Origin of the sequence: Nocardia seriolae NBRC 15557 (assembly GCF_007990715.1) — a bacterium.
Classification (GTDB): Bacteria; Actinomycetota; Actinomycetes; order Mycobacteriales; family Mycobacteriaceae; genus Nocardia; species Nocardia seriolae.
In genome coordinates, this window is record NZ_BJWY01000003.1 from 1 (window position 1) to 57,671 (window position 57,671).

The 57,671-nt window shown below is 68.4% G+C and carries 49 protein-coding genes, 1 tRNA gene and 1 pseudogene (1 of these 51 running past the window's edge); 31 read left to right on the top strand and 20 right to left on the bottom strand.

The window, feature by feature from the left end:
• Positions 1–101: 101 nt before the first annotated feature.
• Positions 102–650, top strand: a complete 549-nt coding sequence (locus tag NS2_RS01125; RefSeq protein WP_033085240.1) for a ferritin — start codon at positions 102–104, stop codon at positions 648–650.
• A 138-nt stretch (positions 651–788) separates the two neighbouring features.
• On the opposite strand, the gene NS2_RS01130 is transcribed toward NS2_RS01125, so the two are convergent.
• From NS2_RS01130 to NS2_RS01145, 4 genes and pseudogenes are all read right to left on the bottom strand, one after another.
• The gene (locus tag NS2_RS01130) at positions 789–1,706 is read right to left on the bottom strand and encodes a DUF5926 family protein (RefSeq protein ID WP_033085239.1); all 918 of its coding nucleotides are present in this window, start codon (positions 1,704–1,706) and stop codon (positions 789–791) included.
• A gap of 53 nt (positions 1,707–1,759) precedes the next feature.
• A pseudogene (locus NS2_RS01135) lies at positions 1,760–2,526 on the bottom strand (glycerophosphodiester phosphodiesterase).
• The gene (locus NS2_RS01140; RefSeq protein ID WP_033085238.1) at positions 2,523–3,617 is read right to left on the bottom strand and encodes a DUF4328 domain-containing protein; all 1,095 of its coding nucleotides are present in this window, start codon (positions 3,615–3,617) and stop codon (positions 2,523–2,525) included. The pseudogene NS2_RS01135 and the gene NS2_RS01140 overlap by 4 nt, the downstream one beginning before the upstream one ends.
• Before the next feature lie 18 nt (positions 3,618–3,635).
• Positions 3,636–4,007, bottom strand: a complete 372-nt coding sequence (locus NS2_RS01145) for a rhodanese-like domain-containing protein (protein ID WP_033085237.1) — start codon at positions 4,005–4,007, stop codon at positions 3,636–3,638.
• A 343-nt stretch (positions 4,008–4,350) separates the two neighbouring features.
• Between NS2_RS01145 and NS2_RS01150 the strand changes: the two genes are divergently transcribed.
• The gene (locus tag NS2_RS01150) at positions 4,351–4,962 is read left to right on the top strand and encodes a hypothetical protein (protein ID WP_033085236.1); all 612 of its coding nucleotides are present in this window, start codon (positions 4,351–4,353) and stop codon (positions 4,960–4,962) included.
• A gap of 122 nt (positions 4,963–5,084) precedes the next feature.
• Here the strand turns inward: NS2_RS01150 and msrA are convergent, their stop codons facing one another.
• The gene (gene msrA, locus NS2_RS01155) at positions 5,085–5,768 is read right to left on the bottom strand and encodes a peptide-methionine (S)-S-oxide reductase MsrA (protein ID WP_033085235.1); all 684 of its coding nucleotides are present in this window, start codon (positions 5,766–5,768) and stop codon (positions 5,085–5,087) included.
• Positions 5,769–5,963: 195 nt separating this feature from the next.
• Here msrA and NS2_RS01160 point away from each other — a divergent pair, with 195 nt between their 5' ends.
• The 3 genes from NS2_RS01160 to NS2_RS01170 all read left to right on the top strand — a co-directional run bounded on the left by NS2_RS01160 (position 5,964) and on the right by NS2_RS01170 (position 8,358).
• Entirely contained in the window at positions 5,964–6,587 is a 624-nt protein-coding gene (locus NS2_RS01160) for a superoxide dismutase (RefSeq protein WP_033085234.1), read from the top strand.
• Between the two features lie 203 nt (positions 6,588–6,790).
• Positions 6,791–7,312, top strand: a complete 522-nt coding sequence (locus tag NS2_RS01165) for a hypothetical protein (protein WP_033085233.1) — start codon at positions 6,791–6,793, stop codon at positions 7,310–7,312.
• 293 nt (positions 7,313–7,605) lie between these two features.
• Positions 7,606–8,358 carry a TMEM165/GDT1 family protein gene (locus NS2_RS01170; RefSeq protein ID WP_033085232.1) on the top strand — a complete coding sequence of 251 codons (753 nt, stop codon included), beginning with the start codon at positions 7,606–7,608 and terminating at the stop codon, positions 8,356–8,358.
• Here the strand turns inward: NS2_RS01170 and NS2_RS01175 are convergent.
• Together NS2_RS01175 and NS2_RS01180 are read right to left on the bottom strand one after the other, a co-directional pair.
• A complete protein-coding gene (locus NS2_RS01175; protein ID WP_033085231.1) occupies positions 8,299–8,943 on the bottom strand; it encodes a TetR/AcrR family transcriptional regulator in 645 nt (214 codons plus the stop codon). The genes NS2_RS01170 and NS2_RS01175 overlap by 60 nt on opposite strands.
• 26 nt (positions 8,944–8,969) lie before the next feature.
• Positions 8,970–9,878, bottom strand: coding sequence for an SDR family NAD(P)-dependent oxidoreductase (locus tag NS2_RS01180; RefSeq protein WP_033085230.1), 909 nt, complete (start codon positions 9,876–9,878; stop codon positions 8,970–8,972).
• A gap of 234 nt (positions 9,879–10,112) precedes the next feature.
• Between NS2_RS01180 and NS2_RS01185 the strand changes: the two genes are divergently transcribed.
• Positions 10,113–10,880, top strand: coding sequence for an SDR family NAD(P)-dependent oxidoreductase (locus NS2_RS01185; protein ID WP_033085229.1), 768 nt, complete (start codon positions 10,113–10,115; stop codon positions 10,878–10,880).
• A 193-nt stretch (positions 10,881–11,073) separates the two neighbouring features.
• Here the strand turns inward: NS2_RS01185 and NS2_RS01190 are convergent, their stop codons facing one another.
• The 3 genes from NS2_RS01190 to NS2_RS01200 all read right to left on the bottom strand — a co-directional run bounded on the left by NS2_RS01190 (position 11,074) and on the right by NS2_RS01200 (position 15,191).
• The gene (locus tag NS2_RS01190; RefSeq protein ID WP_033085228.1) at positions 11,074–11,274 is read right to left on the bottom strand and encodes a cold-shock protein; all 201 of its coding nucleotides are present in this window, start codon (positions 11,272–11,274) and stop codon (positions 11,074–11,076) included.
• Between the two features lie 315 nt (positions 11,275–11,589).
• On the bottom strand, positions 11,590–13,545 hold the full coding sequence (htpG, locus tag NS2_RS01195) for a molecular chaperone HtpG (RefSeq protein WP_033085227.1): 1,956 nt from the start codon (positions 13,543–13,545) through the stop codon (positions 11,590–11,592).
• Positions 13,542–15,191: a TM0106 family RecB-like putative nuclease gene (locus NS2_RS01200; RefSeq protein WP_370737266.1), complete on the bottom strand. Its 1,650-nt coding sequence runs from the start codon at positions 15,189–15,191 to the stop codon at positions 13,542–13,544. The genes htpG and NS2_RS01200 overlap by 4 nt, the downstream gene beginning before the upstream one ends.
• A gap of 177 nt (positions 15,192–15,368) precedes the next feature.
• Here NS2_RS01200 and NS2_RS01205 point away from each other — a divergent pair, with 177 nt between their 5' ends.
• The 7 genes from NS2_RS01205 (at position 15,369) to NS2_RS01235 (ending at position 19,716) form a co-directional block, all read left to right on the top strand.
• On the top strand, positions 15,369–16,007 hold the full coding sequence (locus NS2_RS01205) for a DUF6474 family protein (RefSeq protein WP_033085226.1): 639 nt from the start codon (positions 15,369–15,371) through the stop codon (positions 16,005–16,007).
• Positions 16,008–16,014: 7 nt separating this feature from the next.
• Positions 16,015–16,515 carry a hypothetical protein gene (locus tag NS2_RS01210; protein ID WP_052085931.1) on the top strand — a complete coding sequence of 167 codons (501 nt, stop codon included), beginning with the start codon at positions 16,015–16,017 and terminating at the stop codon, positions 16,513–16,515.
• A 50-nt stretch (positions 16,516–16,565) separates the two neighbouring features.
• Positions 16,566–17,216, top strand: coding sequence for a YcnI family copper-binding membrane protein (locus NS2_RS01215; RefSeq protein ID WP_033085225.1), 651 nt, complete (start codon positions 16,566–16,568; stop codon positions 17,214–17,216).
• Entirely contained in the window at positions 17,213–17,749 is a 537-nt protein-coding gene (locus NS2_RS01220) for a copper resistance CopC family protein (RefSeq protein ID WP_033085224.1), read from the top strand. The genes NS2_RS01215 and NS2_RS01220 overlap by 4 nt, the downstream gene beginning before the upstream one ends.
• A complete protein-coding gene (locus tag NS2_RS01225) occupies positions 17,746–18,714 on the top strand; it encodes a CopD family protein (protein ID WP_045435901.1) in 969 nt (322 codons plus the stop codon). Before NS2_RS01220 ends, NS2_RS01225 begins: the two co-directional genes overlap by 4 nt.
• 96 nt (positions 18,715–18,810) lie before the next feature.
• Positions 18,811–19,266, top strand: coding sequence for an SRPBCC family protein (locus NS2_RS01230; RefSeq protein WP_033085223.1), 456 nt, complete (start codon positions 18,811–18,813; stop codon positions 19,264–19,266).
• Positions 19,267–19,335: 69 nt separating this feature from the next.
• Positions 19,336–19,716 carry a DUF5313 family protein gene (locus NS2_RS01235; protein WP_071343414.1) on the top strand — a complete coding sequence of 127 codons (381 nt, stop codon included), beginning with the start codon at positions 19,336–19,338 and terminating at the stop codon, positions 19,714–19,716.
• A gap of 24 nt (positions 19,717–19,740) precedes the next feature.
• Here NS2_RS01235 and NS2_RS01240 read toward each other — a convergent pair whose 3' ends face one another.
• Positions 19,741–21,948 carry a serine/threonine-protein kinase gene (locus NS2_RS01240; protein WP_081985547.1) on the bottom strand — a complete coding sequence of 736 codons (2,208 nt, stop codon included), beginning with the start codon at positions 21,946–21,948 and terminating at the stop codon, positions 19,741–19,743.
• 131 nt (positions 21,949–22,079) lie between these two features.
• Between NS2_RS01240 and NS2_RS01245 the strand changes: the two genes are divergently transcribed.
• Both NS2_RS01245 and rraA read left to right on the top strand, forming a co-directional pair.
• The gene (locus NS2_RS01245; protein ID WP_033085221.1) at positions 22,080–22,586 is read left to right on the top strand and encodes a nitroreductase/quinone reductase family protein; all 507 of its coding nucleotides are present in this window, start codon (positions 22,080–22,082) and stop codon (positions 22,584–22,586) included.
• Positions 22,587–22,591: 5 nt separating this feature from the next.
• Positions 22,592–23,083, top strand: a complete 492-nt coding sequence (gene rraA, locus NS2_RS01250) for a ribonuclease E activity regulator RraA (RefSeq protein ID WP_033085220.1) — start codon at positions 22,592–22,594, stop codon at positions 23,081–23,083.
• Between the two features lie 50 nt (positions 23,084–23,133).
• Here rraA and NS2_RS01255 read toward each other — a convergent pair whose 3' ends face one another.
• On the bottom strand, positions 23,134–23,355 hold the full coding sequence (locus tag NS2_RS01255) for an RNA-binding S4 domain-containing protein (RefSeq protein ID WP_033085219.1): 222 nt from the start codon (positions 23,353–23,355) through the stop codon (positions 23,134–23,136).
• 126 nt (positions 23,356–23,481) lie between these two features.
• On the opposite strand from NS2_RS01255, the gene lysX reads away from it, so the two are divergent.
• The 3 genes from lysX (at position 23,482) to NS2_RS01270 (ending at position 27,845) form a co-directional block, all read left to right on the top strand.
• The gene (gene lysX, locus NS2_RS01260; protein WP_081985543.1) at positions 23,482–26,856 is read left to right on the top strand and encodes a bifunctional lysylphosphatidylglycerol synthetase/lysine--tRNA ligase LysX; all 3,375 of its coding nucleotides are present in this window, start codon (positions 23,482–23,484) and stop codon (positions 26,854–26,856) included.
• Between the two features lie 110 nt (positions 26,857–26,966).
• Positions 26,967–27,170, top strand: a complete 204-nt coding sequence (locus tag NS2_RS01265) for a hypothetical protein (protein ID WP_033085218.1) — start codon at positions 26,967–26,969, stop codon at positions 27,168–27,170.
• Positions 27,171–27,230: 60 nt separating this feature from the next.
• Positions 27,231–27,845: a histidine phosphatase family protein gene (locus tag NS2_RS01270; RefSeq protein WP_033085217.1), complete on the top strand. Its 615-nt coding sequence runs from the start codon at positions 27,231–27,233 to the stop codon at positions 27,843–27,845.
• Positions 27,846–27,917: 72 nt separating this feature from the next.
• Here the strand turns inward: NS2_RS01270 and NS2_RS01275 are convergent, their stop codons facing one another.
• The 3 genes from NS2_RS01275 to NS2_RS01285 form a co-directional block, all read right to left on the bottom strand.
• Complete coding sequence (locus NS2_RS01275; protein ID WP_228102570.1) at positions 27,918–28,769, bottom strand: cutinase family protein; 852 nt, start codon at positions 28,767–28,769, stop codon at positions 27,918–27,920.
• Between the two features lie 310 nt (positions 28,770–29,079).
• Positions 29,080–30,093: an alpha/beta hydrolase gene (locus NS2_RS01280; RefSeq protein WP_033085216.1), complete on the bottom strand. Its 1,014-nt coding sequence runs from the start codon at positions 30,091–30,093 to the stop codon at positions 29,080–29,082.
• A gap of 42 nt (positions 30,094–30,135) precedes the next feature.
• The gene (locus NS2_RS01285; protein WP_033085215.1) at positions 30,136–30,840 is read right to left on the bottom strand and encodes a hypothetical protein; all 705 of its coding nucleotides are present in this window, start codon (positions 30,838–30,840) and stop codon (positions 30,136–30,138) included.
• 206 nt (positions 30,841–31,046) lie between these two features.
• Between NS2_RS01285 and NS2_RS01290 the strand changes: the two genes are divergently transcribed.
• Positions 31,047–32,663: a cellulase family glycosylhydrolase gene (locus tag NS2_RS01290; RefSeq protein ID WP_045435904.1), complete on the top strand. Its 1,617-nt coding sequence runs from the start codon at positions 31,047–31,049 to the stop codon at positions 32,661–32,663.
• 83 nt (positions 32,664–32,746) lie between these two features.
• On the opposite strand, the gene NS2_RS01295 is transcribed toward NS2_RS01290, so the two are convergent.
• The gene (locus NS2_RS01295) at positions 32,747–34,216 is read right to left on the bottom strand and encodes a glutamate synthase subunit beta (protein ID WP_033085214.1); all 1,470 of its coding nucleotides are present in this window, start codon (positions 34,214–34,216) and stop codon (positions 32,747–32,749) included.
• Between the two features lie 71 nt (positions 34,217–34,287).
• Positions 34,288–38,961, bottom strand: a complete 4,674-nt coding sequence (gene gltB / locus NS2_RS01300) for a glutamate synthase large subunit (RefSeq protein WP_052085930.1) — start codon at positions 38,959–38,961, stop codon at positions 34,288–34,290.
• Between the two features lie 918 nt (positions 38,962–39,879).
• Here gltB and NS2_RS01305 point away from each other — a divergent pair.
• Positions 39,880–41,694 carry a DUF4407 domain-containing protein gene (locus NS2_RS01305; RefSeq protein WP_033085213.1) on the top strand — a complete coding sequence of 605 codons (1,815 nt, stop codon included), beginning with the start codon at positions 39,880–39,882 and terminating at the stop codon, positions 41,692–41,694.
• A 73-nt stretch (positions 41,695–41,767) separates the two neighbouring features.
• Here NS2_RS01305 and NS2_RS01310 read toward each other — a convergent pair whose 3' ends face one another.
• Positions 41,768–43,312 carry an MFS transporter gene (locus tag NS2_RS01310; protein WP_033085212.1) on the bottom strand — a complete coding sequence of 515 codons (1,545 nt, stop codon included), beginning with the start codon at positions 43,310–43,312 and terminating at the stop codon, positions 41,768–41,770.
• Between the two features lie 78 nt (positions 43,313–43,390).
• On the opposite strand from NS2_RS01310, the gene NS2_RS01315 reads away from it, so the two are divergent.
• The 5 genes from NS2_RS01315 (at position 43,391) to NS2_RS01335 (ending at position 48,334) form a co-directional block, all read left to right on the top strand.
• Positions 43,391–43,963 (top strand): TetR/AcrR family transcriptional regulator, encoded by a 573-nt coding sequence (locus tag NS2_RS01315; RefSeq protein ID WP_033085211.1) that lies wholly within the window; start codon positions 43,391–43,393, stop codon positions 43,961–43,963.
• A gap of 83 nt (positions 43,964–44,046) precedes the next feature.
• Positions 44,047–44,922, top strand: coding sequence for a hypothetical protein (locus tag NS2_RS01320; protein ID WP_052085929.1), 876 nt, complete (start codon positions 44,047–44,049; stop codon positions 44,920–44,922).
• The gene (locus NS2_RS01325; protein WP_033085210.1) at positions 44,919–45,998 is read left to right on the top strand and encodes a DUF4129 domain-containing protein; all 1,080 of its coding nucleotides are present in this window, start codon (positions 44,919–44,921) and stop codon (positions 45,996–45,998) included. The genes NS2_RS01320 and NS2_RS01325 overlap by 4 nt, the downstream gene beginning before the upstream one ends.
• 62 nt (positions 45,999–46,060) lie before the next feature.
• On the top strand, positions 46,061–47,035 hold the full coding sequence (locus tag NS2_RS01330) for an AAA family ATPase (RefSeq protein ID WP_231993079.1): 975 nt from the start codon (positions 46,061–46,063) through the stop codon (positions 47,033–47,035).
• A 3-nt stretch (positions 47,036–47,038) separates the two neighbouring features.
• Positions 47,039–48,334, top strand: coding sequence for a DUF58 domain-containing protein (locus NS2_RS01335; protein ID WP_033085209.1), 1,296 nt, complete (start codon positions 47,039–47,041; stop codon positions 48,332–48,334).
• On the opposite strand, the gene NS2_RS01340 is transcribed toward NS2_RS01335, so the two are convergent.
• Complete coding sequence (locus tag NS2_RS01340) at positions 48,312–49,127, bottom strand: RDD family protein (RefSeq protein WP_036546214.1); 816 nt, start codon at positions 49,125–49,127, stop codon at positions 48,312–48,314. The two genes, NS2_RS01335 and NS2_RS01340, sit on opposite strands and share 23 nt — an antisense overlap.
• A 73-nt stretch (positions 49,128–49,200) precedes the next feature.
• Here NS2_RS01340 and NS2_RS01345 point away from each other — a divergent pair, with 73 nt between their 5' ends.
• The gene (locus tag NS2_RS01345; RefSeq protein ID WP_081985541.1) at positions 49,201–50,253 is read left to right on the top strand and encodes a stage II sporulation protein M; all 1,053 of its coding nucleotides are present in this window, start codon (positions 49,201–49,203) and stop codon (positions 50,251–50,253) included.
• Between the two features lie 755 nt (positions 50,254–51,008).
• On the opposite strand, the gene NS2_RS01350 is transcribed toward NS2_RS01345, so the two are convergent.
• Positions 51,009–51,091 (bottom strand) — tRNA-Leu (locus NS2_RS01350).
• Positions 51,092–51,382: 291 nt separating this feature from the next.
• Between NS2_RS01350 and NS2_RS01355 the strand changes: the two genes are divergently transcribed.
• From NS2_RS01355 to NS2_RS01375, 5 genes are all read left to right on the top strand, one after another.
• Positions 51,383–52,786 carry an FHA domain-containing protein gene (locus NS2_RS01355; RefSeq protein ID WP_033085207.1) on the top strand — a complete coding sequence of 468 codons (1,404 nt, stop codon included), beginning with the start codon at positions 51,383–51,385 and terminating at the stop codon, positions 52,784–52,786.
• Between the two features lie 229 nt (positions 52,787–53,015).
• Positions 53,016–53,483 (top strand): FHA domain-containing protein FhaB/FipA, encoded by a 468-nt coding sequence (locus NS2_RS01360; protein WP_033085206.1) that lies wholly within the window; start codon positions 53,016–53,018, stop codon positions 53,481–53,483.
• Positions 53,480–54,994 carry a protein phosphatase 2C domain-containing protein gene (locus tag NS2_RS01365; protein WP_033085205.1) on the top strand — a complete coding sequence of 505 codons (1,515 nt, stop codon included), beginning with the start codon at positions 53,480–53,482 and terminating at the stop codon, positions 54,992–54,994. Before NS2_RS01360 ends, NS2_RS01365 begins: the two co-directional genes overlap by 4 nt.
• Positions 54,994–56,502, top strand: coding sequence for an FtsW/RodA/SpoVE family cell cycle protein (locus NS2_RS01370; RefSeq protein WP_147207050.1), 1,509 nt, complete (start codon positions 54,994–54,996; stop codon positions 56,500–56,502). Before NS2_RS01365 ends, NS2_RS01370 begins: the two co-directional genes overlap by 1 nt.
• On the top strand, positions 56,499–57,671 hold the 5' portion of the coding sequence (locus NS2_RS01375; protein ID WP_033085204.1) for a peptidoglycan D,D-transpeptidase FtsI family protein. 303 nt of this gene lie beyond the right edge of the window; only the first 1,173 of its 1,476 coding nucleotides appear in the window; its start codon is at positions 56,499–56,501; its stop codon lies off the right edge, out of view. Before NS2_RS01370 ends, NS2_RS01375 begins: the two co-directional genes overlap by 4 nt.

The window sequence follows — 57,671 nt, forward strand, 5'->3', positions numbered from 1 at the left end:
CGACACTAGCCGGAATTAGGCAATACTTGCCTCAATTAGGCTGTGCTCAATAAGGTTGCACTTGGATGACACGCGATTTGGCCGGGATTAATGTCGTCCGCATGTCCACCCGAACCCAGACCAAACGCAGCAAGTTCCAGGCCCTGCTCCAGGACCAGATCCGCAATGAATTCAATGCCGAACACCAGTACATCGCCGTGGCGATGTGGTTCGACAATGCCGATCTTCCGGTCCTGGCCAAGTATTTCTACAAGCAGGCCGTCGAAGAGCGTAATCACGCGATGATGATCGCGCAGTACCTCATCGACCAGGACAGTACGGTCGAGATGCCCGGGGTCGACGCCGCCACTTCGCAATTCGCGAACGCCAAGGAGCCCATCGCCCTGGCCCTCGCGCAGGAGCAGGCCGTTACCGAGCAGGTCGTCCAGCTCGCCAAGACCGCCCGGGAAGAGGGCGATTACCAGGGCGAACAATTCATGCAGTGGTTCCTCAAGGAACAGGTCGAAGAGGTCGCGACCATGCGCACCCTGCTCACCGTGGCCGAGCGCGCCAGCAACAATATGTTCGACCTCGAGCGTTTCGTGGAACGCGAAATGAGCGGCCCGAAGGACGCGTCGGGCGCACCGCACGCCGCCGGCGGCGCGCTCTGAATTAAAAGCCGTTGGGGCCGAATATATTTCGGTGCTATTCATCCGGTGGATTGACATGAAACAGGCCCGGTCCGTTGCATTGGACTGGACCCGTTTCATGCGTTCTTCAGGGAATTCCCGATGAACGACAGCCGCGAATCAGCGCAGGGTGACCTGGCGCGACCGCAGACCGTCGCGTGAACGGCGCTCCTCGGAAGTCAGCGGCGCGTCCACCTTCAATGCGGCGGCCAGCTTGGCACCGAATTCGCGTGCGGGGGCTTCCCATTCGCTCGCGTGCCGCTCGCGGTCCAGGTCGAAGACCGGCACCAGCAGGCCGTGGGTGCGGAACGAGCCCGCGAACCGCGAGCCCTCGCCCAGGTTCAGGTCACCGGCCGCGTGCAGGCGGGCCAGGGCCAGCATGAGCTGATCCTCGTCCTCGGGCCGCACCCAGCGCACGTGCGCCTTCTCGCCCGCGTCGACCCACCAGGCCGCGCCGATGGCGTCCGCACCCAGTTCCAGCCGGGCCGACGGCATGATCGCGCGATTGGCCTGCTCGATGGTGGCGGCCACCTGCGGGTCCGGGGTGACGTCGGCGGGCACCCACCAGTTGAAGTCCTGGTGCACGGTCAGGTCCAGGGCCGCGCCCGGGTCCAGCACCTCCGAAAGCCGCGGCGCGCCATCCACATCCGCGGTGGTCAGCGACTCGCCCGGGGCGGCGGCCTGGGTCCACAGAATGGCGGCGGCCAGATCCGCGGCGGGATCGGCGGACTGGAACTGCACCTGCGTGCCGACAAAACCGACCGGCTCGTCACCGGCCCGCACCAGCGCGGCGACCGCTCCCGGCAGCACGGTGGCGAGGGTGACGGCCCGCTCGGCGGACACGTTCGGCGACAACTTCAGCGTGGCGGTCGCCGACGGCACGAACTCCCGCAGCGCGACCAGATCGCATTCGGCGGCCAGACCCTCGAACGGCCGCGTCACCGTCTGCGCGGCCGACTCCTGCGCGGCACGCCGCGCGGCCAGCTTCTGCGCCCGATTGCTGTCCGGCTTGGGACTGTTGCGCTTGCTCTTACCCATGGGGTGCAAACCTACAGGGTGCCCCGGCGGCGGCCCGCGACGGCGCGGGGGATTTACACCGTGGGGAGACCGGCTTTGGTGCGGGCCGGGTAGTTGGTGGCGACCCAGTCCACGCCGAGGTCGGCGCACAGCCCGACGTCCTCGAGTTCGTCGCAGGTCCAGACGTAGGTGGCACGGCCGGCGGCCGCGGCCTTGTCGACGAGTTCGGGGTGTTCGCGCAGGGTGCGGACCGAGGGGCCGATGGCGGTGGCGCCGACCGTGTGGGCCGCGCCGCCGGAAAGGTACAGGGAGGATTCGCCGAGCAGCACCGTGGGTAGCAGCGGGGCCGCGCGGCGGATGCGCCAGACCGCGGTGGCGGCGAAGGACATCACGACCGCACGGGCGTGATCGGCGGAGGCCGGGGCGCCGATGCCGTAGCGGTTGAGCTCGCTCAGCAGGGTGGTCTCGACCAGCGCGCCGTAGCGGACCGGATGCTTGGTCTCGATGAAAAGCTTGGTGGGACGGCTCTTCCAGTCCAGCACCAGCTCGATGAGCTCGGCGAGGGTGAGCACGCCCTCGGGTTCGGCGGCGGTGCCGAAGTTCAGGGCCTTCAGCTCCTCCAGGGTCATCTCGCTGACCGCGCCCGTGCCGTTGGAGGTGCGCTCCACGGTGCGGTCGTGCACGCAGACCAGATGCCCGTCACGGGTCAGGCGGATATCGCACTCGACGCCGTCCGCACCCTCCTGCAGGGCGAGATCGTAGGCGGCGAGGGTGTGTTCGGGTCGCGCCGCCGACGCCCCCGGTGCGCGACCACGAACGGCGCACGACTGGCCCGGCTCACTTCGCCAATACCTCCTGTTGCTCTGCGGTGACCTCATCATTGCCGACGGCAGGGGCATTTTCGACCGCAGCGTCCGGCCCCCGCCCCGAATCGCCGGTACCCGGCTGCACCGGTTCGATCACCGGCCGCGCGGGCGCGGTGGCGATCACCCAGCGCCGCAACGGCTTCGGACGGCCCCGCAGATCCAGTCCCGCGAAGGCCCGCACCAGGCCCAGCGAGGCCAGCGCGACGGCCGCCGCGACCAGATCCGTCCACAGGCTCACCAGTACCCCGTCGGCCTGCACCTGCAACGACTTCGCGAACCGGTAGAGCAGGGAGATCAACACCATGACCGCGTCGACGAGCCAAGCGGCCCACCAGATCCGGACCGCGCGCAGCAGCCGGGAATCCGCGCCCGCGGCGATCCGCAGCCGGGCCGCCTCGGCCAGGAACACCGCCGGCCACACCAGATTCACGACCGGCACAACGCAACCCAGCACCAGGGCGCGCAGCGAGCGCGGATCGGTCTGCCCCGCCTGCGCGTACGCGGCGCGGCGCGTCTCGGCGAGCCAGCCGACCAGTCCCACCGTCGACACCAGCGCCAGCACCAGGGCGGCGAACGCGGAAACGGTCACGGCCGCATCGGAAACCCACAGCAGCCAGGACTGGATCAACCGGGTGCGGCTGTGCAGCAGAATCCCGTACCGGCCCAGCTCGGCGAGCGCGGCCAGCACGAAGACACCGGCGGTGACCGGCAGCAGCACGGTGACCCGGTCACTCAGGTCGGCCAGCGGGTGCGGCGCCACCGCGGCGGCCTCGGGCGCCGGCCGATCATGCAAGCCCCATTGCGGAATCTGGTGGTAGCGCGGGGTCTCCGCCGCGGCGGGCCGCCGGACGGGCTGCGCGGCAGCCGCTTTGCGGCCCGGCGGACGGGCCACCCAGCGGTAGTTGCGGCGTTCGGCGGGCGCGTCCACGGGCGCGGGCGAGAGCAGCACGCCGTGACACCGCGGGCACCAGTGCAGCGGTTTGCCCTGCACTGCCCAGCGCGCACCGCAGCGGGCGCACGGCTGCACGACGGCGGATCGCGATCGGCCCACCTGTCCCCCGTTCATCGCTCCACCTCTCCGCGCCTAGTAGATCTTCGCCTCGGGACCGTCACCGGTGAGCGGGCGGCCGGTCTGCTGCCAGGCCACCATGCCGCCCTTGACATTGACGGCCTCGTAGCCGATCTGGTTCAGGTACTCCACCACCGCGATGGACCGGCCGCCCTGCCGACAGATCACGTAGATCTCGGCGTCGATATCCAGATCGTCGAGCCGGGCGGGGACCTCGGTCATGGGGATGTGGAGGGCGCCGGGCGCGCGGCCGAGCTGCCATTCGTCGTGCTCGCGGACGTCGAGGAGCTGGGCGGGCGCGGGCGCGGCGGAACCCCAGCCGTCGGCGGCATCGAATTCCTTCGGCACCTCGTCGATCGACACCGAAGGCAGGTGGGGGTTCGTCACGGTTTCGATCCTGCCACGCGGGCGCGCGGGCGGTGGAGTTCCGTACCTGCGCAGAGTCGGTTTCGGGAGTTATCCACATAATCCACAACCTGATCCACAGGTGGACAGCCGACCGTTTCGTCCGGGATTCGGCGATTTCGTCGAGGATTTCGTCGGGTCGGCCGATCCGGAAGTCCCCTCCCCGTTCCGGAGCGGCCGACCCGAGGGCCCGTGTCTCAGAAGGCCCCATCCAGTCTGACGCCGCAGGTCGGCTCGTGGTTCCGTTCGGACCGGAAAAAAACGACAACACTACCGAAAAACGGAAATCCTGGGCCGGGCCAGGCAAGATCGGTAGCCTGGCGCTATGACTGTGAGCAGGGGGCTACTCGACGGCCTGGACATCAAGGGACTCAACCTCGCACTGTCGGAGGCGACCTGCCTCGGCATCGACGTGGACACCGCGGCATGCACGCTACGGCTGGAACTCGACGTGCTGACGCTGCCGCAGCAGGGCCCACCGCCCGAAGACTGCGATATCTACCTGACCCTCACCGGGGTCAGCCGGGTCGCCTGTTCGCTGCGCCGCCAGCGCTGGGACGACCTCGAACCCGTTGTGCTGCCGCTCACCATCGACGGCCTGCACGACGCCGTCAACAGCTTCGGCGGCGGCGCGCTGCACGGCTGGGACTTCCTCGACCTGAGCGACAGCTCCTGGAGCCAGTGGCGCAAGCTGCTCAGCTTCGACACCCAGCTGCGCGACACCGCCGGTGCGCACATGATGGAGTTCTCACAGGAAGAGGGCATCGACCCGCGCGAACTCGACGTGCGCGTGTGGTTCGACGGGGTCACCGTCACCGACAAGCAGGGCAACCCGATTCCGTTGCAGGAGTTCATCGACGGCGGCGTGCGCTGGTGGCAGGCCCACGACGCGGGCGACCCGCGCACCCAGCGCCCGGACGTGGTGCCGCCGCTCTGACCGGGCGGATGAAACGTGGCAACTGATTCGTGAGATCCGGGTACCACCGGGGACGTCCAAGATCGGTTCGGCACCCACCGGCGGCACGGGTGCAGGATGGCCAACGGCGCCCGAGCCGCCCGCTAACGGCCCGGAGAGGCGGTATTGCAACTGACGCCCGTGCCGTGGTCGGGGCAGTAGCCGCCGGGGTTCTTGGCCAGGTACTGCTGGTGATAGCTCTCGGCGTAGAAGAACGCGGATAGGTCTGGCAGCGGGGCGATCTCGGTGGTGATCGTCCCGAATCCGGCCGCCGTCAATCGCTCCTGATAGCCGGTCCTGCTCGCCTCGGCCGCCTTCGCCTGCTCGTCGTCGAAAGTGAAGATGGCCGAACGGTATTGGGTACCGCGGTCGTTACCCTGCCGCATGCCCTGGGTTGGATCGTGGTTCTCCCAGAATTGTCTGAGAATTCCGTCGAACTCGATCACCCGCGGATCGAAGACCACCAGGACCGATTCGGTGTGCCCGGTGCGGCCCGAGCAGGTCTCCTCGTAGGTCGGGTTCGGGGTGTAGCCGCCCGCGTAACCGACCGCGGTGCTGTACACGCCCTCGAGCTGCCAATACCCCTGCTCCGCACCCCAGAAGCAGCCCATGGCCACCACCGCGAGCCGCATCTCCGCCGGAAAGGGCGGTTTCAGCGGATGGCCGCTGACGTAGTGCTTGTCCGGGACGATCAGGGCCTCGGAGCGGCCGGGCAGGGCTTGCTCGGGCGTCACCATGGTCGCCGCCGGTAGCCGCAAGCGACCGACGAACTCGTCGTACCACGACATGCCTCGATGCTACGGGACCCGACCCGACCGGCACCGACGTTGCGTTCAGAGGAATTCCAAAGGTTGGGAAAGATATACAGAGGCCGGAATGTGGGGGCACGCAGCCCGGTTGCAGACGAGCGGGTGTACGAATGATGGTTGGGTGCGCCTCGGACCATGCCGAGGGCACACGGCCCCGACACGGAAAGGGACATCGTGGCTGTCTACACGCTGCCTGAACTCGATTACGACTACTCGGCCCTGGAGCCCTTCATCTCCGGCCAGATCAACGAGATCCACCACACCAAGCACCACGCCGCCTACGTCGCGGGTGTCAACGCCGCCCTCGAGAAGCTCGAGGAGGCGCGCGCCAAGGACGACCACGCCGCCATCTTCCTGAACGAGAAGAACCTCGCGTTCCACCTCGGCGGCCACGTCAACCACTCCATCTGGTGGAAGAGCCTGTCCAAGGACGGCGGCGACAAGCCGGTCGGCGACCTGGCCGCCGCCGTCGACGAGGAGTTCGGCTCCTTCGACAAGTTCGTCGCGCAGTTCTCCGCTGCGGCCAACGGCCTGCAGGGCTCCGGCTGGGCCTGGCTGGGCTACGACACCCTGGGCAACAAGCTGCTCACCTTCCAGCTCACCGACCAGCAGGGCAACGTGCCGCTGGGCATCATCCCGCTGCTCGGCCTGGACATGTGGGAGCACGCCTTCTACCTGCAGTACAAGAACGTCAAGGCGGACTACGTCAAGGCGTTCTGGAACGTGGTGAACTGGGCCGAAATCCAGGAGCGCTACACCAAGGCCGTCAACCAGGGCAAAGGCCTGATCTTCGGCTGATGCCCCGCGTCGGGTCTCGTACACCCGATCTCCGGTTCTTCGAAAGACCCGTGGACCACTCGGTTCGCGGGTCTTTCGCATTTCACCCGGCCGGGTGCTAGCACTCTTTGGTACTTGTGTGCCAGTTCCATTCGGGTACAACCTGGTGTTCCCAACAGCAACACGGGCACCGCCGCCCCCGGTCCGGATTCGGGAGGCACACCATGAGTGGTCAGATCGGCGTCATGCCGTTCCATGCGCGCGGTTCGCTACAGGGATTCGTGATCTCCGGGCGCTGGCCGGACTCCACCAAGGAATGGGCGCAGGTCCTCGTGCTCGCCGTGCGGGTGGCCAGCCTGCCGGGCCTGCTGCCCACCTCGACGGTGTTCGGGGCGCGCGAAGAGCTGCCCGACGATCCCGATCCCGCGATGGTAGGTCTGGTCATCGCGGAGGGCACGGTGCTGGGGGCGGAAGGCTTGCAGCCCGGCATGTTTGCCGGACATGTGCCACCGGCGCTGCTCATGCTGCACCCGCCGCGCGAGACCCGGCCGTCGCTGCCCGAGTGCGCGGGCGCGGCCTCCGGCTGCCTGCTGCTGCCGGGACTCCCGCATCTGGGACTCGAACACCGGGCGGCCTGGGTCGAGACAGACAGCGACGGCACGGTGACCTCGATGGTTTCGCGGGTCGGGGTGGATCCGATCAGTGATCCCGACACCGCGGTTCTGGCCATGCTGCTGGCCGCGTAAGGGTAACCGAAACCTTCCGGCAGTATTCCCAAACTTATTGCGCGCATTGCGATTTGGGCGACGGGCGTTTGCCTGCGCCCGGTTTGCCGGAGTAGTATGGCGGCGAGCGAAGGGGAGTAGCCCCCAATCACGCCGTCGACATACTGATCCTTTCCCGGGTCCGGCGCGTGAACCGGAAATTTCCGGTGGGCGAGACCTTCGGCCGAAAAGAACCAAACCGATTTACCGGTGCGGTGTCGGCTGAAGCGTCCCCGCATTCAGCCGACAGGCCGGAGACCTGGGAGCTGACCTTCATGATCGCCACGATATTGCTGAGCTTCGGCGTGCTCTTCCTCGCCGAACTGGGCGACAAATCGCAACTCATGGCACTGACGTTCGCGCTGCGCTACCACTGGTGGGTGGTGCTGAGCGCGATCACCGCCGCCAGCATCCTGGTCAATCTGATCGCCGTCGGCGTCGGTCACTTCATCGGCGCGGCCCTGCCGACCGGACTCATCTCCCTGTGCGCCGCGGCCACTCTCATCGGCGTCGGCCTGTGGACACTGCGCGACACACTGCCGTCGAACGCGCCGGAGGACGCGGAAGAGGTCGCGCCGCAATCCAAGTCGCGCAGCGCCTTCCTGGTGGTGCTCTCGGCGTTCCTGCTGGCCGAGCTCGGCGACCGGACCATGTTCGCCACCATGGCCCTGGCCACCAACAACGGCTGGGTCGCGGTGTGGATCGGCTCGGTGGCGGGCATGGTCGCCGCGGGCGGGCTGGCCATCCTGGTCGGCGTGACCATCGGCAAGCACATTCCGGAGCGGCTCATCGCCGCCTGCTCGGGGCTGCTGTTCCTGTACTTCGGCGAACTGACCCTGCTCGAGGCGTTCGCACCCGGCCTGGGCACCCCGCTGGCCGCGGTGCTGTCGCTGGCGCTGCCCGCGCTGGCCGGGGCGGTATTGCTGGTGCTGCGCCGCGGCGCGCCGATGTCGGTGCTCGCGCCGGTGTCAGTCCTCGACGACGGTGCTGCCGAAGAGTTCTCCGCTGCGCCGCACCAGGTCAAGTAGCGGTTCCCGCAGTTCCCGCAGCCCGTCCAGATCGCCGACCGCGATGCGCGCGGTGACCATGGCGCTCAAGGCCGCGACCCGGGTCTGGCAGGCGAAGCGCTGCTCCGCGGTGTCCGCGCCGAGCACATCGGCGACCATGGCCACGAAGGTCTCCTGCATCTGGGTGCGGCGGTCGATGGCCTCCGAGCCGACCGCGTAGACCTCCACCAGAAACAAACGGGCGTAGGCGGGTTGGCCCGCGAGCGCGTCCAGGTAGGAGCCGAGCAGGCGTTCGATGCGCTCCGCCCCGGTCTCGCCGTCGAATTCCGCGCCCGTCGCGGTCAGGATGCCGGTCAGCATGAGTTCCGCGGCGCGCTCGTAGGCGGCCTCGAAACAGTCCTCCTTGGAACGGAATTGCTCGTAGAAGGTCTCCCGGGAGACACCCGCCCGCTTGATGACCGCCGCCACCGGCGTTCCGACATAACCGTTCTCGGTCATCGCCTCGGCCATGGCGAGCAGGATGCGGTCGCGCTGAGCGGCCACCACGGCCTCCCGGGGCAGACCGTGACGACCGCGGGGCAGTTGGCGGGTTGCCGATTCGGGCATGCGTTGGACTCCATTGGCCTCGAGCGTTATGCGAGCTTCTTCATTCTGCGGGGCCGGGCCGGTTGTTCGGTGGTGAAGCCCGTCGGTTCGGTGCGAGCAATCTCCAAACCGCCGGCCACGCCGTCGCGCAGCGTGAATTCGACCAGGAACTGGGCCAGCGGACGGCACCACAGCACCATGCTCACCCAGTACGGCGAGACGATGCGGCGGGAGCGGCGGGCCAGGGCGCGTTCGCAGGCGTCGATGGCCGGGCCCAGCGGGGCGATGCCGGAAATGGTGGAACGGCCCAGAATGCTGTGCGCGGCCTCGGTGCCGAAGCCACGGCTGGTCATCTCGGTGTCGAGCTCGGCGAAGTAGGCCATGCCGACTTTGGCTCCGGTGTGCCGCAATTCGATGCGCAGGGTGTCGCCCAGCGCATCGACGGCGGCCTTGGAGGCGCTGTAGGCACCGGCCAGCGGCAGGTGGATGGCGGCGGCCAGCGAGGAGATGAGCAGGACGTAGCCGTCGCGGTGCGCGAGGTGGGGTCCGGCGGCGCGCAGCGTGTAGTACACGCCGAGGACATTGACGGTGAGCGTTTCCTCGAGCACGGTCGGGTCGCCGCCGAGCAGGGCGAGCGGCCGGGCGATGCCGGCATTGCACACCACGGCGTCCAGACCGCCCAGTTCCGCGGTGAGGGAGTTGACGACTCGCTGCACCTGAGCCGGATCACCGATGTCGCAGTAGCGCCAAGGGGCGTCCCCGCAGTCGGCGGCGACCTGCGCGAGCAGTGACTCCTCGATACCGAGCAGTGCCACCCGAGCGCCGTGGTGGTGCAGCTGCCGGGCCAAGGCCGCGCCGATCCCTCGCGCCGCGCCGGTGATCAGGATGCGTTTTCCGGCCACGCGGGGGGCCGAACGACGGAAACCACGGCGGCGACCGGCCGTGCTGGCATTCATGTATGCGAAACTACCACCTAGACGAACACTCGTGTTCGCAAATCTTGCGAGCAATGCTCGCTTCGAACCTCCGATTTGCGAATTGCACAACCACCGGGCCGCCCGACCGGCACAGTGCCGGGGACCGAAACGCCCAAACCCGACCCCGCGCGGGGCGCTCACCCGACCCCGCTATCGTGCCTATTGACGGAGGGCCAGTGAGAGGGCCGTCCACAGTCGAGAGGACCATTCACCGTGGAGATTTCGGGCTCCGCCGCCATTGTCACCGGAGGTGCGTCCGGTCTGGGTGCGGCCACCGCCAAGCGCTTCGCCGATGCGGGTGCGACCGTGTTCGGCCTGGATCTGGCTCAGTCCATCGAGCGCGCGGGCGACAATGTCCCCGTCGGCGTCACCCTCATCCCGACCGACGTCACCAGCGCCGACGAGGTGGCCGCCGCGGTCGCCAAGGTCGTGGAATCCGGTGTGCCGCTGCGCATCGTCGTCAACTGCGCCGGTGTCGGCTGGGCGGGACGCATCCTGTCCAAGAACGGCCCGCACGACCTGGAGCTGTTCCGCACGGTCATCACCGTGAACCTGCTCGGCTCCTTCAATGTGATGCGCCTGGCCGCCGACGCCATCGCCAAGACCGATCCGGTCGACGAGTACGGCTCGCGCGGCGTCATCATCAACACCGCCTCGGTCGCGGCGTTCGAGGGCCAGATCGGGCAGATCGCCTACTCCGCCTCCAAGGGCGGTGTCGCCGGTATGACCATCCCGGCCGCGCGTGACCTGGCGCAGTTCGGCATTCGCGTGAACACCATCGCCCCCGGCATCATCGACACCCCGATGCTGGCCGGTGTCACCGAGGAGTACCGCAAGGGCCTCGAGTCCGGCGTGCCGTTCCCGTCCCGCCTGGGTCGCCCGGACGAGTACGTGCAGCTGGCGCAGTACATCACCGAGCACGACTACCTGAACGGCGAGACCATCCGTATGGACGGTGCACTCCGTATGGCTCCGCGCTGATCGTGTGAAACAACAAGGCCCGTACCGGATTCGGTACGGGCCTTGTTTTCGATTATCGGTAGCGTGACGACTGATCTCGCGAGGATCCGGGTAACTCCCCGGGTACCCCCAAAATCGGTTCGGCACCCAACCGCCGACACGGGTGCATGAAGCTAACGGCTCTCAGCCGCCCGCTGAAGTCCCGGGGAGGCGGTTAATGCGGGCGAACCGCAGCAGCCTGCGGGCCCTTCTTGCCCTCGGTGATCTCGAAGGACACGGCCTGGCCCTCTTCGAGCTGACGGTAGCCGTTGCCCTCGATCTCCGAGTAGTGGACGAAAACGTCGGGGCCGTCCTCGCGGGCGATGAAGCCGTAGCCCTTCTCCGCGTTGAACCACTTGACAGTGCCCTGAACCATTACCTTCTCCTGACGAGGTGTTTCTTTTTGTTGCGTGGGTGCCGCGGTCGCGGTACCCGGGGTCGATCAGAAGGCGGCTTGCAACTTGCCTGGCAAGGTGAAGCAACGCCCGCACAATGTTCCGCGCGAGCATGTTGAACACGAACACGAAAACTTACGACCAAGACGTACAACGTACGCGTTCGCGCTGAGTTCCCGAAATCGCCAGAGCATGCCCATCGTCACATTTGAGACATTCCGGGCATGACCAATTCCCGCTTGCTATAGGTCGGGCTCCTGCGGAAATACCGCAGGAGCCCGAACAGAGCCGCAGAGTCAGAGGGTGCGGGTGAGGCGGTCGGCGAGGATGCGGGCGAAGTGCGCCGGATCCTTCAGCTCGCCACCCTCGGCGAGAACCGCCGTGCCGTAGAGCAATTCGGCGGTCTCGGTGAGCGCCTCGGGCTTGTCGGCCTCGTCCTTCACCGTCTCGAACGCGTCACGCAGACCGGTGACCAGCGCGTGCGACGGGTTCAATTCGAGGATGCGCTTGCTGTGCGGCAGCTCCTGACCGGAGGCGCGGTACATGCGCTCGAGCATCGGGGTGAAATCGAACACATCACCCACGATGCAGGCCGGAGAGGTGGTGAGCCGGTTGGTCAGGCGTACCTCCTTCACCTCGGCGTCCAGGGTCGACTGCAACCAGCCGAGCACCTCGGCGAAGTCCTTCTCCTGCTGCTCGCGCAGCTGCTCGGAGGCCTTCTTCTCGTCCTCAGACTCCAGGTCCACCTCGCCCTTGGCGATGGACACGATCGGCTTGCCCTCGAACTCGGTGACCGAGCCGACCCACATCTCGTCGACCGGATCGGTCAGCACCAGCACCTCGAGGCCCTTGGCCTTGAACGCCTCCATGTGCGGGGAGTTCTCGATCTGCTGGCGGGTCTCGCCGGTCATGTAGTAGATCGACGACTGAGACTCCGCCATCCGCCCGACGTAGTCGGCCAGCGAGGTCTGCTCGGTCTCCGAATGCGTGGACGCGAAGGACGAGACGCCCAGAATGGTCTCGCGGTTGTCGTGGTCCGACAGCAGGCCCTCCTTGAGGACCCGGCCGAACTCCTTCCAGAACTCCCAGTACTTGGCCTTGTCCTCGGCATTGCGCAGATCCTTGACCGTGGACAGCACCTTGCGGACCAGGCGCTTGCGGATCATCTGGATCTGGCGGTCCTGCTGCAGGATCTCGCGAGACACATTGAGCGACAGGTCCTGCGCGTCCACCACGCCCTTGACGAAGCGCAGATACTCCGGCATCAGCTCTTCGCAGTTGTCCATGATGAACACCCGGCGCACGTAGAGCTGCACGCCGCGCTTGTGCTCGCGGGTGAACAGGTCGAACGGCGCGTGCGACGGAAGAAACAGCAGCGCCTGGTATTCGAAGGTGCCCTCGGCCTTCATGGGGATGATCTCGAGCGGATCGTCCCAGGCGTGCGAGACGTGCTTGTAGAACTCGATGTACTCCTCGTCGGAGACCTCGCTGCGCGGGCGCGTCCACAGCGCCTTCTGCGAGTTCAGGGTCTGGGTCTCGACCAGGGTCTTCTCGGTCTTGTCCTCGCCCTCGCCGTCCATGACGGTGCGCTCGACATCCATACGGATGGGCCAGGCGATGAAATCCGAGTACTTCTTGATGATTTCGCGGAGCTTCCACTCCTGCGTGTAGTCGAAGAGGTGATCGTCCTCGTCGGCGGCCTTGAGCTGCAACGCCACCGTGGTGCCCTGCGGCGCGTCGTCGAGTTCCTCGATCGAGTAGGTCGGCGAGCCCGCCTCGGATTCCCAACGGGTGCCGGTGGTCTCGCCCGCCTTGCGGGTGGTCAGGGTGACCTTGTCGGCCACCATGAAGGTCGAGTAGAAGCCGATGCCGAACTGGCCGATCAGCTCCTCGGCCTGCTGATCGTCGGGCTTGGCCTCGAGCAGCTGCTTGCGCAGCGCCGCGGTGCCCGACTTGGCCAGGGTGCCGATCAGATCCACCACCTCGGCCCGGGACATGCCGATGCCGTTGTCGCGGATGGTCAGCACGCGCTCGTCGCGGTCGACCTCCAGCTCGATGTGCAGGTCGGAGGTATCCGCGTGCAGGTCCTTGTCGCGGAAGGTCTCCAGGCGCAACTTGTCCAGCGCATCGGAGGCATTGGAGACCAGCTCCCGCAGGAAGGTGTCCTTGTTCGAATACACCGAGTGGATCATCAACTCCAGCAGCTGATGGGTCTCGGCCTGAAACTCCAGGTGTTCGACGTGTTCGGTCACGACGCGATATTACGTCGGGCGAAGTCGGCGATGGCCGGAACCTCCGCGTCGGCACGATCGGTCATCCAGTCCCGCAGCACCTTCGTGGCCTGCACGTCGTCCTCGTTGTACTCCAGGATGCGGGTGCGCTGGGCCATATCCGGCTCGCCGCCCTCGTAGGCGACGGCCAGCCGGTACCAGGCCATGGACGCCTCGCCACCGGCTTCCGGGTCGCGCCAATGGAATCCGGCGACCGGCGCGATCTTCTTGAGGCCCTTGCCGTTCGGGCAGATGAACTGCTCCGACACCGCCTGGAACATGTCCACCCACTGCGGGCCGTCCACGAACTGCTGGATCTCGCGCTCGGTCGGGATGCCGGGGCGACCGGCGAAGCGCCGCGCCGACTCGTAGAGCCACTTGTCCTCGGCGGTCCGCGAATAGCAGTAGGCGGCAAAGGTTTTACCGTCCACGGCGGCCTGGGCGCGCACCGACATGAGCCAGCCCCAGAACTCGGCGAAGGAGCGGCCCTCGTCCTCGGTGGGCAGCGGATCCCAGGTGACGAAGGGGCGATAGACGCCGTCGAGCAGGGTGCCCCACAGATACGCGCCGTGCTCCTGATAACTCTCCAGGTCCACGTCCACCTCGACGTCGGCGCGGGTCACCCGGACCCGTTCCACCCGGCGGACCAGGGGCGCGCCGGTGGCCCAGGCGCGGGCGGTGACCACGGCCTCGGTGAACGGCTCGTACTGCCAGTCGTCGGGATCGTCACCGCTCCAGGCGGCCAGATCGTCGATGGTCTCGACGCCGTGGCGGCGCAGCACCTCCGCGCGCGAACCCGGAGCCACCAGGCTCACATCGCGATGCTCGGACAGCCACTTCTCGCAACCGCGGCCGTCCGCCTCCGCCGAGCGGCTCCACCACGGGCACTGGCGGCATTCGGGGACTTTCGAAGGGACGGTGGGCAGTTCGCCGCGGACCACGGCGATGCGGTCGGCGTAGCGGACGTCGTAGTCGTCGAGGATCGCGCCGAGATCGTGCACCAGCACCCGGTCGAAGTGGTAGCCGATGGCACCGCCCACCAGGGCGGGACTGGCCAGGCCGTGACGCTGGAGCATGCGGTAGAGGTGCGCGAGGCGCTGCTGGTCGCGCGGTTGCGGGCGGGTGCGGACGTGCCTGTCCGGCTTGGGATTCCACTCGTAGGGATCGCTGGTGGTGGGGTGGTAGTCGGCCGGATCCGGTTGCCGCGGATCGGTCACCTTGTGGTTCACCACGATGATCGGGATGTACCCGCCGCGATCGCCGTCACGCCAGAGGATTTCGCAGCCGCCACGGCGGCCGGTATCGGCCTCCTGCGGCAGCAGCCCGCCCCAAATGCGTTCGGCCCCGGCCTCCATGGCGGCCATGGTGGCGGCGGTCCGCTGGGTCGCGGGCTGTTTCGGATCGATGACCGTCCAGGTCTCGGGAGCCGCCCCGACCAGCGTGTCGCGCACATGCAATCGATGCGCCGCGGCCGCCTCCCGTCGCTGCTGCACGCCGGCGTCCTCGGCGACTCCGGTCAACACGCCCGGATGGGTGGCGTCCAGATGAAGCCGGTGCCGACACCCGATCAGCGAACGCGCGTCAAGAAACGCGGCCCGCTCGCCATGGTCACCGATGCCCGAATACACGCCAGTCAGTATGGCCTCCACCCCCGACATTCCTACGAACTGGCACCGAAACCACCGGGTGCTCGCTGCGTGGCGCGGCCAACCACTAGGGTGATTCGCAAACTGTGTTTCATGGGCGGACAGGCAATTCCCCCGGCCCTGTGCTGCCATGGCGAACCAGCATGACGGAGGCCATCTATGGGGTTGTTCGGCAAGCGCAAGAAGCGGGTCAGCCGCCGGGCCGAGGCGAAAGCCCTCAAGCACAAGGCCGCGATGGAGGCCAAGCTCGGGGCGCGCAACGAGCGCAAGAAGAATCGGGCGCAGAACCGCACCCAGAAGCAGGTCGCCAAGGCGGAGATCGCCAAGTTGCAGGCCGAGGAGAAGGCGGCGAACAAGCTCGCCGCCCGGGCCGAGCGGGATCCGTTCAGCGCGGCCTCGGTCCGCAAGTACCTGGGCGTGGCCCGGGTGCTGGTGCCGGTGCTGGCGCCGCTGGCCTACCGCGGCGCGACCATGGTGCGCGGGCAGCTCGACACCCGCCGCGCCCAGCAGCTCGGCATCGGGATCGATCAGCTCGGCGAGTTCGCCGGGCCGGGCGCGAAGTTGCAGGCCCGCATCGCGAGCACGGAGTCCACGCTCTCGGAGATCGAGGCCAAGAGCCCCGACACCGAGACCAAGAAGTTCGTGACCGCGAGTCGCGACCGGCTCGACAGCCTGTCCGCCGCCACCCGCACCGCGGCCCAGATGCCGGTGCAGCGCCGCCGCGCCGTGCACGCCTCCATCTCGAACGAGCTCTCCGGCCTCGAGGCCGATGTGCTCGCGCGCCTCGGCGTGAACTGAGCACCCCGTGAGCTCGGTGCGCGGCGGACTGGCAGGTGTCGCCATGGCGACCCTGGCGGTCGGCGCGCACGGGTTCGCGGGCGGCGGCTACCCCGGCTCCTCGGGGCTGATGCTGCTGGTACTGGCGACGGCCGCGTTCGGCGCGCTCACCGCCGCCGTGCGGCCGCGCGCCGCGCTGCCGGTGCTGATGCTGCTCGGCCAGCCGATCGGCCATATCGCGCTGAGCGGGCTGGTCGCGCACGGACATGCCGCGCACGCAATGGAATTCGCGACCCACGGCCCGATGGTGGCCGCGCACACGGTCGCGGCCCTGGGCTGCGCCTTCCTCATCCTCATCGCGGAGCGGCTCTACGGGCTGATCTCCCGCGCGGTCCGGGTGGTGCTCACCCGGCCGGGCGGGCGGCCGGGGCGACCCGGGCCCGCACGCTGGCCGCACGCGATCTCGACCCCGAAAACCCTTCTCGCACCGGGCGCGATCGGACCGCGCGCGCCACCGGTTACGGCGTAACCCCGTTTCGTAACTCCCCGTAACCATTGTCAGAGAAGGCAATCCAAGTCATGCACACCTCTGTTTCGCGTGCCCTCATCACCACCGCGGCGGGCACGGGCCTGCTGCTTTCCGGCGCGGGCGTCGCCTCCGCGCACGTGGCCGTGGACGCCCCCGGAGCCAGCCAGGGCGGCTACGCCCTCGTCACCTTCCGGGTGCCCGACGAGTCCGACACCGCCTCCACCACCAAAGTCTCGGTGGCGCTTCCGAATCCGAAGAGCGCCCGCACCGAGCCCATGCCGGGCTGGACCGCCAAGGTCGAGAAGAACGCCCAGGGCGACGCCGTCTCGGTGACCTGGACCGCCGATCCGGGCAACCCGGGCGTGGGTCCCGGTCAGTTCCAGCGCTTCGCGGTCTCCCTGGGCAAGCTGCCCAGCCAGGAGAAGGTCAGCTTCAATGCCACCCAGACCTACAGCGACGGCAAGGTCGTCGAGTGGAATCAGCCGATGAACGCCGACGGCAGCGAGCCCGAGCACCCCGCGCCCACCCTCACCCTGGCCAAGGGCGGCGGCGATGACGACGCGCCCGCGGCCGCCGATTCCGACAAGAGCGACAAGGGCACCGACGACACCGCCCGCTGGCTCGGCGGCATCGGCCTGGCGCTGGGCGCACTCGGTGCGGCCCTCGGCCTCGGCAGCGTCCTGCGAGGACGGCGGTCATGACGCGCAAACTGCTGGCCGGGCTGGTCACCGGCCTGCTCGTCACCGGATTCGCGCTGCTGGGCGGCGGTGTCGCCAATGCGCACTCCGCGCCCCTCTCCTCGAGCCCGGACAACGGCGCGTCGATCGACACCTCCCCCGCCACGGTGAGCATCACCTTCAACGAGGACCTGCAACCCGCCTACCCGTCCATGACGGTGACCGGACCGGACCACAACCTCTGGTCCAAGGGGCAGACCAAGGTGAACGGCCCGACCGTCAGCATCGAGGTCGGTGAGCTGGGACCGGTCGGCGAGTACACCATCGCCTACCGCGTCACCTCCGCCGACGGGCATCCGGTCAGCGGCAAGCGGACCTTCACATTGACCAAGCCCGGCAATGGAACTCCCGGACCCCGCTCCGACGCCACCGCCAAGTCCGGCGGCTCCGACGGCGGCGGCGTACCGCTGTGGGTGTTCATCGTGGGCGCGGTCGTGCTGTTCGGCGGCGGCCTGGCCTTCGCCCTGTTCGGCGGACGGGGCAAGCAGCGCAAGTGAATCGGTCCGACCGCACCGATCGTCGCCGGGAGCGCGGGACGACCGGCGGCAGCAGCTCACTGAGATGGCTCCTGCTGCTGGTCGTTCCCGTGGCACTCGACGGTGCGGCGCTGGCCTGGATCCTCGCCGCCGACGATCCGGTCCAGGCCGAGGCCCCGGTCCGGGTGCTGGCCGACTGTGCGGGCGCGACCGTGCTCGGGCTGGCCGCCCTGCCGCGGCTCTCGGATCGGCTGTCCCTGCACTGGCGGCTGCTGACCGTGCTGGCCGCGCTCTGGGCCGCAATGGAATTCGGCATGCTGGTGCTGGAAGCCGCCGAGGTGCAGGGTGTTCCGGCACGGCGGCTGAGCGGCGCGCAGTTCGGCGACTACCTGACCCACGTGAGCGGCGGGCAGATCGGCATCGCACTGCTCATCGGCAGCGGCGCGGTAACGGTCTACAGCGCCTTCGGTTTTCGCAATCCGGATCGCGCCACCGCGGATCTGGTGCTGGTGTTCACGGCCGTCACGGTGACGCTGCGGCCGATCACCGGGCACATGTCGCAGCAGACACTGGGTTCGGTGCTGGCGGCGCTGCACGCGCTGGCCGCCGCGGCCTGGTTCGGCCTGCTGCTGGCGCTCGCGCTGACCGTGCGCACCCGCGGCGAGTGGGCGACGCTGCTGCCGCGGTACTCGAATTGGGCGCTGCCGCTGGTGGTTACGGTGCTGTTGACGGGGGCCATCAACGGGCTGGTCCGGATCGGCGGGGTGACGCCGCTGGTGACCGAGGGGTACGGGCGCATTCTGCTGGCGAAGACGGTGCTGGTGTGCGCGCTGATCGGGCTGGGCTGGTGGTGGCGGCGCAGCTGGGTGCCCAGGGCGGCGGACCATCGCATGACCGCGGACGCCTCGCTGCGGCGCGCGATTGTGGAAGTGCTGGTGATGGCGCTAGTGTTCGGACTGGCGGGTACGTTGGCTGTCACCGCGTGATCGCCTCGGCTCGGCCGGGATTCGCGTGCGCTGTCTCATAGATGGCATGCATCACAAGATCTGCACGCAAAACTAGAACCCGTTACTGTTGCGCGCATGACCGAAGTCAAGATCGTCGCGGACTGCGCCGCCTCGGCCGAATCGGCCTTCGCCTATGTGAACGATTACCACCACCTGCCGAGATTCATCAATGAGATCAGCGCCTTCACCCCGCTGACCGAACAGGTCGAGGGCGTGGGCGCCACCTTCGACGGCACCATTCAGCTGGGCCCGATCGCCCTGCACTCCACCATCGAGATCGTCCGGCACGAACCCGGATACGCCATCGGCGTGAAGTCCATCAAGGGCTTCGAAATCGAATCCACCTTCCTCTTCCACGACCGCGGCGAGGAATCCTGCACCATCGACGCCATCGTGGACTACCGGGTGCCCGGCGGCCTCGCGGGCAAGATCCTCGGCAAAACCATCGAGCCCTTCGTCAAGCTCGCCGTGAAGAGCTCGACCCACCACCTGGTCACCCAGGTCGCCGAGTTCCACACCGCCAACGCCTGATCCCCGGGGTCGCCAGAGCCGCCGACCCCCGCGGTTGTTCCGCACTTACCCACCAGGGATCCTTGGCACATGCCCGAAAGCACCGCCCCGAATCCGCTGCAGCGGCTCGGCTACATCTGTGGCCGGACCCTTCCGCCGTCCATGCGGGAGTGGGTGCTCGAGGATCTGACCGGACCCGGCGCCACCCGGCGCTACCTGCTCCGGATTCTCATTCCGATCATTCCGGTGTTGTGCCTGTTCCTGCTGATTCCCGGCCCGCTCTGGATGGGCCTGGCCATGATGGCGCTGCTGTATCTGCCGCTCATCTACTTCACCGCGGCACTCACCTACGTGTTCCGGCGCAACCGGCTGATCAAGCACGGCCTGGATCCGGCGCTCGCCGACGCCGACCGGCGCGCCCGCGACGCCGCCGATCGCGAAGCCTACGAAAAGCGGCACGGCCGCGGCTGATTCGCGCCCACCCCTGATCGGCGGCTATTCCGATACCGCTCGTTCGAAGGCGCGCAGATCGGCCTCGGTCTGCCGGAACAGCCAGTAGTCGCCCAGGAATCCGAGCACACCGGCCACGCACAGTCCATAGACGGGGATGAGCACCAGCGAAACCTCCTCGGCGTTCAGGAAGATCAGGCTGGAGATCACGCCCACCAGCGGAATGGCCACGGCCACCGCGAGATAGCGGGTGCAGCGGCGGCCGAGCGCCCGCAGCGCGTCGCGATCCCGGGCCGTCTCACCGTGCATGAGCAGCCGCGGGTAGAAGCAGCGCACCACGAAGAAGGTGACCACGAAGAACGGATACGCCACCGCTATCGCCCCCGAAACCACCATCGTCGCTATGAGATTCACCAGATGGCCGGGCGGCAGGCCGGTGAACACGACCAGCGCGATGGCCGATACCGCGGCCGCGAGCACCCACCACGCGAAGGCCAGCAGCGCCACCCGGTCGCCGTCGATCAGCGTGTCCCGGCGCGCCCGGGCCAGCGCCGCCGGATCGTAGGTCCCGCCACGCCGCAACCCGCGCCACACGATGAAGGCGCGGCGGCACAGGTAATTGGCGACCGCGATGGCCGCCGGGGTGGCGGTCAGGGCCAGCAGATTGCCGACCACCTGCAACCGGAGCCGCTCCTGCGGCGAGAACCACAGCGCCCACAGTCCATGGTTGTGCAGATTGACGTAGGCCATGCCGAGCAGGTCTCCGACCATGCTGGCCACCGTGATCAAGACCAGCAGCGACCACGGCCCGACCCGGGCCCGCCAGCTGTGCTCGGGCGGATCGACCAGATCGCGGGCCCGCTGATCCAGGCACAGTTCCAGCTGCTGGGCCAGCGCCGCGCCGGTGGGCCAGCGGTCCTCGCGCTTGGGGGCCAGGCACTTCAGCAGCACGCGCCGCAGGGTGGGCGGGCAGTCGGGCGGCAGTTCGTCGAAGAAGCGCGGCTCGATCTCGTGGCTGCGCAGGCGCAGCATGCGTTCCAGCGAGGACTCCGAATCGCCCGCGCGGTTCTCGTCGTCGAAGGGGCGATGGCCGGTGAGCAGTTCCCACAGCACCACGCCGAGCGCGTAGATATCGCTGCGGCCGTCGAGATCCTCGGCGGTTTCCGGCATTTGGGGATGGCAGGCCGCCAGCTGCTCGGGCGACATGTAGGCCAGCGAGCCGCCGAAATAGGCGAGCGGGCTGGTGCCCGCCACGTGCAGGCTGAAACTGATATTGAAATCCGCCAGTTTCGGGCTGCCGTCGGCGGTGAGCAGCACATTGGCAGGCTTGATGTCCCGGTGCAGCACGCCGGAATCGGCCGCGTGGTCGAGGGCCCGGGCCAAGCGGCTGCCCAGCCACGCAACGGTTTCCGGCCAGGTGCGCTCCGGCATGGCGGCGCGGGTGGGCGATTCGCCCGCCACCAGGCCGCCCTTGTCGCGCATGGCCGCGTCGACCGCTTCCAGCAGCAGCCCGCCGTCGCGCTCCCCCGGCTCGCGGGAACGCACCAGCGCCAGCACCTTCGACAGGGTGCCGCCCGGAAGGTATTGCATGTACAGCAGTTTCAGTTCCCGGTCGGCGAGCAGCCGCTGATCGAAGACGCGCACGATGTGGTCGTGGTCGAGCTGGGCCAGGGTCTCGGATTCGGTGCCGTGGTTCTGCGAGATCTTCACCGCCACCAGCCGCTGCATGGACCGCTGCCGGGCCAGGAACACCCGGGCGAACGCGCCGCTGCCCAGCTCCACCAGCAGATCGAAATCGTCCACCCGGTCGCCGACCTCGATGCCCTCGAGCGCGTGCTGGGCCTGCGGCCGGGCGATGAGGGTGCTGCGGTAGTCGTGCTCGGCCCACTCGGTGCCCGCGGCCTCGGTCGGGAAACAGCTCACATCCAGTGCGAAGCCGGAGCGGCGCAGCGCGTGGAACTCCTCGTAGGCCAGGTCCGGAGGCAGTGGGCCGGAACGCAACTCGTCGAATTCGGCGCGGTAGTCGGCGAGCCGCTTGGGGAAGTCGTAGCGGATCCAGCGGTATTCCAGATCCACCTTGATCAGCTCGATGAGCGCCAGTCGCCGCACCCGCGTTGCGCGCGGCAGGAATTCGGCCAGATTCGGCGGTGTGCCCGCCGCCGTCCAGGCGGCGGTGAATCTGGCGATCAGAGATGCCAGCAGGGAGCGGGTCTCGTCGACGGCGCCCGAATCGATCGCCGGTTCTACCTTCATATCCCCTCCCGATCCGAACTCACCGGGTGCCGCCAGTATGCGCCCGGGAATCCGACTGCACGGTTGATTCCTCCATGTGGGTAGATCGCTGAGCAAGCGCGGAGCGCATCGCGGACCACTACAGTCGCGGTATGAGTGAGCAGTTTCCGGAACGGATCTGGGGTTCCCGCACCAATTTTCTGTCTCGACTGGCCCGTCCGTTCGCCGCCACCAAGCTCGGCTCGCTGGTGATCCGCAAGCTGACCCCGCTGGACCGCAAGGTGCTCGAGCGCACCGCCGGCAAGTACACCGTCCTGGGCCCGATCGGCGCGCCGGTCATCCTGCTCACCACCGTCGGCCGCAAGTCCGGGCAGCCGCGCACCACGCCGCTGCTCTACGTCCACGACGGGGACACCCTCTACGTGATCGGCTCCAACTTCGGCCAGGCCCACCACCCGGCCTGGACCGGGAACCTGCTCGCCACCCCGGCCGCCGAGGTCGCCATCGCGGGACAGCACATTCCGGTCACCGCCACCCTCGTCACCGACGAGGACCGCAAGCAGGCGATCTTCGAACGCTTCGAGGAGACCACCGAGGCGTACACCGCCTACCGCAACCGCACCGCCCGCGACTTGCGGATATTCGCCCTGACAAGATAGTTCCCGTGACCGAATCCGCTAATGCCATCGCCACTGCCGACCTAGCCGACGAGATCGGCCCCGAGATCCGCAGCTGCGACACCCAGTTCATTCAGTTCGGCGGCCACGAGGTCTTCTCGGGCCGCATCGTGACCATCAAGACCTTCCAGGACAACCTGCTGGTCAAGCAGACCCTCGGCACCCCCGGCGAGGGCCGCGTGCTGGTCGTGGACGGCGGCGCCAGCGTGCACACCGCGCTGGTCGGCGACATCATCGCGGGCCGCGGCGTGGACAACGGCTGGGCCGGTGTCATCGTCAACGGCGCGGTCCGGGACTCCGCCATGCTGCGCACCATGCCGATCGGCATCAAGGCGCTGGGCACCAACCCGCGCAAGAGCACCCAGCTCGAGGGCAACGCCGAGAAGGACGTGACCGTCGAATTCGGCGGCGTCACCTTCGTTCCCGGCGACATGCTCTACAGCGACCACGACGGCGTCGTCGTCCGCGCGGAGAACTGAGACTGGTCCGGGCCGGCGCGCAGCGGCTGGAGGCGGGTTCTGCCGTGCCTTCAGCCGCCGGTGACCCGGGCCTTGTGCCCGGCCAAGGCCACCACATCGCCCGCGTGTAGCTGCCGCCCGCGGCGCAGCTCCACCTCGTCGTTGACACGTACCAGGCCCTGAGCGATAACCGTCTTGGCTTCCGAACCGGAATCGATGAGGTTCGCCAGCTTCAGGAACTGGCCGAGTCGAATGACATCGTCCTCGATCGGGACATCGACTGGATCCGACATGGGGTACATCCTTACCTGCGGCCGCCACGAGACCAAACGCCGCCCCCACCACCGGCCGCCGCGCGGGGGGCTCCCATCCACTGGCCGCACCGCGGCGACAAGACACGAACCGGGTTCCGAGTGCACATGGGCAAGGGCAACATTCACACTGGTGCGGTGACTTCCACGCAGGACCGGCCGCAGCACGACGCCGACCAGAGAACGGAGCCGCGCTCGCCCGAGGTGCCGCATCGCGGGCACGGCCGGTTGCGCGAGGTGCCACACATCGCGGGTACCGCGCTCGGCGTGTTCTCGGTCCTCTGCTTCGCCTGGAGTCTGTCCCCGGGCCTACGCTTCCTGACCTCGCACCTACGCCACTTCGTCGACACCTATTACTTCGACGCGCCCGACACCTCGCTGGTGTGGGCCCTGGTCGTGGGTCTGCTCGCGGGTGCGACCGCCAGCCGCAAACGGATCGCCTGGTGGCTGCTGGTCGGCTACATGGCGGCCTACGCGCTCGCCAACGCGCTCGACTTCGCCGCCGAGGGCGACGTCAATGCCTTGGTGGCCTTGATCATTCACATCGCGGCGATCGGGGTGCTGATCGCGGCGTGGTCGGAGTTCTACACCCACGTGCAGCGCGGCGCGGTGTGGCGCGCGCTCGGCGTGCTCGCGGGCGGGCTCGCGCTGGGTTCCCTGGTCGGCTGGGGGCTGGTCGAACTGTTCCCCGGCACCCTGCCCGATCACACCGAGCGCGCGCTGTGGTCGGTGTCCCGGGTGACCGGCGCGATCCTGGTCTCCAACGAGGACTTCGACGGGCATCCACCGCATCCGGTGAATCTGCTGCTCGGCCTGTTCGGCGCGATCGCGTTGCTGGCGGCGGTGATCACGCTGTTCCGGTCGCAGCGTTCGTCCAACGCGCTCACCGGGCTCGACGAATCCGCGATTCGCGGTCTGCTGGAACGCTCCGATGTCGAGGATTCGCTGGGCTACTTCGCCACCCGCCGCGACAAGGCCGTGGTCTTCGCGCCCAGCGGCAAGGCGGCCATCACCTACCGCGTCGAACTCGGCGTGTGCCTGGCGTCGGGCGACCCCATCGGGCAGAAGGAAGCGTGGGGGCAGGCCATCGACGCCTGGCTGCGGCTGGCCGACCAATACGGTTGGGCCCCGGCCGTGATGGGGGCGAGCGAACTCGGTGCGACCGCCTACCGGCGCGCCGGACTCTCCGCGCTGCGCCTGGGTGACGAGGCCATTCTCGAGACCCGCACCTTCTCCCTGGCGGGCGCGGACATGAAGCAGGTCCGCCAGGCCGCCAACCGGCTCGGCAAGCAGGGCATCACCGTTCGTGTGCGCAGGCACAAGGAGATCTCCTTCGAGGAGATGCAGGACGTCATGCGCCGCGCCGCCGCCTGGCGCGACACCGAGACCGAACGCGGCTTCTCCATGGCCCTGGACCGGCTCGGCGATCCCCTCGACGGCGACTGCCTGCTGGTCGAGGCGGTCTCCCCCGGCGGGCACGTGCTCGGCATGCTGTCGCTGGTCCCGTGGGGCCGCACCGGCGTCTCCCTGGACCTCATGCGCCGCGACCGCACCGGCCCCAACGGGCTGATGGAACTCATGATCTCGCGCCTGGCGCTCACCTCCGAGCAGTACGGCATCACCCGGATCTCGTTGAACTTCGCGGTCTTCCGCGCGGTCTTCGAGGAGGGCGGCCGGATCGGCGCGGGCCCGGTGCTGCGGCTGTGGCGCGGCGTGCTGATGTTCTTCTCGCGCTGGTACCAGCTGGAGGCGCTCTACCGCTCCAATGTGAAATACCAGCCCGAATGGGTGCCGCGGTTCTCGCTGTTCGAGGAGCGCCGCCACCTGGTGCGGGTCGCCACCGCCAGCGCGCTCGCCGAAGGCTTCCTGCCCCGCTTCGGCCGCCAGCACGACGCCTCCACCCACACCGGCCTGCGGCCGTCCGTGCCGATCACCATGACCGGGCTGCACGCCGACGGCAGCACACCCGACCTGCCGCCCGAGGAACTCGCCGAGACCGGCCCCCGCCGCCCCGAACAGGTCCGGGTGCGCATGGACAAGCTGGAGAAGCTGGAGCGATCCGGCGTCGAGGCGTACCCGGTCGCCTACCCGCCCACCCACACCGTGGCCGCCGCGCGCCACTGCCCGCAGGGCACCACGGTGCGAGTCTGCGGGCGGCTCCTGCGGATTCGCGACTACGGCGGCGTCATCTTCGCGGTGTTGCGCGACTGGTCCGGCGACATCCAGCTGCTCATCGACCGCGGCCGGATGGGCGTGGAACGCAGCCCGGAGTTCACCGCCTACTTCGACCTCGGCGACCTCATCGAGGTGAGCGGGCAGCTGGGCCGCAGCCGCCGCGGCGAACTCTCACTGCTGGCCCAGGACTGGCGGATGATCGGCAAGTGCCTGCACCCGCTGCCGGACAAATGGAAGGGCCTGTCCGACCCGGAAGCCCGGGTGCGCCAACGCTATGTCGACATGGCCATCAACACCGACATCCGCGAGGTGATGACCAAGCGCAGCGCCGTGGTGCGCTCACTGCGGGACACGTTGCACGGCTGGGGATTCCTCGAGGTCGAGACCCCGGTGCTGCAGCAGGTGCACGGCGGCGCCAACGCCACCCCGTTCACCACCCACATCAATGCCTACGACCTCGACCTGTACCTGCGCATCGCCCCCGAGCTCTACCTCAAGAAACTGTGCGTGGGCGGCATGGAGAAGGTCTTCGAACTCGGCCGCGTCTTCCGCAACGAGGGCGTCGACTACAGCCACAACCCCGAGTTCACCATCCTGGAAGCCTATGAGGCGCACAGCGATTACGAACGCATGATGCACGCCTGCCGCCAGCTCATCCAGGAGGCGGCGCTGGCCGCCAACGGCCGGATGGTCGCACTGCGGCCCGGGCCCGACGGCGCGATGACCGAGGTCGACATCTCCGGCGACTGGCCGGTCAAGACCGTGCACGGGGCCGTCTCCGACGCCATCGGCGAGACCATCACTCCCGAGACCGACGCCGAACGTCTGCGGCTGCTCTGCGAGAAGGCGGGCGTCCCCTTCCAATTGGGCTGGGACGAAGGCCAACTCGTGCTCGAGATGTACGAACACCTGGTGGAGTCCGCCACCGGGGAACCCACCTTCTACATCGACTTCCCCACCTCCGTCTCCCCGCTCACCCGCGCGCACCGGCACATCCGGGGCGTCACCGAACGCTGGGATCTGGTGGCCTGGGGCGTCGAATTGGCCACCGCCTACAGCGAATTGACCGATCCGGTGGACCAGCGCCGCCGCCTCACCGAGCAGTCCATGCTGGCCGCCGGCGGCGACCCGGAGGCCATGGAACTCGACGAGGACTTCCTCCAGGCCCTCGAGCACGCCATGCCCCCCACCGGCGGCCTGGGCGTCGGCGTGGACCGCGTGGTCATGCTGCTGATCGGCCGCAGCATCCGCGAAACCCTCCCCTTCCCGCTCGTGAAACCCCGCAACGCGCCCGGTGATTCGCGTTAGGACCAGGGAAAACCCTGATTCCCCCGGCCGTCTCCCCGGTTAATCTGGGATTCGGCCCGGGGCGGGCCACCGCTCGACCGATCGGGGTTCGCATGCACTACGTAGATCTCATGACTCAGGCCACCCTGCTGGACCACCACGTGTGGACCCGCCCGGACACCTGGAACGCCGCACTCGAGAACACCGCCGCGCGGCGCAGCAGCGGTCGGCGCAGCATGGGCTTCTGGGGTTTCTCCGCGATCTGCTGCATCGGCATCATCGCGCTCGTGCTCGGCGGCATCTACCTGATGACCAACCGGCGCAAGAACCAGTAGCGCACCGGAACCGCGCCACCCGCCCGGCGAACTGAGGGCGGGGTACGGCAGAGTGGGGATGTGCAGTTGATCCTCGTCCGCCATGCCCAGCCGGAACGCCTGCTGGAATCCTCCGGCCCGGCCGACCCGGATCTCACCGCCGTCGGCGTCGAGCAGGCGGGCCGGGTACCGGCCGCGCTGGCCCCGCACCGGATCGCCCGCGTGGTGAGCAGTCCGCAGTTGCGGGCGCGCGAGACCGCCCGGCCCACCGCCGAGAAGCTCGGGCTGGACATCGAAATCCTGGACGGGCTCGCCGAATACGATCGCGACCTGCCGATGTACATCCCCATCGAGGACGCCCAGCAGGAATTCCGCGAGACCTACGAGCGCATCAAGGCCGGGTACCTGCCCGAGCAGATCGACGGCGACGCCTTCGTCCGCCGGGTGCTCGCGGCCGTCGACGGCATCGTGGCGGCCGCCGAACACACCGACACCGTGGTCGTTTTCGCGCACGGCGGCGTGATCAACGTGCTGTTGCAGCAGGTGCTGGGCCTGGCCCGCCCGCTCACCTTCCCCATCGACTACTGCTCGATCACCCGAATCCTGTACTCGCGCACCGGCGGCCGCACCGTGGCCACCGTCAACGAGAACGGGCACGTCTGGGACCTGCTGCCGCGCACCCGCCCGCGCCCCTGAGCGCGCCCGCGCTTCCGCAAATGAAGAAGGCCGCCCCCATTGCGGGAGCGGCCTTTTCGGTGTCCGGAAGCGCTACGCGTTGGTCGCGATCCAGTTGTGCATCCAGGTGATGGCGGTCTGGCCGCCGCCGACGCCGTAGCTGCCGTAGCTGGTGTGGGTGCCGCTGCGGTAGAACTGCTCGAGCTCGTGCGCGTACTCGCTGTCGGTGCCCTCGGCCAGCTGCGCCTGCAGGGTCGGCAGCCCGCCCTGGGCCATCAGGTCGTTGATGATCGACCCGAGCTGGAGCTGGGTCTGCCAGGGGTTGAAGTTGTTCGGGTTGCTCGCCTGCGCCAGGAAACCGGCGAATCGGGTGACGAAGTCGGTCTGCTCGGTGGAGCAGTACAGGTCGCCGATGGCGCACACGGTGCGCACCTTGTCGCTGACCCAGCCGAAGCCGCCGACGCGCGGGCCGCCCGCGCCCGCGCCCGGCGCGAGCGGGCCGACCTGGGCGTCGCCGGGCGAACGGCTCGGATCGGAGATGAGTGCCACGGCCGCAATGCGATCCGGCGGCACCACACCGTGGCCCGAACCGATCTCGGCGGCGAGATCGCCGGCCGCGTCCGCGCCCTGGCTGTAGCCGGTGATGGCGATCTTGGTTCCGGCGCACCGGGCACCCATGGCCTGGACCAGGCCGCGGGCATTGTCGACGGCTTCCTTCTTGGAGGCGGCGTAGACGTCGCCCTCCCACGGGAAGGCGGTGGCCGCGTAGGTCACGTAGTCGACCTCGCCGGGCAAGCCATTGGTTACCCCGGAAAGCATGCCGGGCTTGGGATCCTTGTCGTGACCGGTCTCCCAGGTGCCGGGGACGGCCACCGTGTAGAGACTCGGGCACCCCGCGCCGGGGTCGGCCGTAACGGGACCGCTGCCCAGGACGATTCCCGACATGAGCACGCTCGCTGCTGCCCCCGCAGCCGCGACAACATTCTTCAACCGCATACTGCTCCAGTTCACGCTTGTGCCGGGACTACTTGCCCGTCCCGATTCCCGATGATGGTGCGTTCGCCGGATGACACTCCGGTGCACTCCGGGTTAACCCAAGTAACCGCCCCGTATGAGTTGTCCGAAACAGACCGCTTGACGAGATCAGCGACACACCGCCGACAAGCATAAAGGGGGCTATTCAGCCGTGCCACGCGAGTTGGCGAAGTCGTCCGATTTCCGGTCGGAAGTCGGTCTTCGAGCCAACTTCTGGCACTCATCCCTGTAACGCCGCCTCGAGCATGGGCCAGGACCGGTGCAGCGCGTCCTGCCAGTACCGCCAGGAATGCGTTCCGGCGGGCCGGAATTCGACCTGGGCCGGGATGCCGAGCTGGCCCAGGCGATCGGCGAGCCGGTGCGTGCAGCCGTTGGTGACGGCCTCGATGGTGCCGCCCAGAATGAGCTGATCGGCCAGCGTGAAGGGTCGGCCGCCGACCGACGGCGAATCCAGGGTGTCGAGTTCGCCGGGCAGGCCGGTCGCGTTCGAGATGTAGAGCGCCTTGCCGCGCAGCCCCTCGGCATTGAGCACCGCGTCGTGCTCCTGCCAGGCCGGGTCGTCCGGTTCGCCCCACATATTGCGCATATCCGCGTCCCCGCGATCCAGCACGAGCTTGATGTACTGGCGGCTGTTCTGATCGGCGGTGGTGGCACAGCCGCTGTAGGAGGCGACGGCGCGGTACAGATCCGGCGCGTGGATCGCCAGATCCAAGGCGGCGCTCGCGGACATCGAGACGCCCGCAATGGCGTTCACACCCGAGGTGTGCAGTACCGAATCGATGATCGGGGGCAGTTCGGAAGTGAGAAAGGTCTGCCATTTGACGCGGCCGAGTTTCGGATCGTCGCGTTCCCAATCGGTGTAATACGAGAATTTACCGCCGACCGGCGATACCACATTCACGTTCTTGTCGGAGAAGAATTGCACGATATCGGTCTGCCGATACCAGGTGGCCGAATCCTCGCCGCCGCCCGCGCCATTGAGCAGATAGAGCGTGGGGCGCGGCGCGCTGTTGTCGAGCGGGGTGAGCACCTGCACGGTGATCTCCCGATCCATGGCCGCCGAATAGACCGTGATCTGTTCCTGCCGCTGCCCGGGCCGATCGAGCGAAACCAGGTGCGCCCCGGCGGAATCCGCCGTGGCCGTACCGATGGCACCGGGCGCCGCCGACCAGGCGGGCGCGAGCGCGAAGCCCGCGATCGCCGCGAGTGCCAGTAATTTCCGCGGTGTGCGCATCGGTACGGAGGTTCCTATCGATCGAATCGGCCCGGTGCTGAATCAGCTGCCGATGTACTTGCGGATCGCGTCCGACAGGATCGTGCTCAGCGAACCGGTCGAGCTCAGCTGGCCGTCGGCGGAACCGAGCCCGTTGTTGCCGAGGCTGCCCAGCAGGTCCTCACCGGCGGTGTTGGCACGCGCGGTGAAACACGCTGTCAGGTTGGGCATCTCGTTGCTGACGCCGACCGTGCCCGCGACCCCGACGCCACCGCTGGTGACGTGCTGACCGGCCGAGAGGTTGGTCGGGACCGGGTAGGTGATGGTGTAGGTCAGCGGGTTGCCGGAGTTCACGAACCAGCCCGGGTTGGTGACCTTCCAGCCGCCGGCGTTGGGCTCGGGGGTGACGTCCTCGGTGCGCTGGCCGCCCACCACGTGGAAGGCGGTGACGGTGGCCTTGGTGGGCGCGGCGAATCCGCTCGGCGGGAAGTCGGTGATGGTGTTGACGTACGGGTTGCCGATGCCGGTGGTGCCGATGACGATCTTGTAGGTCACGGTGGTGCCGACGCCGATCGAGTCCAGATTGGCGGACTTGTCGTAGGTCATGGTGATGCCCAGCGTGCTGACGTCCTTCTTCTCGGCATGCGAGCTGATGGCGCAGGTCGTATCCGCTGACGCGATTCCGGTCTCCAGCGTGGTGACGCTCAGGCCCGCGGAAACCATTGCGGCGGCACTGATGATCGCGGCCGCGCGGCGGTTACGGAACATATTCTTCCTCCAAGTGTCCCGGCGATATGCCGAGACCGATCCAGACTTACCGAGCGCTGCGGACGACTCGGAGGTGGTTTCCACACGAGGATCAAGTAAACAGGTATAACTGGTCCCTTGTCCAGCATTCTCCGATACCTTCGTCACAGCAACTGACTAGAGAACATTTCAGAAAATTCGGATCGGCACAACCCCCGAGAATCCCAATGACGCAAACTGTCTCGCGCTGGCGGCGTGCCCTCACCGGCGCCGCCGTCACGGCCATCACCGCACTGGCAGCCACCCCGGCCGCCCAGGCCGCACCGGCCCCGGAATCCCCCGCACCCCAGGTCGCCCACCCGCTGCACGCCCGCGCGGGCGCGGACGCCCGCATCGTCGACGACCAGGACCGCACCGTGATCCTGCACGGCGCCAATGTGAACGGGCTCGGCGAGTACTACCGGGAATGGCCCGACCTGCCGTCCACCGAAACCCTCACCGAGGACGACTTCGCCCGCCTGTCCGCCCTCGGCGCGAACGTCGTGCGCCTGATCATCAGCTGGTCCGCGCTGGAACCGACCCGCGGCGTCATCGACCAGGGCTACCTCGACCGCGTCGAACGCGCGGTCGGCTGGGCGCGAGCGCACGACATCTACGTGCTGCTCGACATGCACCAGGACGCCTGGGGTCCCGCGGTGAACACGCCCGACGGCGTCTACTGCCCGCCCTTCACCCAGCCCTCCGTCGGCTGGGACGGCGCACCCGCCTGGGCCACCGCATTCGTCGGCACCAGCGCCACCTGCCGCATCGGCATGCGCGAACTCTCGGTGGCGGTGCAGACCTCGTTCCAGAACTTCTACCTCGACGTCAATGGCGTCCAGTCTGAACTGGTGCAAACCTGGGCGGCCGTGGCGGCCCGCTTCGCCGCCGACCCGACGGTGGTCGGTTACGACCTGCTCAACGAGCCCAATCCCGGCCTGCTGGTCGGCGTCGACGACTACGCCCTGCTCGGCGGCTACTACCAGCGCGCCATCGCGGCCATCCGCGCGGCGGAAAACCGCGCGCCGCAGGGCTTTCGGCACATCGTCTTCTTCGAGCCCTCGGTGATCACCGGCCCGCTGCCGGTGCCCGGCCCGCTGCCGATCTTCACCGGCGGCAGCGGATCCGCGGGCAGCAGTTCGGGTTCCGGCACCGGTTCGAGTTCCGGCAGCGGTTCCGGTTCCGGCACGGGCTCGACCGGTGACGAGAACATGGTCTACGCGCCACACGAATACAACGAATCCATCAGCATCCTGCCCGGCTCCCTGGCCGACGGATTCGGCGCCACCGCCACCGCCGCCCGCGACTACGGCACCACCTTCTTCAACGGTGAATGGGGATTCTGGGACCAGGATCCGGCCGTGGCCGCCGACAAGGCCCGCCGCTACGCCCGATTGGAAGACGACTACCTGGTGGGCGGCACCTACTGGCAATGGCGGCAGGCCTGCGGTGACCCGCACGCCATCCAGACCCGCCACACCCGCCCGAACTGCTCCGGACCGCAGAACGACCTGGCGGACAATGCGATCGTGCAGCCGACGCTCTCCCGCGCCTACCCGCGCGCCGTGCCCGGCCGGCTGACCGCCATCCACTCCGATATCCCGTCCGGCACGCTGACGGTGACCGGCCGCGCCGACCGCGCCGGGCAGACGGCCGACCTGTGGGTGCCCGAACGGTGCGCGAATCCCCGTGTCACCGGCTCGAATACCGCCGGCGCCGGGGTGCTCGCGGTCGGCGGCGGCCACCGGGTCACCGCCACGATCACCGCGGCCGGGGACTACTCCGTCCAGATCACCTGCGGCTGAACTGCTTATACGAACAAAGGGCGCTCCCGGACCGAAGTCCGGGAGCGCCCTTCAGGTTTCGGCTCAGCGCCGAACGATCATGCTCAGCGCTGGGCGACCATGGTCGGGGTGATCGGCGACGGCAGCGCGGTCTCACCCTCCAGGTACTTGTCCACCGCGGCGGCCGCGGCGCGACCCTCGGCGATGGCCCACACGATCAGCGACTGACCGCGGCCCATGTCACCGGCGACGAAGACGCCGGGAACCGTGGTGGCCCAGTCCTTGTCGCGCATGACATTGCCGCGCTGGTCGTAGCCCACGCCCAGGCCCTCGAGCAGACCGTTCTTCTGCGGTCCGACAAAGCCCATGGCCAGCAGCACCAGATCGGCCTCGAGGGTGAAGTCGGTGCCCTCGACCTTCTCGAAGCGGCCGTTGACCATCTTCACCTCGTGCGCCTGCAGCCCGGTGACCTTGCCGTCGGCACCGATGAAACGCTCGGTGTTGACGGAGAACACGCGCTCGCCGCCCTCCTCGTGAGCCGAGGAGACGCGGTACATCAGCGGGTAGGTCGGCCACGGGGTCGAGGCGGCGCGCTCTTCCGGCGGACGCGGCATGATCTCGAACTGGTGGATCGACTCCGCGCCCTGACGGTGCGAGGTGCCCAGGCAGTCCGCACCGGTGTCACCGCCACCGATGATGACGACCTTCTTGCCGCGCGCGTTGATGCGCGGCAGGCCGTTCTCGTCGGTGATCTGGTCGCCCAGCTGCACCCGGTTGGCCAGCGGCAAGAACTCCATGGCCTGGTGGATGCCGTCCAGGTCGCGACCCGGGATCGGCAGGTCACGCGCGATGGTCGCGCCACCGGCCAGGACGACCGCGTCGAACTGCTCGCGCAGCTGCTCGGCGGTGATGTCCACGCCCACGTTCACACCGGCCTTGAAGATGGTGCCCTCGGCCTCCATCTGCGCGAGACGGCGGTCGATGAAGCGCTTCTCCATCTTGAATTCCGGGATGCCGTAGCGCATCAGGCCACCGATGCGGTCGTCACGCTCGAACACCGTCACGGTGTGGCCCGCGCGGGTCAGCTGCTGCGCGGCGGCCAGACCGGCCGGGCCGGAACCGACCACGGCAATGCGCTTGCCGGTCAGGCGGGTCGGGTAGACCGGGGTCACCCAGCCCTCGTCGAAACCGTTCTCGATGATCTCGACCTCGACCTGCTTGATGGTCACCGGATCCTGGTTGATGCCCAGGACGCAGGACGCCTCGCACGGAGCCGGGCACAGGCGGCCGGTGAACTCCGGGAAGTTGTTGGTCGCGTGCAGGCGGTCGAAGCCTTCCTTCCACGCGCCCTTGTACACCAGGTCGTTCCACTCGGGAATCAGGTTCCCGAGCGGGCAGCCGTTGTGGCAGAACGGAATACCACAGTCCATGCAGCGGCTGGCCTGGCGCTGGAGGGTCTCGTGGGAGAACTTCTCCTCGTAGACCTCTTTCCAGTCGAGCAGGCGAAGCGGAACCGGACGGCGCTTCGGCAGTTCCCGGCTGGTGTGCTTCAGGAAGCCTTGTGCGTCACCCATTTACGAACTCCTGACTACAGCGCTGCGCGCGCGGAAAAACAGAGGTGCAGCGTCGCACCGAGTAGGTGAGGTCAGCCACGAGCCGCCTCCATGATGGCTTCGTCCACGTTCCGGCCGGCCTTCTCGGCCTCGGAGATGGCGAGCAGGACCTTCTTGTAGTCGCGCGGCATGACCTTCACGAACTTGGTCACCTGCTGCGCCCAGTCGCCCAGGATGCGTTCCGCGACGGCCGAACCGGTCTCGGCGCGGTGCTCGGAGACAATGTCCTTCAGCGTCTGCGCGTCCTCGGCCGAGAGCTGCTCGAGGTCGACCAGCTCGGTGTTGAGGTTGGCCTCGAAGGTGCCGTTCGGGTTGTACACGTAGGCGATACCGCCCGACATGCCCGCGCCGAAGTTGCGTCCGGTCTCACCGAGGATGACCACGCGGCCACCGGTCATGTACTCGCAGGCGTGGTCTCCCACACCCTCGACCACCGCGGTGGCGCCCGAGTTGCGGACACCGAAGCGCTCGCCCGCGACACCGCGGATGAAGGCCTGGCCCGAGGTCGCGCCGAACAGGATCACGTTGCCCGCGATGATGTTCTGCTCCGCCACGTACTCGGCGGGCGCGTCGGCCGACGGGCGCACGATGATGCGACCGCCCGAAAGGCCCTTGCCCACATAGTCGTTGGCGTCGCCGGAGACCCGCAGGGTGATACCGGCCGGGACGAACGCACCGAACGAGTTACCGGCGGAACCGGTGAACGTGATGTCGATGGTGTTGTCCGGCAGGCCGACTCCGCCGTAGAGCTTGGTGACCTCGTGGCCGAGCATGGTGCCGACCGTGCGGTTCACGTTGGTGATCTTGGTTTCGATCTGGACCGGCTTGCCCCGCTCGAGCGCGTCCGCGGCCTCGGCGATGAGCTGGTTGTCCAGCGCCTTGTCCAGACCGTGGTCCTGGCCCTTGGTGTTGCGGCGGTCCTGGAACATGAACGCCGTCTCGACATTGTCGAGAATGGGCGACAGATCCAGCTTGGCGGCCTTCCAGTGCGACGTGGCGGCGGTGGTGTCGAGCAGGTCGACCCGGCCGATCGCCTCGTCGAGAGTCCGCAGACCCAGCGACGCCAGCAGCTCGCGGACTTCCTCGGCGATGTAGAGCATGAAGTTCTCGACGAACTCCGGCTTGCCGGTGAAACGCTCACGCAGCACAGGGTTCTGGGTGGCGACGCCGACCGGGCAGGTGTCGAGGTGGCACACGCGCATCATGATGCAGCCCGAGACCACCAGCGGAGCGGTCGCGAAACCGTACTCCTCGGCGCCCAGCAGCGCGGCGATCATGACGTCGCGGCCGGTCTTCATCTGACCGTCCACCTGCACCACGATGCGGTCGCGCAGGCCGTTGAGCAGCAGGGTCTGCTGGGTCTCGGCCAGGCCGAGCTCCCAGGGGCCGCCCGCGTGCTTGAGCGAGGTCAGCGGCGAGGCGCCGGTGCCACCGTCGTGGCCCGAGATCAGCACCACGTCGGCGTGCGCCTTGGAGACACCCGCGGCGACGGTGCCGACGCCCGGCTCCGCGACAAGTTTCACGTGAATCCGCGCCTGCGGGTTCGCGTTCTTCAGGTCGTGGATCAGCTGCGCCAGATCCTCGATCGAGTAGATGTCGTGGTGCGGCGGCGGCGAGATCAGGCCGACGCCCGGCGTCGAGTGCCGGACCTCGGCGACCCACGGGTACACCTTGTGGGCCGGAAGCTGGCCGCCCTCACCGGGCTTCGCGCCCTGCGCCATCTTGATCTGGATGTCGGTGCAGTTGGTCAGGTAGTGCGCGGTCACGCCGAAGCGACCCGAGGCCACCTGCTTGATCGCGGACCGACGCCAGTCGCCGTTCTCCTCCGGCTCGAAGCGAGCCGGGTGCTCGCCGCCCTCACCCGAGTTCGAGCGAGCGCCCAGGCGGTTCATGGCGATGGCCAGGGTCTCGTGCGCCTCGGCCGAGATGGAGCCGTAGCTCATCGCGCCGGTCGAGAAGCGCTTCACGATCTCCGCCGCCGACTCGACCTCGTCGATCGAAATCGGGTTGCGGCCTTCGCTCTTGAACTTGAACAGGCCACGCAGCGAGGCGAGGCGCTCGGACTGGTCGTCGACCAGCTTGGTGTACTCCTTGAAGACCTTGTACTGGCCCGAGCGGGTGGCGTGCTGCAGCTTGAATACCGTGTCCGGGTTGAACAGGTGGTACTCGCCCTCACGCCGCCACTGGTACTCGCCGCCGACCTTGAGCTCGCGGTGCGCGCGCTCATTGCGGTTCTCCAGGAACGCGATCCGGTGCCGCTGCGCGACCTCGTCCGCGATGTCGTCCAGGCCGATGCCGTTCAGCGGCGAGCGCAGCCCGGTGAAGTACTCGTCGACGAGCTCCTGCGCCAGGCCGACGACCTGGAACAGCTGCGCGCCACGGTAGGAGGCGATGGTGGAGATGCCCATCTTGGACATCACCTTCAAAACGCCCTTACCGGCGGCCTTGTTGTAGTTGTAGACGGCCTTCTTGAAGTCGGCGGCGTGATCGCCGGTGCTGCCCGGCATCTTCAGCGCGCCGCGCTCGAGCATGTCCTCGAGCGACTCGAAGGCCATGTACGGGTTGATGGCCGCCGCGCCGAAGCCGACCAGCATGGCCATGTGGTGCACCTCGCGGGCGTCACCGGCCTCGATGACCAGGCCGACCTTGGTGCGGGTGCGCTCCCGGACCAGGTGGTGGTGCACCGCGGCGGTCAACAGCAGCGACGGGATCGGGGCCAGCTTCTCGTTGGACTCGCGGTCGGACAGCACGATGATGCGCGCACCGCCGTCGATGGCCGCCGAGACCTGACGCTGCACGGCCTCGATCGCCTTGCGAAGTCCCTTGCCGCCCTTCTGGACCGGGTACAGGCCGTGGACCACGACCGAACGCAGGTTCGGGTGCGAGCCGTCGTCATTGATGTGGACCAGCTTGGACAGCTCGTCGTTGTCCAGGATCGGCTGGGTCAGGGTGATCTGCCGGCAGGACTCCGCGCCCGGGTTCAGCAGGTCGGCCTCGGGGCCGACCATGCTGCGCAGGGAGGTGACCACCTCTTCGCGGATGGCGTCCAGCGGCGGGTTGGTGACCTGCGCGAACAGCTGCGAGAAGTAGTCGAACAGCAGCCGCGGACGGGCCGACAGCACCGCGATCGGGGTGTCGGTGCCCATCGAGCCGAGCGCCTCGCCACCGGTCTGCGCCATCGGCGAGACCAGCAGGTTCAGTTCCTCGGTGGTGTATCCGAAGATCTGCTGGCGGATCAGCACGCGGTCGTGCGACATGTGCACGTGCGGGCGGTCGGGCAGGTCGCTCAGCTTGGTCGGGCCCTCGTCCAGCCACTGCTGGTACGGGAACTCGGCGGCCAGCGAGGACTTGACCTCGTCGTCGGAGATGATGCGGCCCTGCGAGGTGTCGACCAGGAACATGTGGCCGGGCTGCAGGCGCTTCTTGTAGACGACCTTGGCCGGGTCGATGTCGAGCACGCCGACCTCGGAGGCCAGCACCACCAGACCGTCGTCGGTGACCCAGATGCGGCCGGGGCGCAGACCGTTTCGGTCCAGCACCGCGCCGACGACGGTGCCGTCGGTGAAGCACACCGAGGCCGGGCCGTCCCAGGGCTCCATGAGGAAGGAGTGGTAGCGGTAGAACGCGCGCTGCTCCGGGGTCATGGACTCGTGGCGCTCCCACGCCTCCGGAATCATCATGAGCACGGCGTGCGGCAGGCTGCGGCCGCCCAGGTGCAGCAGCTCGAGCACCTCGTCGAAGCGCGCGGTGTCCGACGCGCCCGGGGTACAGACCGGGAAGATCTTCTCCAGGCGGTTGTTGCCCTCGTGGTCGGTGCCGAACACATTGGAGTTCAGCAGCGCCTCGCGCGCCCGCATCCAGTTCTCGTTGCCGGAGACGGTGTTGATCTCACCGTTGTGGGCGACGCGCCGGAAGGGGTGCGCCAGCGGCCACGACGGGAAGGTGTTGGTGGAGAAGCGCGAGTGCACGATGCCCAGCGCGGACTCGACCCGGTCGTCCTGCAGGTCCAGGTAGAACGCCCGCAGCTGCGGGGTGGTGAACATGCCTTTGTAGACGAAGGTCTCGCCGGACAGCGACGGGAAGTAGACCGACTCCTTGCCGGTCGCGCCCTCGCCCGCGCCCGCCTTGCCGAGCTCGTGCTCGATGCGCTTGCGGATGACGTAGGCGCGGCGCTCCAGGTCCATGCCGGAGAGCTGCTCGGCACTGCCCTTGGGCGAGGCGATGAAGATCTGACGGAAGGTCGGCATGGCGTCGCGCGACAGCGCGCCCAGCGAGGACTCGTCGATCGGGACCTCGCGCCAGCCGAGGACCTCGAGGCCCTCCTCGCGCACGATCTTCTCGACGCCGTACCCGGCCCGGGCGGCCTCGCGGCGGGCCTGCGGGAGGAACGCGATACCCGTGGCGTACGAACCTTCGGCGGGGAGCTCGAAGTCGACGATCGCACGGAAGAACTTGTCCGGGAGCTGGATCAGGATGCCCGCGCCGTCACCCGAGTTGGGTTCGGCGCCGGCGGCACCACGGTGCTCCAGGTTCAGCAATGCCGTAATAGCCTTGTCGACGATGTCGCGGCTGCGGCGGCCGTGCATGTCGACGACGAATGCGACGCCACACGCGTCGTGCTCGTTCGCCGGGTCATAGAGCCCGATGGGGCCGTGCCCGTAACCGGCACCGCCGGTGGGGGACCCGTGGCCAGGAAGTTGCGTCATGCCTCTGCCTTCACAAAAACAGGCCTTCGAAGAAAAGGGCCTTCGTCGAACGCCTCCGGTAGGGACTGCGCCCGGACGTTTCGGAGACCAGCGGCGCTGATGGTCACTCCGTGCAGTCAACTTTGCAGTTGTCGACCCGCTTGGATTACCTAGTCGGGTGCTCGGTGGTAACGGAACCCTTACGCGTTCGCTACACACCGCGCCGTTCTCGCCCGCTAGGCTGAGCACCGATCGGGCCTCTGACCGTATGGGGAGTTGTGCCGAATTTGTGTAGTTCGGCGTAAGAGCAAACGATAAGTCAGGACTGGAGCCCAACCAACTTAGGTTGTACTAATTCCAGCTTCTAGCTGGGCTTCTACATCGGTCCTCCAACACACGCGCGTTCTCCAGTGTAAAGCAGGGGTGCACGTGCGTTTCAGTTGAGTTCACCACTTCATCGCACGCGCGCGAGAGCGCGGAGCGGGCCGTCCGGCGCAGCTCCAGACCGCCTCTCACCTGCAATGAATCAGGTTTCCCCACAGAGGGATCCGGCAAACCGGGCGTTAGGCGGCTAACTTTCCGGACAAGTTCCGTCGTCGTGACGGCCTCCCGAACGACATGGCCAGGCAACCTGCCGACCGTACGGAATTTTTCCTGAATGTAGGGTTCAGCACACGTTCAGCAAACCGGAAATCCGTCTACCGTCGCCGATTTCGGCCATATCCGAGCCGGTCGGGGCGTGATCAACGCCACGTCACACGCCCGAAACACGCCACTGTGAGCCTGGCCACATCGCAGCCGCCACGGTCGGTGGAACGGCTCTGGGCCTGTCACGCTGAGACAACGAATCAGCGACGGTTCGGTTCGACAGCACTGCGAGACGCAGCATCACACTGCGCGAAGCAGAATCACTTGGGACTTAGAGGGATGTGAGCTCCCATGACTGAGAGAGTCGCCGGACTCGGTGCGCTGTTGGTCTGGCTGGGCGGGGCACAGCCGCGGCTCACCGAACCGGACGAACGCGGGGGTTATACGGTCACCGGCGCGGTGATCGCGCTGTTCGCGGGCACCTCGGGGGTGGTGACCGCGGTCGCCACCGGTGCCGCCCGATGGCCGATCCTCGCCATCGTGGCGGTGACGCTCATCGCAACCCTGTTGGTAGGGGCTGCTTCCCGGGCGTTGGCCACCGCGGCCACACCCGACCGGCGGGAAAATCGCCGTGCGGTAGCCGAATTCGCCGGGCGGATCGCCGTGGCCGTGGTCGCGGGCGTGGTGATCGCCGAATTGGCCTGCACCGTCCTGTTCTCCGGCACCGTGCACCGCCTGCTCGACGAAACCGCGCAGCGCGCCGTGGAATCCGCGCCCGCCGTGGTCACCGCCCGCACCGACTTCGATCGGGCCGCGGCCGATCGGGCCGCGCTGGATCAGCAGATCACCAAGGCGCAGAACGATGTCACCACCGCGCTGAAAATCGCGCGCTGCGAATACAACCCGGACCAGGACTGCGCGGGGGTCCCCAGAACCGGCGTGCCCGGCCGCGGACCCGAGGAACGCACCGCCAACCAGATGCTCGACGACGCGCGCACCCAGCTCGCGACGGCACAGGGCAAGGTGAACGGGCTCGACGCCAAGGTCGCCGAGCAGGACAGGGCCCTCGCCGCCGCCCGCAAGGACGCCTACACCGACGGCGACCGCGGGCTCGGGGCGCGCTGGGTCGTCATGAACGACTACACCACAGGACATTTCGGACCGCTGGTGCTGCGGCTGTCGGTCGCGCTCCTTATGGTCGTACTGGCTCTGCTGCCGCTACTGCTGCGCCGGTGGCGCGGCGAGACGGCCTTCGACCGCAATGTCGCGGTCCGCACCGAAACCGATCGCATCGAACAAGCCGCCACCACCGCCATCGCCGTCAAACAGGCCGAGGTGCGGGTGGAGACCGAAAAGCTGCGCGCCGAACAACAACTCACCGCCGCGCGGCTGGCCGCGCACGCCGACACCGCCATCGACCGGGAACGGCAGCGCACCCGCATCATCGCCGCCATCGGCAATTTCGAGATCGGCATCACCGAGCCCGCACAGCGGGCGGTGGCCGAATTCGAGAACGCCTCGAGACATGAACTTCCGGAGGGGATAGTGACCCAGTCGCCCAACCTGCCCGCTCAGCTCACCTCCGGGGCCCTGGCCCCGCTCCCGCCCGCCGGCGCACTCGCGCCCCTCACCCCGGCCGCTCCCCCGGTCGCCGCGCCCGCGCCCGCGAACAAGGGTGGCGGACTGGAACTTCCGATCATCGGCACGGTGCCCTTCACCGATACCGCGGCCCGCTGGATCCGGCCGCTGGTGCCGTCCTTCGTGGCCAGTGCCATCGACACCGCCACCCATCCGCTGCGCACCGTGCGGCAGGCCTTCGAGGAGGCCGAGGAGATCACCTTCACGCTGCGCCGGACGCGCAAGGTGACGGTGGACTCGCAGGATTCGGCGCAGCCGCAACAGCAGATGTACGCCCAGCCGCAGTACGGCTATCAGCTGCCGCCGGGTGCGCCGCAGCAGGTGCACGCGCAGCGGGTCGCCTCGACCGTGGTGGATCAGCCCTACGCCCAGTACCCGTCGTACTCCGCTCTCCCCCACGGCCAGGTGGTCGAGCCGGGTTACCCGCTCCCGGCCGCCCCTCAGCATGACGCGCTCGACGCGCGTCGCAATCCCGAACTGGATTACCGCAACCCGCGCGAACTGCCTCCCGGCCGCGGCCAGGAGTAGCCCGGCGAAACGAGCTGTGGCCCGGGATGTTTCACGTTGAACACGGAAACTTCCGGGCCACAGCCTTTTCCGGCTACGCCGCCGCGCGCTGCTTGCTCGCCGCGCGGTAGGCGACGAAGGCGGTCAGCAGCAGGATGGCCGCCGTGGCGGTGGCCGCCAGGTGGATGCCGCTGACGAAGGCGGTGTGCGCCGAGTTCAGCAGCTCCCCCGCCGCGGGTTGCGGTAGGGCACGGGCGGTTTCGATCGCGCCGCCCAGCGATTCGCGGGCCGCGTCGGACTGTGCGGTCGGGACGTGCGAGAGGTCCAAGCCGGTCCGGAAGGCGGCCATGACGGCACTGCCCAGCACCGCGACACCCAGCGCGATGCCCATCTCCATGGCCGTCTCCGAAATGGCGGCGGCATTGCCCGCGCGGGCCTCCGGCGCGGTGCTCACGATCAGGTCGGACGACACCGTCAGCGCCACGCCCTCTCCCAGGCCGATGAGCAGGAAGCCGACGATGAACGGGGTCACCGAGCCCGACGGATCGGTGGGCAACAGCCAGTAGAGCGTCGCGCCGATCGCGACCGTCACCAGCGAGCCCGCCAGCACCGTTGCCGGACGCCACCATCGGACCAGCCACGCCGCGGCCAGCGCGCCCACCATGGAGCCGATGGTGCCCGGGATGAGCAGCAGACCGGCCTCGAGCGGCGACTTGCCCAGCACCAGCTGCAGGTACTGCGAGCCGAAGAACAGCACACCGGCCAGCGCGAACACCGACAGCAGATTGGTGAACACCGCGGCCCGGAAGGCGGGCAGCCGGAACAGATCCAGATCGATCAGCGGCGTCGCGAGTCCGCGCTGACGGCGCACGAACACCAGACCCGACACCATGCCGACGCCTGCGGCGATGAGCAGGTTCAGGCTCGGACCATGGGCGGAGAACTCCTTGACCGCGTACACGATCGGGATCAGGGCCAGCATCGACAGCCCCGCGCTGATCAAGTCGAAGCGACCCGGGTTCGGGTCCCGCGACTCCGGCACCAGGAACGGGGCCAACAGCACCAGCAGCGCCATGACCGGCAGGTTCACCAAGAAGACCGACCCCCACCAGAAATGCTCGAGCATCCAGCCGCCCAGCAGCGGGCCGAAGGCCGCACCGGAGGCGGCCATCGCGCCCCAGACGGAGATGGCGAGGGTGCGCTGGCGGGCGTCGGCGAACATGGTGCGGATCAGGCCCAGGGTGGCGGGCATGAGCGTCGCACCGGCGACACCCTGCAGTACGCGTGCGGCGATGAGCATTTCGGGGTTGACCGCCCAGGCCGCGAGCGCCGAGGCCGCCGCGAATCCGGCCGCACCGATCAACAACAGCCGACGCCGTCCGATCCGATCGCCGAGGGTGCCCATGGTGACCAGCAGGCCCGCCAGCACGAACGAATAGACGTCGATGATCCACAGCAGCTGCGGCGTGGTCGGGGCCAGGTCGGCCGTGATGGAGGGAACCGCCAGATCGAGCACGGTGGCGTCGATGGAGATCAGCAGCAGGGCCAGCGCGAGCACGCCGAGCCCGGCCCAGTCGCGCAGCCCGGCGCGGGGTGGGCCCGCGATCGCGGCGGGGGTGGTTCCGGTGTGGGTGGTCATCAGCTTTCTCGTCTCAACATTGAACCGTCTGGACGGTACAGTACCAGATAAACCGTCCAGACGGTACAGTAAAGGGCTGTGACCACACGAAACCCCGCCGGAACCCGCGACCGGATCCTCGACGCGCTCGAGACCCTGCTGCTCGACAAGGGCCTGTCCCAGGTGACGCTGGAGAACGTGGCCGCCGCGGCGGGCGTCTCCAAGGGCGGCCTGCTCTACCACTTCAAGAGCAAGGACGCGTTGCTCGCCGGACTGCTCCGCCGGGTCGGCGAACGGGCCGACGAGCAGGTGAGAACCGCGGTGGAGCAGGGTCGTTCGGTGGCGGAGTGGTATCTGCAGACCCCGCACCCGGAGGACGAAACCGACGCGGTCGAACTGGCCCTCTACCGGTCCATGCTCGCCGCCATGCGCACCATCGACGCGCCGCCGGACACCACGCAGGCCGAGACCGACCGGGCGCTCACCGAGGTGTTGCAGTCCTGGAAGACCGCCCTGGACAACGAGATCGACGATCCGGTCCGAGCCGAGATCGTGCGGCTGGTCGGGGACGGCGTCTACCTGCGCGCACTGCTGGGCGCGCCGCCCGTGGAACCCGAGCTCTACCGGCGGGTGGTGGCCCGGCTGCTCGAGACCGACACACCCCGCGACTGACTCCCGCCGCCCCGGGGTGCGAAGTTTGCCCGGACCGCGTGCATCGGGCGACCGAACGCACTGGTCCGGATAGACTCGGGCGCGTGTTGCCGACCGCCGCCGACTCCGTCGGTTCGCCGACCGGCTCGGTGGGGGAACCGACTTCTGCCGACCCGGTGGTCGTTCCGATCCGCCCGATGCAGTTCCGCGAACTGCTGGACCTGCCGTGCGCGCTGATCCAGGCGCGGATCAAGACGCTGGCCGCCCTGCTCGGCGTGGCCGTCGCGGTGGCTTCGGCACTCGCCGTCGCGGGCGCGGTGCTGGCGGCCCTGGCCTCCCATGACTCCGACAGCGGAACCTTCTGGGGCGCACTGCTGGTGACCCTGGTATGCGCCTGGGCGGTGCGGTTGTTCGTGCGCGGGGTGACCGTGCCGATCGGCCTGTCCGTCGTGCACCGACAGCGCCTGGACTGGCGGGGCGCGCTGCGTCGCATGACCTCGGTGGCCGGGCCGCTGCTGGCGTACCAGGTGATGTACACGCTCATCGGTGTCGGCGTGCTGACCCTGGGCGCTCCACTGATGGTCACCGTCCCGTTCGCGGTGATCTGGCTGGCCTGGCTGCGCGGGCGGCGCGCCACGCTGCTGCCCGTCGTCTTCGACGCCGACGCCCGTTACGGCGATGCGGCGCGGCGCGCGAAAGTGCTTGCGAGCGGGACGGAATGGCAGCTGGTCGGGCTGTGGCTGTACCTGCGCGGATTGCTGCTTGTCCTGCTGGTGCCGGTGCTGGCGCTGCCGCAGTTCATCGCCGATTTCTCGGGCACCCACCGGTGGACGGTGACGGTGCTGGTCATCACCGCCGCGCTGCTCATGGTGGCGCTGGGCGAGCTGGTGGAATCGGCCACCCAGGTCGTCACCTATGTGGACCGGCGCTGCCGCCGCGAGGCCTGGGACATTCCGGTGCCGACCGGAGGTTGCCGATGACCGAGACCGATCACATCCCGGGCCCGAATTCCGCCGGGGCGGTTCCGCCCGAACCCGCTCTGGGTCCGGCGGCCGCGCATCTGGCCGCGGCCGAGGACGCCGCCCGGCGCGGGGATTTCGGTGCGGCGCTGCGCGAACGGTATCGCGCGGTCACCCGCGGGCTGGAGCAGCGCGGCTACCTGGAGGAGGAGCGGGCGCGGACCGCACGCGAGACCGCCCGGGCCGCCACCGAGGCGGTGCCCGACGCGGTCGAACTCCCGTCGGCCGCACACAGTTTCGACGAGGTCGTCTACGGCGGGCGCTACGGCACCGAGGCGGAGTACCGGCACCTCGAGCAGGCCGACCGTTTCTCGATCGCGCCGCCGCCCAAGGCCGGGCCGGTCGAGATCACCGAGAAGCGAAAGGCGCGCAAGGCCAAGGCGGCCAAGGACAAGAGCCGGGACCGCGCGGAACTGCCGGAGTGGCTGCGGGATTGGCGATTGTGGGCCGCGGTCGCCGCCATCGTGGTGGTCGGGGTGCTGGTGTTCGCGCTGACCCAGCTCGGGCCCGCGCCCTCGGTGCCGAATCCGCCCTCCGATATCCCGTCGCCGCCGTCGAATCCGCCGAGCAATCCGCCGGAGCGGCCGGATGTGCCGCCGCCCAACTTCGGCGCGGGTAGCGACTCCATCTTCCAGCAGTTGCCGAACTGGCTGGCCTTCGGCGGTTTTCAGTTCCTCATCGCCTGGGTCGCGGTGCTGTGGTGGCGGGGCCGCCGGCGGGGCGCGATCGTGCGCGAGCCGCTGCCGGTGGAGGCCCCCGCCAATGAGCTGCTGGCCGGACAGGCCGGGCTGTACCGCAAATCCCGCGACCACGAACACGTCGCGGAGAAACTGCGTTCGGCGGCGCTGCGGCGGCTGCGGCCGGGGCTCGGCGTCACCGCCGAGACCCCGGCGGAACTGGTGGTCGCGGCCGTGAGTGCCCGCACCGGCACGGACCCGGCGGTCATCCGCGCCACCCTGTACGACCCGGTCGCCGATCGGGACACGCTGGAACTCGTGGCCGCACAACTCGAATGGATCGAAGCGGAGGTCTTGTGACCGAACTGTCCCAGAACACCGATCTCACCAAGCGCCCCGTGGACTCCGATTCCACGGTCAAGGTGCAGGACGCCGCCGTGGCGACCGCGCAGGACGCGCAGCGGGCGCTGCTCGCCCTGCGCGCCGAGATCGGCAAGGCGGTCGTCGGCAACGACCATGCCGTCATGTTCCTGGTCCTGGCCCTGCTCTGCCGCGGCCACGTGCTGCTGGAAGGTGTTCCGGGCGTGGCCAAGACGCTGCTGGTGCGCGCCCTGGCCACCGCGCTGGATCTGGAGCACGCCCGCATCCAGTTCACCCCGGACCTGATGCCGGGCGACGTCACCGGCTCGCAGATCTACGACCCGCACTCGGCCGAGTTCACCTTCCGGCGCGGCCCGGTCTTCACCAATCTGCTGCTGGCCGACGAGATCAACCGCACCCCGCCCAAGACGCAGTCGGCACTGCTGGAATCCATGGAGGAGCGCCAGGTTGCGGTGGACGGCGTGCCGCAGCCGCTGCCGGACCCGTTCGTGGTGGTCGCCACCCAGAACCCGATCGAGCAGGAGGGCACCTATCCGCTGCCGGAGGCGCAGCTGGACCGGTTCCTTTTCAAGGTGGATGTCCAATTGCCCGGGCGGGACGACGAATTCCGCATCCTGCAACGGCATGCCGCCGGGTTCGATCCGCGTGATCTGGCCGCGGCCGGGCTGCGGCCGGTGGCGGGTCCGGCGCACATCGAGGCCGCCCGTGCCGCCGTCGCGCAGGTGACGATCAGCCCCGAGGTGCTGGCGTACACCGTCGATATCTGCCGGGCCACGCGTACGTCCCCGGCGGTCGCGCACGGGGCGTCCACCCGCGGCGCGACCGCGCTGATGGCGGCGTCGCGCGCCTTCGCCTGGTTGAACGGGCGCGCCTATGTCACCCCCGACGATGTGAAAGCCGTTGCGACGCCTGTGCTCCGGCACCGGCTGCATCTGTGGCCCGAGCACGAGGTGGAGGGCGTCACCGCCGAGGGCGTCATGGCCTCGCTGCTGATGTCCGTCCCCGTTCCGGTGTAGCCCGTGGTCGTCACCGGCCGGTTGGCCGCCGCCGCGGTGCTCGCGGCCCTGTTCGTCACCCTGGCGCTGCCGTCCTGGCTGGGTGTCGCCATCGCCACCCTGGTCCTGGTCGCGCTCATCGCCGTCGATCTGGCGCTGCTGGGATCTCCGGGCGCGCTGGAGCTTTCGCGGGATCCGATCACCACCGTGCGCGCGGGCCGCGGTATCGAGGTGGAGCTGGCGGTGCTCAATACCGGTGCCCGCCCGGTGCGCGGCACGCTGTGGGACGACTGGCCGCCCAGCGCGCACCCGCGCCACCGCACCCACGCGCTGAACCTGCCGTCCAACACCAGGATTCGCCTGCACACCGAGCTCACCCCCGACTACCACGGTGACCGGCCCGCCGGTCCGGTGACGATTCGGCTGCTGGGTCCGCTGGGCATGGCGGGCCGCCAGGTGCGGCGCGAGGTGCCCGCCCGGTTGCGGGCACTGCCGCCGTTCCGCAGCGAGCGCATACTCGCTTCGAAGGTCAAACAGCTACAGCAGCTGGAGGGCCGCAACACCACGGTGATTCGCGGCCAGGGCACCGAATTCGATTCGTTCCGTGAGTATGTGGCGGGCGACGATGTCCGCACCATCGACTGGCGCGCCACCGCCCGCGCGAACGACGTGCTGGTGCGCACCTGGCGGCCGGAACGCAATCGCCACGTGGTGATGCTGTTGGACACCGGCCGAGTCAGCGCGGGACGGGTCGGTGACGGCACCCGCCTGGACGCCACCATCGAGGCGGCGCTGCTGCTGGGCGGGCTGGCGGCGGCGGGCGGCGATTCGGTCGACCTGCTGGCCTACGACCGCCGGATCCGCACCGAGGTGCGCGGCATCGGCGGAAAACGCTTGCAGCTCAAGCTCATGCACGCGTTGGCCGGACTCACCCCGGAACTGGTCGACACCGACTACCGGGGCCTGCTGCGCGCCACCTTGCAGCGCGCCCGCCGCCGCAGCCTGGTGGTCTGGTTCACCCACCTGGACGCCGCCACTGTGCAGGAGGGCCTGCGCCCGGTGCTGCCGGTACTGGCCGAACGGCACCGGGTACTGGTGGTGTCGGTGACCGATCCGGAGGTGGCGGCGGCCGCCACCCGCCGCTCCGGCCTGGACGACCTCTATGCGGCGGCCGCCGCCGAGAACGTCATCGCCGAGCACGCCGTGGCCCGGGAAACCCTGCGCCGCATGGGCGTCCGGGTCATCGCCGCCGCACCCGACCAACTGCCCGGGGCCCTGGCCGACGAATATCTGGAGCTCAAGCAGACCGGCGCGCTGTAGCGGGTTGCGCGGCCGGGTGCCGGGAGAAGGGCGACACCCCGAGCGCGGGCGGCGGCGGTATCTCACGCCGCTGCCGCTCGGCCAGCACCGCGCCCAGAATCTGCAGCGGCGGATAGCCGTTCAGCGGCGGCGTGCCCAGACTCGCGCACGCGGCGATGACCAGTGCCCGGCCCAGCTGATCCTGTACCTGGGGCGTCAGCGTCCGGAACCGCAGCAGGTATTTGCGCATCGACAGCACCAGATCGTCCGGGAGACCGGACAGGTCGAGCCGCCGCGCCCAGCCCGCCAGCCACGGCGGCGGCGCGGCCAGCGCCGCGTAGGGCAACCGGGTACGGTCGTGCACCACCACGGTCCCGGCCAGCGCGTCACCCACCCGCCGGGCGTTGGGCGAGCACATCGACACCACGATGGCGATCAGCCCGGTGCCCAGGATCCAGAAGTCCACGATCCCGGCCAGCCCCCGCGTCACCGCGTGCCGGAAGTCGATGGGCCCGCCGTCGGCGCGCACCACCCGCAGCCCGACCGCCATCTTGCCCACCGAGCGGCCCCGCGAAAAAGTCTCGAACAGCACCGGATACCCGATCAGCGCGCTCACCACGGCCACCAGCGTCGCGGCGTCGCGCCACGCGGCGTCGGCGTCCGCCCACACCAGCAGCGCGACGAGCACCAGCATCAACAGAATCCCGAGCACGATCTGCACGAGCAGATCGAGCAGGAACGCCGCCGCCCGCGTGGGTATCCGCGCGACCGGCAGTTCCACGGCCACCGCCTCGCCAGTCGTGAAAAGTGCCATCGGGTCGTCTTCCTCCGCCGGGTGAGATCGCGATGGTTAGCATTCTGTCAGCGCGAGCGCAGGAGGGGTACTCATGGATCTGGACGCCTACACCTTCGTACACCGGCCCTCCTGGGACCGGCTGGATCAGCTGGCCGCCCGCGGCAAGCGGCTCAGCGGGGCGGAGGCCGACGAGTTGGTCCGGCTGTACCGGTTGACGTCCCAGCAGCTGGCCCGGTTGCAGACGCGGGAGGCGGATCCCGAGCTCATCGCGGGGCTGTCGGCGGTGCTGACCCGGGCGCGCGGACGCATACTGAGCGCCCGCATCGCCACCCTCCACGAGATCGGCTATTTCTTCAGCCACCGTTTTCCTGCCGCCGTGTACCGGGCCTGGCCCTGGTGGCTGTCGGTCGCGACGGTGTTCCTCATCGGATCGGCGGCGCTGGCGGCCTGGGTGGCCAATTCCGAGGCCGCGCGACGGCATCTCGGATTGGATACGGATACAGATGCCTTGACACGCCCCGGTGGCGAATTCGAGACCTACTACTACGAGCACTCCCACGACGCCTTCGCCGCCAAGGTGTGGACCAACAACGCGTGGGTGTCGGCCATGGCGCTGTTCCTCGGGTTCCTCATCCTGCCCGCGGTGTACCTGCTCTTCATGAACGCGATGAACCTGGGGATCAGTGCCGGTCTGATGGCCGGGGCGGACCGGCTGGGCCCGTTCTTCGGCTGGATCCTGCCGCACGGAATGCTGGAGCTGACAGCGATTTTCGTGGCCGGCGGGGTGGGCCTGAAGCTGGGCTGGACGCTCATCGATCCGGGCCGGGAGAGCCGTCCGCAGGCGCTGGCGCGACAGGGCCGGGCGACGGCGGTGGTCGCGCTCGGGCTGGTCGGCGTGCTGCTGGTTTCCGGGTTTCTGGAGGGCTTCGTGACGCCCAGCGGACTCCCCACCGCACTGCGGGTCGGTATCGGAGCGCTGGCCGAACTCGGCTTCCTGACCTACGTCTTCACACGTGGACGGATCGCCGTTCGCGAGCAGGAGGCCGCGGTTCGCGGAGAAGAGATGGGGATCGGCCCGGAGCACACAGTGGGCTATTCGATCGAGAAAGGTCCGGAACCGGTTGTGGGAGTGGCGACTTCGTAGTCGCGGAACCAGTCGGATTGATTTCCACTGGCCGCAGCGAGTCCGGCTCAGCTGCGGCCAGCGTTGCCGATGACTCTACACAATCGTTATGGCTACGCAACCTCCGACTTGCCCGCCGGGCGTATAACTCGACCAGGCGAAATGACCCTTCCCCGTGAGGAACCCACCAAGATCGCTAATTTCGGGCATCCACTTTGCGAAGGGTCTGCGGAGGGCCCGGAAACTATCCCCGCGGTCGCGTTTCCAAACTCGTTTCAACCCCTCGCCCGCGATGTGTTCCGAACCCCGCCGGAAGGTTTGCCGGAAACTCGCAAGTTTTCCGCTAACCACCGGTTCAACCCACGTTAAACTGGCGTTTCGTCGCAGCTCAGGCCGATTGCCCAGCGGTCGCCACCGGACAAACAAACCAAAAGTTTGTTTCACTTGCCTTTAGCTAAATGATCATCAGGCAATGCCCGACCATAATCGGGCGCATACCCCAGACGGCATCCTCCCGCAAACGATTTTCACCCCGCCGGGACGCCGAAATCCCACTCCGGCAACACCTTCCGGGACCCCCTCCGGCCGGAGCGTGCGATCTTCGTCACATCCGCTGTGACCTGGGACTTTTCGAGTCCCGCTGAATGGAACACCGCAGAGCGGAGATTCGGTCCCGCTCGCACACACCGGAACCCGTACGGAGCCGTACGAACCCGGACAGCGTCCGGACAAAGAAGAAGGCCCCCGATCCAATTGGATCGGGGGCCTTCTCCGAGTGGGCGAGGGGGGACTTGAACCCCCACGTCCTTACGGACACTGGCACCTGAAGCCAGCGCGTCTGCCATTCCGCCACTCGCCCGAGCGACGGGAAGAAACGTATCACGAGGTTTGCGCCAAAACGAAATCGCCTGGTTATCGGGGGTGCGGTCACCCGACCGTGACGTGACACAAACACGGGAACCCAGGCTTGCCGCCAAGAGTTACAGGTATGGACGATCGTGGATATCATGCAATCACCGTGTCCCTGCGGCGACACGCCATGTCTGCGTGTTGCTTTATGGGACGCATCGCGCATGCCACGGCCGGTCACACACACGACACGACGCACGCCTGCTCGTGCAGGCGTCTGGACCCGAGAAGGGAGGGGGCCATGGGGATCGTTTCGCGATTCGAACGCCGTCTCCAGGGGGCGGTGGGGGATGTTTTCGCCCGCGCCTTCGGCGGGAGCGTCGTGCCCCAGGAGGTGGAGGCCGCACTGCAGCGTGAGGCCGCCGACCACATCCAGGATCTCGGCGGGGGCCATCTGCTGGCTCCCAACAGCTATGTCATCACGCTCAGCGAGCCGGATCTACGCCAGCTCGTCCAGGGTGAGGGACAGCCGGACCGGGATCTGGCCGCCCGGGATTACGAGCTCACCAAGCGCGCGTTCGCCAAGCATCTGCAGGATTTCATCCGTGAGCAAGGGTGGCAGACCTACGGCGAAGTGCACGTGGAGTTCGAGGCATCCCCTACGCTGCACACCGGACAGTTCAGGACGCGCGGCCGGGTGGATCCGGACGCGGGTGGGCGGGCAGGCCCGTCACCGGGTGCTGAACGCCCACCACGACCCAACCCGCAACCAGGAGCTGGCCCCATGACGCAGAACTCAGGCTACGACCCAAGCCGTGAGCCCGCGGAGTCCGATCCGCGGAACCGCGGGTACGCGCCCCCGCCTGCGAGCCGCGGCGGTCAGCAGGGCTACGGCGACTACGGCCGCGGCGGTCAGCAGGGCTACGAACAGGGCGGCTACGGCCAGTCCGAGCAGGGCTACGGCGACTACCAGAACGGCTACGACTACAACCAGCAGCAGGCCGGCGGTTACGGCCAGCAGGGTGGGTACGCCGAGCAGGGGTACGGACAGCAGCAGGGCTACGGGCAGTCCGAGCAGGCGTACGGCCAGCAGGGCTACGCCGAACAGGGCTACGGCCAGCAGCAGCACGGCTACGAGCAGGGCTACGGCGATCAGGCCTACGGACAGCAGCAGGGCTATGCCGACCAGGGCTACGGACAGCAGCAGGGGTACGGCCAGCAGGGCTATGCCGAGCAGGGTTACGGCCAGCAGCAGGGGTACGCCGACCAGGGGTACGGACAGCAGCAGGGCTACGGCCAGCAGGGCTACGACCAGTACCCCGAGCAGGGGGGCTACGGCGACGATCAGGGGTACGGCCAGCAGCAGGGGTATGGGCAGCAGCAGGGCTACGGCGCCGCGCCGGCCCGCAGCGGCTCGAGCTACTCGGCCACGCTCCAGTTGGACGACGGCTCGGGTCGCACGTACCAGTTGCGCGAGGGCAGCAACATCATCGGCCGCGGGCAGGACGCGCACTTCCGTTTGCCCGATACCGGAGTTTCCCGGCGGCACATCGAAGTTCGCTGGGACGGCCAGACCGCGATGCTCTCCGACCTCGGTTCGACCAATGGCACGCTGGTCAACGGGTCACCCGTCCAGGATTGGCAGCTGGCCGACGGGGATGTCATCCGCGCCGGACATTCCGAGATCCTGATCCGGATCGTCTGATCCCGTAAGCTCGCGGTGCAGGTCACGATATGGCTGGGAATTCCTCGGTCGTATCGTGATCGCAACCGGTCGACGGCCCTATGATGCTGCCAATACTGGCGGCGGAGAATGGCCGCGCTAACCAGCAACGCACCGACGCTGACCAGCAACACACCGGTTGGGGGTCACGGAGCCATACCTCCGTAACTGCCCCGTACCTACGACACGGTCGAACAGGAGGTGGAGCACCGTGCAGGGATTGATCCTGCAATTGACCCGTGCGGGGTTCCTGCTGCTGTTGTGGCTGTTCGTGTGGGCGGTGCTCCGGACCCTGCGCAGCGATATCTACGCGGCTTCCGGCCTCCGGGTCGCGCCTCGGGCCGCAGGCGGTTCCGCGGTGCTCCCATCGTTTCGCCGGGGCCAGAAGGGCGCCAAATATCTCGTGGTGACTCAGGGTTCTCTCGCCGGCACCCGTATCTCGCTCGGCACACAGCCGGTGCTGATCGGGCGGGCCGACGACTCCACACTGGTTCTCACCGACGACTACGCCTCCACCCGCCACGCGCGCCTCTCGCCGCGCGGTGAGGACTGGTACGTCGAGGATCTCGGTTCCACCAACGGGACCTACCTCGACCGGTCGAAGGTCACCACTCCGGTCCGAGTTCCGCTCGGCTCCCCAGTCCGTGTCGGCAAGACAGTGATCGAGCTGCGATCGTGACACTTGTTCTCCGCTACGCAGCGCGCAGCGACCGTGGTCTCGTCCGAGCCAATAACGAGGACTCCGTCTACGCAGGTGCGCGCTTGCTCGCGCTGGCGGACGGCATGGGCGGCCACGCCGCCGGTGAGGTCGCCTCGCAACTGATGATCGCCGCGCTGGCGCATCTGGACGACGACGAGCCCGGCGACGACCTGCTCGGCAAGCTCAATCGTGCGGTGCACGAAGGCAATGCGTCCATCGCCGACCAGGTCGAGGAGGAACCCGAACTCGACGGCATGGGCACCACGCTCACCGCCATCCTGTTCGCCGGGCGCAAACTCGGCCTCGCGCACATCGGCGACTCCCGCGCCTATCTGCTCCGCGGCGGTGAACTCGCCCAGATCACCCGTGACGACACCTTCGTGCAGTCGCTGGTGGACGAGGGCCGGATCACCCCGGAGCAGGCCCACACCCATCCCCAGCGCTCGCTCATCATGCGGGCGCTGACCGGCAACGAGATCGATCCCACCTTGGTGGTGCGCGAGGCGCGCGCCGGGGATCGCTATCTGCTGTGCTCCGACGGTCTCTCCGACGTGGTCAGCGACGAGACCATCGCCAACACCCTGCGCGAGGGCAGCACCGACGAGTCGGCCGACCGGCTCATCGAATTGGCCCTGCGCAGTGGCGGTCCCGACAACGTGACCGTGGTGGTCGCCGATGTCATCGATCTGGACTACGGGCAGAGCCATCCGATCGTGGCGGGCGCGGCGTCGGGCGAGGACGAGGACACGCCCCCGCCGAACACCGCCGCGGGCCGGGCCGCCGCCATGCGCCCGCCGCGTGCCACCCCGCGCCGCGCGGTCGCACAGCCCGAACCCGAGCCGCCCCGCAAGAGCCACAAGCTGCGCTGGCTGGCGCTGTCACTGGCCCTGCTGGTGGCGGTGGGCGCGGGTCTGACCGTGGGCTACAACATGATTCGCAGCAACTACTACGTCGGCACCGACGGCGAGAAGGTGGTCGTGCTGCGCGGCCTGCCCGGTTCGGTGCTGGGCTACTCGATTCGCGACGTGGATCAGGTCGGATGCGTCACGCGCGCCGGCGAATTGACGCTGACCGGACCGGGCGCCGGATTTCCGGCGGGCTGTGCTCCGCTGACCCGCAACGATCTTCGCCCCAGCGGCCGCGACTCGGTCGACAAGGGCCTGCCGCCGGGTTCGCGCGACGACGCCATCAAGCAGATCCGCAATCTGGTGCAGTCCGAACTGCTTCCGGCGTGCGAGAAGCCGCAGCAGCAGCCGACGCCGAGCACCACCCCGGTGCCGCCGTCCACCGACCCCAACCAGCCGGGCAACTCGGTCACCACCACCCCGGCCGCGCCGACCACCCCGGCCGCGCCCGGCGGCATCACCGGCGGTGAGCGCACCGGCGAGAACCACACCCTCGAACCCCACAAGTCCGACCAGCCGACCGCTCCTGTCACCACCACCACGGCACCGCAGATCCCGGGGCAGAACTGCAGGACGGCGGACTGATGTCCGCACCGGCACCGCCGTCCACTGGGGCCTTCCCCAGTCCACCCGGCGGATTCGCTCCTGCGCCCCCACCGGCGACCCGGCGCAATGTCGAGTTGCTGCTGCTGGGCCTGGCGGCCGTCATCACGACGGTCTCGCTGGTGCTGGTGGAGGCCAGCCAGGAGCAGGCGATCACCTGGGAGATCGCCAAACTGGGCGCCGCGTATCTGGCGCTGTTCGGCGTCGCGCATCTGGCGGTGCGGCGGTTCGCGGCCTTCGCGGATCCGCTCCTACTACCGATCGCGGCGCTGCTGAACGGGTTGGGCCTGGTGATCATTCACCGCGTCGACCTGGCGCAGGCTCAGGACGCCGCCTTCGCCTCGCTGCCCATCCCCTCCCCCGACGCCAACCAGCAGGTGCTGTGGACGGGGTTGGGGATGGTGGTTTTCACGGGGTTGTTGATCGCGCTGCGGGACTACCGCAGCCTGGCCCGCTACGCCTACACCCTGGGCCTGATCGGTTTGATCGCGCTGGCGCTGCCCGCGCTGCTGCCGGACCGATACTCCATGGTGAACGGCGCGAAGATCTGGATCCGCCTGCCGGGCTTCAGCGTTCAGCCGGGCGAGTTCGCCAAGATCGCGTTGATCGTGTTCTTCGCCGGGGTGCTGGTGTCCAAGCGCGATCTGTTCACCGGTGCGGGCAAGCACGTGTTCGGCATGGAGTTGCCGCGCATGCGCGATATGGGTCCGGTGCTGCTGGTGTGGGCGGTGTCGGTGGGCGTGCTGGTGGTGGAGAAGGATCTCGGCACCTCGCTGCTGATCTTCTGCACCGTGCTGTGCATGCTCTACATCGCGACCGAGCGGGTGGGCTGGGTCGCGGTGGGCATGGTGCTGCTGGTGATCGGATTCGTGTTCGCCTACAACATGTTTTCGCATGTGCGGGTGCGCGTGGAGAACTGGCTGCACCCCTTCGCCGACTACTCCAATACCGGCTATCAGATCTCGCAGTCGCTGTTCGGGCTGGCCACCGGCGGGCTGGCCGGGACCGGGCTGGGCAGCGGGCGGCCCTCGCGGGTGCCGTTCGCCAAGACCGACTTCATCATTTCCGCCATCGGGGAGGAGCTCGGCCTGATCGGGCTGACCGCCATCCTGATGTTGTTCTGCGTGTTCACCATTCGCGGCATCCGGACCGCGCTGGCCATTCGCGACAGCTTCGGCAAGCTGCTGGCGGCGGGGCTGGCGTTCACCATCGCGGTGCAGGTGTTCGTGGTGGTCGGCGGTGTCACCAAGCTGATTCCGCTGACCGGTCTCACCACGCCGTACATGTCGTACGGCGGGTCGTCCCTGCTGGCCAACTACATACTGCTGGGTTTGCTGATCAAGATTTCCGACGCCGCCCGGCGACCGGCCCCCGCGCGTAAGCGGGCGGAGCCGATCGCGGACGCGTCGACCCAAATGCTGCGCAAGGTGGATTCGGATGCAGCCCGCGTGAACACGCCGGTGCGCAAGGTGAAGGGGGGTGCCGCGTGAACACGCCTCTGCGCCGGGTGGCGCTGGCGGTCATGGTGATGATCGTCGCGCTGCTCGCCAATGCCACCTACGTGCAGGTGTTCAAGGCCGACAGCCTGCGCAACGATCCGCGCAATGTGCGCGTGCTGCTGGACGAGTACGCGCGTCAGCGCGGGCAGATCTCCGCCTCGGGCACGGTGCTGGCCAGCTCGGTGGCCACCGACGACCGCTACAAGTACCTGCGCACCTACCCGACCGACCCGCTGGCCTACGCGCCCGCCACCGGCTACTACTCGATGCAGTACGGCAGCAATGGGCTCGAGCACGCCGAGGACTCGGTGCTCAACGGTTCGGACAACAGCCTTTTCGGCCGCCGGCTCATCGACATGATCTCCGGGCGAGATCCGCGCGGCGGCAATGTGGTGACCACGCTCAACCCGGTCATGCAGAAGGTGGCCTACGAGCAGCTGACCGCCAAGAACCTGACCGGTTCGGTGGTGGCCATCGAGCCCAGCACCGGCCGCATCCTGACCATGGTGTCCACGCCGTCCTACGATCCGAACCTGCTGGCCGGGCACGATGGCGCGGCCACCCAGAAGACCTGGGAGCAGCTGCAGCAGGATCCGCGCCAGCCGATGCTCAATCGCGCCGTCTCGCAGACCTATCCGCCGGGCTCCACCTTCAAGGTGGTCGTGACCGCGGCCGCGCTGTCCAACGGTATAGCGAAGCCGGACGACCAGCTCACCGCGCAGCCGCGGATCACCCTGCCGGACACCACCACCACGCTGGAGAACTACAACGGCAGCCACTGCGGCCCCGGCGACGCCCAAACCGTTTCCCTGACAGAGGCTTTCAAGTACTCGTGTAACACCGCCTTCGTGGAGCTCGGTATCAAGGTGGGGGCCGCGAAACTGAAGGACACAGCGAACGCCTTCGGCATCGGCACGCAACATCCGAATATTCCGATTCCGTGGGCGGACAGCACGGTCGGGACCATCCCGGACAATGCCGCGCTGGGTCAGAGCAGCATCGGGCAGCGCGATGTCGCGCTCACCCCGCTGGACAATGCGGTCGTGGCGGCCACCATCGCCAATGGCGGCGTGCGGATGAAGCCGTATCTGGTGGACCAGTTGCAGGCGCCCGACCTGAGCACGCTGGAGACCACCAAGCCGACCTCGGTGGGCCAGGCG

Coding starts and splice junctions, on each gene's coding strand:
- NS2_RS01170 (WP_033085232.1), top strand. CDS start 7,606: ATGATCGCCACGATATTGCTGAGCTTCGGCGTGCTCTTCCTCGCCGAA.
- NS2_RS01230 (WP_033085223.1), top strand. CDS start 18,811: ATGACCGAAGTCAAGATCGTCGCGGACTGCGCCGCCTCGGCCGAATCG.
- NS2_RS01235 (WP_071343414.1), top strand. CDS start 19,336: ATGCCCGAAAGCACCGCCCCGAATCCGCTGCAGCGGCTCGGCTACATC.
- NS2_RS01165 (WP_033085233.1), top strand. CDS start 6,791: ATGAGTGGTCAGATCGGCGTCATGCCGTTCCATGCGCGCGGTTCGCTA.
- NS2_RS01205 (WP_033085226.1), top strand. CDS start 15,369: ATGGGGTTGTTCGGCAAGCGCAAGAAGCGGGTCAGCCGCCGGGCCGAG.
- NS2_RS01355 (WP_033085207.1), top strand. CDS start 51,383: ATGGGGATCGTTTCGCGATTCGAACGCCGTCTCCAGGGGGCGGTGGGG.
- lysX (WP_081985543.1), top strand. CDS start 23,482: ATGGGCAAGGGCAACATTCACACTGGTGCGGTGACTTCCACGCAGGAC.
- NS2_RS01125 (WP_033085240.1), top strand. CDS start 102: ATGTCCACCCGAACCCAGACCAAACGCAGCAAGTTCCAGGCCCTGCTC.
- NS2_RS01310 (WP_033085212.1), bottom strand. CDS start 43,312: ATGACCACCCACACCGGAACCACCCCCGCCGCGATCGCGGGCCCACCC.
- NS2_RS01150 (WP_033085236.1), top strand. CDS start 4,351: ATGACTGTGAGCAGGGGGCTACTCGACGGCCTGGACATCAAGGGACTC.
- NS2_RS01345 (WP_081985541.1), top strand. CDS start 49,201: ATGGATCTGGACGCCTACACCTTCGTACACCGGCCCTCCTGGGACCGG.
- NS2_RS01305 (WP_033085213.1), top strand. CDS start 39,880: ATGACTGAGAGAGTCGCCGGACTCGGTGCGCTGTTGGTCTGGCTGGGC.
- NS2_RS01130 (WP_033085239.1), bottom strand. CDS start 1,706: ATGGGTAAGAGCAAGCGCAACAGTCCCAAGCCGGACAGCAATCGGGCG.
- NS2_RS01255 (WP_033085219.1), bottom strand. CDS start 23,355: ATGTCGGATCCAGTCGATGTCCCGATCGAGGACGATGTCATTCGACTC.
- NS2_RS01295 (WP_033085214.1), bottom strand. CDS start 34,216: ATGGGTGACGCACAAGGCTTCCTGAAGCACACCAGCCGGGAACTGCCG.
- NS2_RS01285 (WP_033085215.1), bottom strand. CDS start 30,840: ATGTTCCGTAACCGCCGCGCGGCCGCGATCATCAGTGCCGCCGCAATG.
- NS2_RS01275 (WP_228102570.1), bottom strand. CDS start 28,769: ATGTCGGGAATCGTCCTGGGCAGCGGTCCCGTTACGGCCGACCCCGGC.
- NS2_RS01190 (WP_033085228.1), bottom strand. CDS start 11,274: ATGGTTCAGGGCACTGTCAAGTGGTTCAACGCGGAGAAGGGCTACGGC.
- NS2_RS01370 (WP_147207050.1), top strand. CDS start 54,994: ATGTCCGCACCGGCACCGCCGTCCACTGGGGCCTTCCCCAGTCCACCC.
- NS2_RS01220 (WP_033085224.1), top strand. CDS start 17,213: ATGACGCGCAAACTGCTGGCCGGGCTGGTCACCGGCCTGCTCGTCACC.
- gltB (WP_052085930.1), bottom strand. CDS start 38,961: ATGACGCAACTTCCTGGCCACGGGTCCCCCACCGGCGGTGCCGGTTAC.
- NS2_RS01180 (WP_033085230.1), bottom strand. CDS start 9,878: ATGAATGCCAGCACGGCCGGTCGCCGCCGTGGTTTCCGTCGTTCGGCC.
- NS2_RS01240 (WP_081985547.1), bottom strand. CDS start 21,948: ATGAAGGTAGAACCGGCGATCGATTCGGGCGCCGTCGACGAGACCCGC.
- NS2_RS01340 (WP_036546214.1), bottom strand. CDS start 49,127: ATGGCACTTTTCACGACTGGCGAGGCGGTGGCCGTGGAACTGCCGGTC.
- NS2_RS01175 (WP_033085231.1), bottom strand. CDS start 8,943: ATGCCCGAATCGGCAACCCGCCAACTGCCCCGCGGTCGTCACGGTCTG.
- NS2_RS01265 (WP_033085218.1), top strand. CDS start 26,967: ATGACTCAGGCCACCCTGCTGGACCACCACGTGTGGACCCGCCCGGAC.
- NS2_RS01140 (WP_033085238.1), bottom strand. CDS start 3,617: ATGAACGGGGGACAGGTGGGCCGATCGCGATCCGCCGTCGTGCAGCCG.
- NS2_RS01280 (WP_033085216.1), bottom strand. CDS start 30,093: ATGCGCACACCGCGGAAATTACTGGCACTCGCGGCGATCGCGGGCTTC.
- NS2_RS01325 (WP_033085210.1), top strand. CDS start 44,919: ATGACCGAGACCGATCACATCCCGGGCCCGAATTCCGCCGGGGCGGTT.
- NS2_RS01215 (WP_033085225.1), top strand. CDS start 16,566: ATGCACACCTCTGTTTCGCGTGCCCTCATCACCACCGCGGCGGGCACG.
- NS2_RS01290 (WP_045435904.1), top strand. CDS start 31,047: ATGACGCAAACTGTCTCGCGCTGGCGGCGTGCCCTCACCGGCGCCGCC.
- msrA (WP_033085235.1), bottom strand. CDS start 5,768: ATGTCGTGGTACGACGAGTTCGTCGGTCGCTTGCGGCTACCGGCGGCG.
- NS2_RS01245 (WP_033085221.1), top strand. CDS start 22,080: ATGAGTGAGCAGTTTCCGGAACGGATCTGGGGTTCCCGCACCAATTTT.